This window comes from Streptococcus sp. FSL K6-1323, assembly GCF_038630745.1.
GTDB lineage: Bacteria > Bacillota > Bacilli > Lactobacillales > Streptococcaceae > Streptococcus > Streptococcus salivarius_D.
Map to the genome: position 1 here is coordinate 992,743 of NZ_CP152039.1, position 57,671 is coordinate 1,050,413.

Sequence of the window (57,671 nt, forward strand, 5' to 3'; positions counted from 1 at the left end):
CAACCAAATGATGAGAAAGAACCCATTAAGGGCCAAATGCTCTTTGCACTTAATAAAAAAGAAAAACCAGACTACTATAGCTATGTCAAAAAGTATCTGAAATAAAAACGCCAACTGGCGTTTTTACTTTAAATTAAGGAGGGTGAGGAAAATGTAGGCAACTCTAAGTAAGTCTTTTAGAAACAATCAAATTACATATTGAAAGTGAGAAAACGATGTTTAAAAGAACTTACAAAGGCAATATTCCACTTCTAGCAGGACTGGAATTCACATCTTATTTTGGAATCACCAGTTTTTGGATTTTATTTTTCATTCAGAATGGTCTTTCCTTACTTCAAATCGGTTTACTAGAAAGTATCTTTCATGGGACAAGTCTCTTGTGTGAGATTCCATCAGGTATGTTGGCCGATCGGTTTAGCTACAAGACCAATCTCTATTTGGCTCGCTTGGCCAGTATTGGATCCTCTGTCTTGATCTTACTTGGTCAGGGAAATTTTTGGATCTATGCGATTGCCATGATGGTCAATGCTTGGTCTTACAATTTTGACTCGGGGACCAGTACGGCTTTCTTATATGATTCAGCAGTTGAAGCAGGTCAAAAGGACCGCTATCTTCAGATTTCTAGCTTTTTGTCTGGTGTGGCAGAAGTCACCCGAACTCTAGGTACAGTTGTTGCTGGTTTCTTTGTTCACGGAGCCTTGGCCTTGACCTATCATATTGCGATTGGCCTTTCATTAGTTTCCATTCTCTTGATTTTTCTGATGAAGGAGCCAGAAACTAAGAGTGATGAAAGAGATCGCTTAACCTTAAAACGGATATTGGTGGTGGTGAAACAAGAATGGCAGGAGAAACCGGTCTTATTTTACTGGATGCTCACCTATCAACTGCTAGGAACCATCATGTGTATGTTTTATTTTTACTACCAACAGAAAATCAGTGACCTAGCCAGTTGGCAAGTATCGCTCATCATGCTTGTTGGTAGTCTCTTAAATCTTCTAGCTGTTTATCTAGCTAGTCAAATCGGGAAAAAATGGAATAGCAATCAAGTCTTTCCAATTCTGGTTGCGCTGACAGGGTTGGCCTTGCTGTTGGTATGGTTGAGAACTCCATTCGCCTATCTAAGTGTTTATCTCTTGACCAATGCACTTTATGCGGTTTATCAACCCATTTACTACAATGATTTACAAGGCTATTTACCATCCAGTGTACGGGCAACCATGCTGAGCATCAATTCGATGATGTTTAGTCTATCCATGATTGTCATCTTCCCACTGACGGGTTGGTTCATCGATAGTTATGGATTTGTAGTAGTCTTTATCATCCTGGGCCTTGTAACGCTATTCTCTTTCCCTCTCTTACTGATTGGATTGGGGAAAATGGGCAAGATAATAAATAAAGGGACAAAGATGGATTAATATTCTAGACTTTTATTAGTCTACATAAGTTTAAATTGGATAATAGCATCTTGCTTAACAAAATCCGAACGAACTCTCTCTGCTGTGCAGGGAGAGTTTTTTTATCTTTAAAAATTGTGGTAAAGTAGGCACATCCTTTACAATAAGAATCGAGTCGTGTGAAATCTTTAGGTCAAATGCTCTTTGCACTTAATAAAAAAGAAAAACCAGACTACTATAGCTATGTCAAAAAGTATCTGAAATAGTTGGAGAAGGATTAGCCTAGTGCTGATTCTTTTCTTTTTGGAATTATATGTTTCAATTTTCAGAATATTTTGTTATAATAGCAACATATTAGTCAAAGGAGAACTATCATGGCAAAAACTATTCATACTGATAAAGCACCAGCAGCAATCGGACCTTATGTTCAAGGTAAAATCGTTGGCAATCTTTTGTTCGCTTCTGGTCAAGTACCATTGTCACCAGAAACAGGTGAAATCATTGGCGAAACAATTCAAGAACAAACAGAACAAGTTCTTAAAAATGTTGGGGCTATTTTGGCAGAAGCTGGTACAGACTTTGACCACGTTGTCAAAACAACTTGCTTCCTAAGTGACATTAACGATTTCGTTCCATTTAACGAAGTGTATGCAACTGCCTTTACATCTGATTTTCCAGCACGTTCTGCAGTAGAAGTGGCACGCTTGCCAAAAGATGTTAAAATTGAAATCGAAGTTATTGCTGAGATTGATTAAGGAAGGGAGCTTTGGCTCTTTTCTTTTTTTCTCAACTATGATAAACTATTAAAGATAAATCATTTTCGATGTTTGGGAGACACCATCGCTAAAAAAAACCATTACTGGCGTTTTTTTTTGGCTCCCTCAAGGGGCCTTTTTATGTGTCTCAAACATCACGAATAAAGAGGAATATTATGAAACGTCAATCAGCTTTGGTCGTCTTTAGTGGCGGTCAAGATTCTACTACTTGCCTATTTTGGGCTCTAAAACATTATGAAACAGTTGAATTAGTTACTTTTGCTTATGGCCAACGTCATAGCTTGGAAATTGAAGTCGCTAAAGAGATTGCGCAAGAGCAAGGGCTTAAACACCATGTTTTGGACATGTCTTTGCTTGGTCAAATTACTGAAAATGCTTTAACATCTGATATTGAGATTGAGGCAGAAGAAGGTGAAGTTCCTAATACTTTTGTGGACGGGCGTAATCATCTTTTCCTTTCTTTTGCAGCTGTTCTGGCTAAGCAACGTGGTATCACTGACATTGTTACGGGAGTTTGTGAGACAGACTTTTCCGGTTATCCAGACTGTCGTGATGTTTTTGTCAAATCGCTTAATGTTACACTTAATCTTGCCATGGCCTATGATTTCGTTATCCAAACTCCTCTCATGTGGTTAGATAAGGCTGAGACTTGGGCTTTGGCTGATCAACTTGGAGCTTTCGACTACGTTCGTGAAAAAACGCTGACTTGTTATAACGGTATTATTGGGACTGGTTGTGGGGAATGTCCTGCCTGCCATTTGCGTCAAAAAGGACTTGAAAAATATCTAGCAGAAAGAGGAGAAGCTTAATGTTCTTTGCACCGAAAGAAATCAAAAAAGAAACAGGTGAGTCTTTGGTTTACAATTCTCACCGTACAATGGTTTCTAAAGAGTTTACTTTTGATGCTGCCCACCATCTTTTTCATTATGAAGGCAAATGCAAATCGCTTCATGGTCATACCTACCATCTTCAAATAGCAGTGAGTGGTTACTTGGATGAGCGTGGCATGACCTATGATTTTGGTGACCTTAAGAGCATTTACAAGGATCATTTGGAACCTCATCTGGATCACCGTTATCTCAATGAGACTCTGCCTTATATGAACACAACTGCGGAAAATATGGTTTTCTGGATTTTCCAGATGACGAGTCAACATCTGCCAGAGGAGAGAGGACTTCGTTTGGAATATGTACGCCTTTATGAAACACCAACAGCCTTTGCAGAGTTTAGACGGGAGTGGTTGGATGACTAGAGAACGTGTACTCAAACTACCAGTGCTTGAAATTTTTGGACCAACCTTTCAAGGGGAAGGGCGAGCAATTGGTCAAAAAACCATGTTTGTAAGGACAGCAGGATGTGATTACCACTGTGATTGGTGTGATTCTGCCTTCACTTGGGATGGTTCAGAAAAGCCAACTCGTATGACAGCTGACGAAGTCATTAAAGCTTTGGATGCGCTAGGAACTTACGACTATGTTACTCTATCTGGAGGAAACCCAGCTCTGCTAGCGGCTAATATGGCTGAACTCGTTTCAAAACTCAAGGCAAGAGGCGTAACCCTGGCCGTTGAAACACAGGGTTCTCGCTGGCAGGAGTGGCTAAAGGAAATTGACCAAGTAACCTTAAGTCCTAAACCGCCATCATCCAAGATGGAAGTCAATATGGAAACCCTTGACTTTATTGTTTCTCAGCTTGATCCTGATAAAGTTACCTTCAAGGTTCCTGTTTTCGATGATACAGATTTAGCCTTTGCTAAAATGATTCAGGAACGTTATCAGCCAGATGTCATGTTTCTTTCAGCTGGTAATCCTGAACCTAAAGCAGAGGGTAATATTGTCCAACATCAATTAAATCGCCTAAAAGAACTATGGGAGACTGTAGCTGCTGATAATTCGTGGGGCAATGTGCGTGTCCTCCCTCAGCTTCATACCCTACTCTATGATAATGAGCGTGGTGTCTAATCTTCACAGTCTATAAGATTAGAATTGATAGTATTTTGACTTTTTTGATGATTAAGATTAGAAATTAAGATTAAAAATCGACTATGTAAAGGTCTAGAAAAATTAATAACGAAGGAAGAAAAATGTCACAACAAGAAGAAATGAAAAACCTCACTCTCCTTGGTAATAAGGAGACACCTTATATTTTTGAATACTCTCCACAAGTCTTGGAGTCTTTTGATAATCGTCACACTGATAATGATTACTTTATCAAATTCAACTGTCCAGAATTTACGTCACTTTGTCCTATTACTGGCCAACCTGATTTTGCAAGTATCTATATTTCTTATATTCCAGACCAGCTCTGCGTTGAGTCTAAATCTCTAAAGCTTTACCTCTTTAGTTACCGTAATCACGGAGATTTCCATGAAAACTGTATTAATACCATTGGTAAAGATTTGGTGGAGCTTTTGAACCCCCGTTACTTAGAAGTTTGGGGTAAATTTACACCTCGTGGTGGTATTTCTATTGACCCTTATTATAATTATGGCCGTCCAGAAACTAAGTATGAAAAGATGGCAGAGCAACGTCTTTTTAATCACGATCTTTACCCAGAAAATATTGATAATCGTTAATATCATGCTAAAGTCCTTATACAAATAGAGGGCTTTTTTTGTTTAAACACTTGCCTTTAAGCCCTAAAAGAGGTCCGCCTAACCGTTTTTCACAAAGAAAGTTAGGTCTTTGTTAGTCTTCTATTGGTTTAGTCTGAGAAACTTCTATTATTAAAATAATTTGACAATAGAAGTTTTATTTCTTACAATTAAAGTGTAAATGGAAATGTAAGCGATTGCTTATAAAAGGTATATTTTTTTAAAAGGGGAAAAGACAATGAGAAAGAGTTTACGATTATTTTCATGTGCTGTCCTAGGGGCAGCTATTTTAGCACCAACGGTAGTTGGCAACAATCATGCACAGGCCGATAGTTATTATGGCCGAGGTTACTATAATAACTATTCTTATAATCCATGGTATAACAACTATTATCCAAACTATGGTTATAACTACGGATATAATGGCTATTACCCAGGCTATAATTACAATTATGGCTATAACTACGGTTACAATAATTACTATCCAAATTATAACTATGGCTATAACTATAACTATAATTATGGCTATAACAACTATAATCCTGGTTACAACAACTACAATGAATCAGGTACTTATCGCTATAGCAATGGCTATTTGTACTACATCTTGAGTGATGGTAGCTACTATGTTAACTATAACGGTCGTTGGGTTCGTGGTGGTGACTATAATAACAACAATAGTGGTTCTAACAATACACCAACGACAGGTTATGAGGTTTTGAGAAATGACCCTCACTACCGTTATGAAAATGGTACTCACTATTATTTGAAAGATAATGGCGATTATTACTATTATTCAAATGGTAAGTGGGTACTTGTTAAGGCTTCAAGCACAGATTCTGAAGCTCCAACAACTTCAACTGTAGATTCAACGTCATCAGCAACTTCAGAAGCACCATCAACCGTAGATTCAACGTCATCTGCAACTTCAGAAGCGCCATCAACCGTAGATTCAACGTCATCAGCAACTTCAGAAGCACCATCAACCGTAGATTCAACATCGTCTGCAAGTTCAGAAGTAGCTTCAACTGTAGATTCAACATCGTCTGCAAGTTCAGAAGTAGCTTCAACTGTAGATTCAACGTCATCAGCAAGCTCAGAAGTAGCTTCAACTGTAGATTCAACTTCATCAGCAAGTTCAGAAGTAGCCTCAACTGTAGATTCAACTTCGTCTGCAAGTTCAGAAGCAGTATCAACTGTTGACTCAACTTCATCAGCAAGTTCAGAAGTAGCGTCAACTGTAGATTCAACCTCTGCCACAACTTCAGATGCTGCTTCAACAGGTAATTCAACTTCAGTAATCACCTCAGACTCAGTTGCTACTTCTGAGACAGGTTCAACATCAGAAACAAGTTCTGAAGCTCCTGAACTTGAAAAACCACCGTATGCGCCTGAAACAAACATTGACTATGATAAGTTGCCAAAACCAACATTGCCACCAACAGATTATCGCATGTATTCAGATCCACGATTTGTAGATGACAACGGTACCTATTACTACCGTGTGGCATTGACAGATGAAGATAATGCGCGTGGTATCGATGGTTACTACAAATGGGTTGATGGTAAGTGGAAACTCTACAATGGTACTGCCAATGATGACCCTGAGCTTGATCCAGATTTCCATAAACCAGCAGGAAACGACGAATACATGTACGATGACAATGCATCAAGTGTTAAGTTGTATTCTGAAAATGTAGTTGGTACTGGTAAAGCTGGTGAAGCTCTTCCATTCCAAAATGTGGATGAATTCAAAGATTATGTTATTAAGAATTTTGCTCCAAAATTCTTAGATAATGCTGGCTGGGATTGTAATGTAACTTGGGAAATTGAAGATGTTGACAACTTCAACGCTTCTAAGGGCAGTGCTTGGGCACGTGACTATGTTATTACAGCTAATCTCAAGAGTGGTGTTGACGACAAAAAATATAGTGATGTTGAATTTGGTTATGTTAAATTTGTTTATCATGTAGAACCAACTGAAAACTCTGATTATGTTGAAGTTGACTCAGCTAAGGCTGCCTTTAATGAAATCAATGCTCAACGTACAGCTGCTGGTTTGCCAGCACTTACATGGTCTGATGATCTTTACAATAGCACAACCCTTCCACATGCCAAAGATATTTCACACACTTACAACAGTGATGGTATTGTTTACCGTCGTGAATCTGATGGTTCAGTTGTAGCCAATAAATGGTTGAGTAGTGGTATTCGTGAACTTCTCATGAGTCCAGATGCTACTCAAGCAGCAGTAGCTTGTGTTGTCGCTGGTGACGGTACTTACTACTGGACTTTAAATTACCAATAAGAAGAGTTTAAATTAATTGTCCCAATAATGGAGGAGTCTGAGGTTAGTCTTGGACTCTTTTCCTTTATCTATTGAACGTTTAAGCTTTCAATATGGTATAATAGAGCCTAGAAAGAAGGCGAAAATATGCAGGTTAAGAGAGTTCAGGATTATATCTCTAAAGAGTGGTTCGATGAAACCGATGGCTCCTATTTCGAACGTCTAAATAGTCGTTTGCAAATACTTTTGAAAAAAGATTACCCTGATTTAAGAGGACATGATTTTATTAGTAATATCAGTCTTTTGGATTATAGGTTAGTTTTTCTTGATGAAGTTATTGCTAATGCTAATGAGAAAAACGAACATGTTCGGGAAACCGTTCACGATGTGACCAAGAGTTTATTGTACGAGGATCAAGACATCCAAGAACAATTGGATAGTAGGATCACTTTTGGTCAAAAAGTAGCGGATGAAGTGGCCCGATTTGGTGGATCTTGGACTTTTATCTTGTCATTCGTTGCTTTTATGGCTATTTGGATGGGGCTTAATGTTGTTCAACCTTTTGGGATTGCCTTTGATAAGTATCCATTTATTCTGTTGAATCTGGCCTTGTCCACTTTAGCGGCCGTTCAGGCACCATTGATCATGATGAGTCAGAATCGAGCATCGGATTATGACCGTTTACAAGCGCGTAACGACTATCACGTCAATACCCAGTCTAAGGAAGAAATTCGACTTCTGCATGAAAAAATTGACCACTTGGTTCAACAAGACCAATCAGATCTTCTGACAATTCAAAAATTGCAGACAGAAATGATTATGGGGGTTAGCCAACAAGTTGAGAAGATGTCAGACGATATTCGTGCCTTGAAAGAAGAAAGACTAGAAAGGGAGTCTCATGGGAACGAAAAAAATTAATTTAGTTGTTGTAACAGGGATGAGTGGTGCAGGTAAGACTGTGGCCATTCAATCCTTTGAGGATATTGGATACTTCACCATTGATAATATGCCACCTTCTTTGGTACCTAAGGTTATCGAATTGGTAAAACATAGTGAAGAGACAGATAAGATTGCTCTTGTCATTGATATGCGCAGTCGCTTGTTCTTCGATGAGATCAACGATATTCTGGATAAATTGGAAAGCAATGAGGAACTTAATTTCAAGATTCTATTCTTGGATGCCACGGATGGTGAATTGGTTTCTCGTTATAAAGAGACACGTCGTAGTCACCCACTGGCGGCAGATGGCCGTGTTTTGGATGGCATCAAGCTAGAGCGTGAGCTTTTGTCACCGCTTAAGAGTTTGAGTCAGAACGTGGTTGATACGACAGAATTAACTCCACGCCAGCTGCGTAAGGCTATTTCTGAACAGTTCTCATCTGAACAAGACCAATCTTCTTTCCGTATTGAAGTTGTGAGTTTTGGTTTTAAATATGGATTGCCATTGGATGCAGATTTGGTTTTTGATGTTCGTTTCTTGCCAAATCCTTATTATGATCCTGCACTTCGTAACCTCACAGGTTTGGATAAAGAGGTTTTTGATTATGTCATGAACCATAAGGAATCAGAAGAGTTTTACAATCATTTGACACAGCTTATTAAACCAATCTTGCCTGGCTACAAAAGAGAAGGTAAGTCTGTTCTCACTATTGCTGTTGGGTGTACAGGTGGTCAGCACCGTAGTGTAGCTTTTGCACATCGTCTGGCCCAAGATTTAAAAAATGATTGGACAGTCAATGAAACACATCGTGATAAGGATCGACGTAAGGAGACAGTGAATCGTTCATGAGAAAACCAAGAATTACAGTAATAGGTGGGGGAACTGGTATCCCAGTCATTCTTCGTAGTTTGCGTTATAAGGATGTTGATATCACTGCTGTGGTAACTGTAGCTGATGATGGCGGTTCTTCGGGAGATTTGCGTGATATCATGCAACTGACACCTCCAGGGGATTTGCGTAATGTTTTGGTAGCTATGAGTGATATGCCTAAACTTTATGAAAGAGTTTTCCAATATCGTTTTGATAAAACCGATGGTGCTTTGGCTGGTCATCCACTCGGAAATCTAATCATCGCTGGAATTTCAGAAATGCAGGGCTCTACCTATAATGCCATGCAGCTTCTGACGAAATTTTTCCACGTTACAGGCAAAATTTATCCTGCTAGTGAGACAGCCTTGACGCTTCATGCCGTTTTTCAAGATGGTCATGAAGTAGCAGGGGAGAGTAGTATTGCCCAGTACGATGGCATGATTGAGCGCGTTTATGTGACCAATACCTATAATGATGAAGAGCCTAAGGCCAGTCGTAAGGTTGTAGATGCTATTATGAATAGTGATATGATTGTTTTAGGTCCTGGATCTCTTTATACATCGATTTTGCCCAACCTAGTTATACCAGAGATTCGTCAGGCTCTTATCGAGACCAAGGCTGATGTCACGTACATTTGTAATATTATGACTCAGTACGGAGAAACGGAGCAATTCTCAGATGCCGACCATGTGGCTGTTCTTAATCGTCATCTTGGCTCTGATGTGATTGACAATGTCTTAGTTAACATCAAGAAAGTGCCTAAGGAATACATGGCTAGTAATAAATTTGATGAATACCTTGTTCAGGTTGAGCATGATTTTGAGGGCTTACGTCGTGAAGCTAAAACAGTTGTGTCTTCTAATTTTTTGCGACTTGAAAATGGTGGTGCCTTCCACCATGGTGACTTGGTAGTGGATGAGCTCATGCATCTAGTGAGGAACAAGTCATGAGTTTCACAATTAAGGTTAAAGAAGAGATAATTGCTGCTTCAAGCAAAGACAAGGCTGAGTTGTCAGCATTGATTAAGATGTCTGGTTCGGTTGGATTGACTAATCAAGGCTTGACTCTTTCCATCTCAACAGAAAATGCAAAGATTGCGCGACATATCTACCAATTAATGGAAAGTCGTTATCAGAGTAATCCTGAATTGAGACATCACAACAAGACTAATCTCAAGAAAAATCGTGTTTACACGGTTTTTGTCGCTGACCATGTCAATGATATTTTGTCCGATTTACAATTGGCAGATTCTTTCTTTGGCTTTGAAACAGGTATTGAAACATCAGTAATGGAAGATGACGAAGCTGGAAGATCCTATTTACGAGGCGCTTTTTTGGCGACTGGAACAGTACGTGATCCTGAAAAGGGACGTTATCAATTAGAAATTTTTTCCGTTTACCAAGACCATGCAGAGGATTTAGCTTCTCTCATGAAAAAATTTATGCTCGATGCCAAGGTTTTGAGTCATAAAAATGGTTTTGTGACCTATCTTCAAAAAGCTGAGGACATTATGGATTTTCTCCTTGTTATTGGTGCAATGAATTCTAAGGATGTCTTCGAAGAGGTCAAAATTATGCGAGAAACCAGAAATGATCTGAATCGTGCCAATAATGCGGAAACAGCTAATATTGCTAGAACGATTAGTGCTAGCATGAAAACAATTAATAATATTATCAAGATTATGGATACGGTTGGCTTGGAGATTTTACCGGTGGAGCTGCGCCAAATTGCCCAACTTCGTATTGCCAACCCAGATTACTCTATCCAGCAGATTGCAGATAGTATAGAACCTCCTCTGACCAAGAGTGGTGTTAACCATCGTCTCAGAAAAATCAATAAGATTGCGGACGATTTGTAAGTAGAAAGGAAGCTTTTATGGCTTGTACAACGATTTTAGTAGGTAAGAAAGCCTCATATGACGGCTCTACCATGATTGCACGTACTGAGGATTCTCAATCAGGCGTTTTTACGCCTAAAGAATTTCTCGTCGTGCCCCCTGAAGACCAACCGCGTCATTACCAGTCTGTGCTTAGCAATTTTTCAATTGATTTGCCAGATAATCCTCTACGTTATACTTCTGTCCCAGATGCGCTTGGGAAAGACGGTATTTGGGGTGAAGCTGGTATTAACTCAGCTAATGTTGCCATGAGTGCAACAGAAACAATCACGACCAATGCGCGTGTTCTCGGTGCAGATCCTCTTGTTAAAGATGGTTTTGGAGAAGAGGATATGTTGACTTTGGTCTTGCCATATATCAAGACGGCGCGTGAAGGTGTCCTTCGTTTGGGACAACTCCTTGAAACTTACGGAACTTATGAGTCAAATGGTATTGCTTTTTCAGACACTGAAGAAATTTGGTGGTTGGAAACAATTGGTGGTCACCATTGGATTGCAAGACGTGTTCCAGACGATGCCTATGTAACTAACCCAAACCAACTTGGTATCGATCACTATGAGTTTGAAAATCCAGACGACTATCTTGCCTCACCAGACATTCGAAACTTCATTAATAAACATCACCTAGATTTGACTTATTCTAATGAACACTTTAATCCACGTTATGCTTTTGGTAGCCAACGAGATAAGGATCGTCATTATAATACACCACGTGCCTGGGCTATGCAGAAATTTTTGAACCCAGAAAAAGACTATGATCCAAAATCATTCTTTATTCCATGGTGCCAAAAACCATACCGTAAAATTACAGTTGAAGATGTTAAATACGTTTTGAGTCTTCATTACCAAGATACACCTTATGACCCTTATGGACCTCAAGGAGATGCGGTAAGTCAACGCCAATTCCGTCCAATCGGTATTAACCGTACTAGTCAAACAGCTCTCTTGCAAATGCGTCCTAACAAACCATCAGAAACAACTGGTATTCAGTGGTTAGCCTATGGATCAATGCCATTCGGTACAATGGTGCCATTCTGGACTCAGGTCGGAACAACACCTGCTTATTTCCGTCAAACAACTGATAAAGTAGATACAGGTAATTTCTACTGGAGTAATCGCTTGATTGCTGCTATCTGTGATCCTCATTTCCAACAGCATGAAGCTGATTTAGATGCCTATGTAGAAACAACTATGGCTCTTGGCCATGCCATGATTAATCATGTTGATACCGCTTTGGCTAATGATGAAAGTATTGATTTTGAAGCAGAAAATCAAAAAATTAGTGATAAGATTCAGTCAGAAACAGATAAACTATTGGCAAAAGTCTTAGATGATGCAAGTAACTTGATGACCAATCGTTTTTCTATGAGTGATTAAAGTCATCAAAAAAGCCTTTCCATAAAATTGGAAAGGTTTTTTAGTATTCTAAACATTACTTGTTTTCTTCATCTAGTTTCGAGAGAATCTGATAAAGTGTAATGAAAAAGAAAAGATTGACTGAAATGAGAAGGCCTGATGCCCATGGCAAATCGCTTTCTAAATTTCGAAGAGGTGAATTCCAAGCAAAGTGTGCCGCAAAAGCACCGCAAGCATAAAGAATACCAATAAGACTGTACTTGGAATTAATGAGTTTTTGACGTGAACGCCATATAAGGACTAGCCCTATAGCAAGGAAGGACGTGTAAAGCCAGTGAGACGATACAGCACCAATAGTTCGACCAAGAATCCCTGAAACCGTATAAGAAAAACCATCAGGCAAATCTGAAAGAATATAGGAGAAATCTTCACTAATCTGGAAGCCAAGACCTGCCGTAATAGCGACAAGCAAGAGCCCCTTGTAACTTTTTGTTGGCACCATATAGATAGCAAAGAGAAAAGCAGCTAGTTTGAGGGGTTCTTCAACTAGGGGGGCCATAAGGGCATCCTCAAAGCGGTAGAAGAAACTCTTTGAAGAAAGATGAGCAGTCACCCAGTCGTGAGAAATGGTATTGGCATAACCAGCTATCCATCCTGTAATAAAGACTCCACCAATTAGAGCAAATATGAGAACAAGTGGTTTCACCTGCCATCTCTTACCTAAGTATCGAACCAGAAATATTCCTGGTAGGATATAACATAAGGCAATTAGTGTTGATAGTCCAATAATACCGTATGCTGAACCAGACAAGGCACCTGAGGTGTATGATTGTGTATCATAAGTCAGGCCAATGGATGCAAGCAATAAAAAAAGATATAGGGTTAATTTACGAAACATGTATAACCTACTTTCCAAATGATATTTCCAGTATATCAAATAATTCTTTTTCATCGAAATATTTCAATTTTTTTATTTTAGTACTTGCAAAATAAATGAAGTGTGATATACTTAACCAGTAAACTATTAACTGGTTAAGTATTTTGAAAGGAATATCATGAAAAAGAAACGCATTTTTGGCCTAGCAGGAATAGCAGCAGTTGTTTTAGCTGCTGGTGCAGGTATTTATTATACGACTAGTCACCACGGTTCAAAAGGAAATAGCGACTTGAAGGTTGTGACCAGCTTTTACCCTGTTTATGAATTTACAAAGCAGGTTGTTGGCGATGAGGGAGAGGTGTCTTATCTTATTCCCGCTGGTAGTGAAGCCCACGATTTTCAACCATCTACTAAGAATGTCGCTGACATTGAAAAAGCAGATACTTTCGTCTACCTAAATGAAAATATGGAAACCTGGGTTCCAAAAGTTGAAAAGTCTATCAACACTAAAAATACAAAAATCATTAAGGCAAGTCAAGGCATGGTTCTCTTACCTGGAATAGAGGAAGAAGATCATGATCACGGTGGAGAAGAGCATCACCACGAATATGATCCTCATGTTTGGCTCTCACCTAAACGTTCTCAAAAATTAGTTGAAACTATTAGGGACGGTTTGATTGCTCAACACCCAGATAAAAAAGCAGTCTTTACAACCAATGCTGAGAAATACCTTAAAAAATTAAAGACTTTGGATAAGGAGTATACTGAAGCCTTAAGTCAAGCGAAACAGAAAAGTTTTGTTACCCAGCACTCAGCTTTTGCCTACCTTGCTTTAGATTACGGTTTGACACAAGTACCAATTTCAGGTGTTTCAGCTGAATCTGATCCATCTGCAAAACGTATCGCTAGCCTTTCTAAGTATGTCAAAGAATATGACATTAACTATATCTACTTTGAGGAAAATGCTTCAAGTAGCGTTGCCAAAACCTTAGCTAATGAAGTAGGAGTTAAGACAGCAGTTTTAAATCCAATTGAATCACTAACTAAGGAACAGTTGAAAAAAGGTGAAGATTATGTCAGTGTTATGACTGAGAACCTAAAGAATCTTCGTTTAACAACAGATGTTGAAGGGAAAGCTATCCAACCTGAAACAGGAAGTGATGATAAGAAAACAGTCCAAAATGGTTACTTTGATGATAAAGATGTTAAAGATAGAGAACTTTCTGATTGGTCTGGTGAGTGGCAATCGGTCTATCCTTACCTCCAAGATGGTACTTTAGATCAAGTATTTGAATACAAATCTCTATTGAATAAGGATAAAACCGCACAAGAGTACAAAGAATACTACACTAAGGGCTATCAAACAGATGTTTCTAAAATTGCTATTGATGGTAAAAAGATGACCATGACTTTCACAAAGAATGATGGAAGTAGCGTGACACACACTTATCGTTATGATGGTTATAAGATTTTGACTTATGCTTCTGGTAAAAAAGGTGTCCGTTATCTCTTCACAGCAACTGACAGTCAAGCTGCTGACAATCCTTACCAATATGTCCAATTTTCAGATCATCAAATAGATCCAACAACTTCAGCACATTTCCATATTTTCTTTGGTAATAGTAGCCAAGATGAGATTCTAAAAGAGATGGATAATTGGCCAACTTACTATCCTGGAAAACTTAGTGGTTTGGAAATTGCCCAAGAAATGGTTAGTCATTAATACTAGAATTGCACTCATTCGTGAGTGTTTTTCTTTTTTTAAAAAATCTTTCATTTCTTAAACTCTTAGAAAATTGCTAGTGTCATTATTTTTAAACAGAAATTTAAAGCATGGTATTTTTTCTAAAAAAATCCTGTAAAAAATTAAATAATTACTACATTTTTTCATTCTTTAGTGGTACAATAATAGTACGATTTTCAGATGACCAGGAGAGACCCATGAACCAGTATTTAGTAGCGATACATTATATTCAACTGCTTCAAGCAGAACTCGATATTCTAAATCATGATGCACGCTTGCTTTTTGATTTAAAGATTGAACCGAATCTTGCTAAACGAGAGCTTGCTGACTTGAAAGTATCCCTATCTAAATTATCTGACAAAAACCTTTATATCGAAGGTACAATCTGGTATCAACCAAGTTTGTTTGCAATCATTGATCAAAATTTAGGGGTTATTGATGACTGGCTCAAGGAATTAGATGACTTCTTTGAATTTACCTATAGTACAACAGTTTTTACTGTTTTGAAAGAAAATGAAAATCGAAGTTACGACTTATTACTTGGTCTCTATAGCCGTCTTGAATACGTTATTTCAGAAATAAAAAATTGCCGTTAGTCCTTAACGGTTTTTAGTTTGTAATGGATTTACAATTTAGATTATAAACATCAAATAATTTGACAAAATCTCCAAATATATGTAGAATAAATTTGATAACGCTCTAATAAAAAGATTCTTAAATTAAAGGAAAATAATGAAGAAGTGAGTAATCAGGGGTTGAAATCAGGGGATTTTTTGAAATATTATTTGGTGAGCCTTAGTTCACTTAGTGTTTTGTGCCTTATTTTTTATGGACTCTATTCTCTAAACGGGCTTATGCCTTTGTCTTTAGATGGTTCTTCACATATTGATGTGAAACATTATTCTGGACAGGCACCTACATCAGTAAAAAAAGACGGTGTTTATAGGGTTCAGGATATTAGCGGTGAAACTAAAAGTTATCAAGTTGATTTGAAAGTAACAAACGATGGGGACAAGGTTATTCAAACCTATGTCTTTGAGTATAAAAAATGATTCTATAATAAAAACTCACAAACTTAGCAAGATTGTGAGTTTTTTAGATGTCTTTTACCAAAGTCCTAATACCTTTTGCATGAGAAGAGAAGCAAGACTGATTAATAACCAACAGACTCCTCCCACTAGAAGTGCTGAGCCTCCTTTAGTGATTAGTTTTTTGAGATTTGTTTGGAAACCAATAGCTGTCATTGCCATAATAATCATAAATTTCGAAAGGTCTTTTAAAGGTGAAAAGACGGCAGGTGTTACACCGAGTGACATTGAAACAGTTGTAATCAGTGAGGCCAAAAGGAACCAAAGGATAAAGTTAGGCACTGCTTTGGTTAGCGAGAATGCTTCCTTTGTATTGTTCTTTCGCGACTGCCATACAGAAAGCCCAAGAGTTATAGGGATGATAGCAAGTGTTCGAGTCAACTTAACAATTGTCGCCTGCTCCAGAATGGATGTTCCATGTAAGCTATCCCAGGAACTAGCTGTAGCAGTTACAGAAGAAGTATCGTTGACAGCTGTTCCAGCAAATATGGCAAAGCCTTGATTACTAAGTCCCAACCAGGATCCCAAGTGAGGGAAGAGTAAAGCCGCTAAGATGTTAAAAAAGAAAATTACAGAGATTGCTGTTGCAATAGATTCATCTTTAGCCTTGATTACAGGAGCGGTTGCAGCGATAGCAGATCCCCCACAAATAGAGGAACCAACACCTACTAAAGTAGCAATTTCACTATCTAGCTTGAACACGCGATGGACGACATAAGCAGTAAGCAGTGCCGTAGTAATAGTCACTAGAATAATGGGAAGTGATGTTACGCCAACCTTAAAGACTTGGGAAAGATTTAGTCCAAATCCAAGAAGAACAACAGCGTATTGTAATACTTTTTTAGAAGTGAATTGCATTCCTGTTTTAAGTTTCTGAGAATCTCTTAGAATAATTCCTAGCAGAAGACCTATAAATAAACCAAGGACAGGCCCACCAATAATAGGGAATAAGTTTCCAAGGAACCATGCTAGGAGAGATATAAGTATTGCAATACTTAATCCGGGTGAGAATTCTTTTATTTTCATTCATCTATCTCCTTAAAATTTGACTATATTATAGCTTATTATAAATATGATGTAAAGGTGATGTTTGCTTTATTTATCAAGGAAAATAGTTCTGAAAGTTGCGACTTGTCAGTTTTTCTGATAGAATAGTATTAAAATATTATAATCAAAAATCTTATGAAGGAAGGGTTGTATGTATCGTCATTTAAAGAAGTATATGATTTTTACCGTGGGAGCTTTTATGTGTTCACTTTTTTTGGTTCTAGCTTTTACAACAGATAGAAAAAATGATAACAGTGTTAATGCTAAAGCTGAAGCTGCTTACAATCAAACTACGACGGCTTTTATTGATAATATCGGAGAGACTGCTAGACAGATTGGTCAAGATTACAATATCTATGCTTCTGTTCTAATTGCTCAAGCCATTCTGGAATCAAATTCAGGTCAGTCAGGTCTGAGTCAAGCTCCTTATTACAACTTCTTCGGGATTAAAGGCACTTATAATGGGAATTCTGTGACCATGCGTACATGGGAAGACGATGGTACAGGGAAGACTTATGAGATTGATGAACCTTTCCGTTCTTATGGAAGTCTAAGCGATTCTTTAGCCGATTATGCTGCTTTGATGACGTCATCAACTTATGCTGGCACATGGAAATCAAATACAAGTAGTTATGCAGATGCCACTCAAGCATTGACAGGAACTTATGCAACTGACAGTCTTTACGCTTCTAAATTAAATAGCATTATTGCATACTATGGTTTGACTGCCTATGATCAAGCTCCAGTTACCCAAGCAACTGGTTCAACAAGTGGCCTTGTTTGGAACAGCTATAGGGGCTCATATACAGATGCTGAGACCTTATCTATAGATGAGGCTTGGGCAAGCTATAAAAATTATAAATAACAATGAGAGTCGAAAGGCTCTTTTTTTGTGCACTAAATTGGACAGTTTGGGTGATAAAAAGTCCCCAACATTAACATTCTGTGCTGGGGACTAACATCTATTAGTTGTCAAAAGTGACTTCTTTAACGAGGTTATCTAGGAATTTTTCTCCCATTTTAGAGAGGGTTGCCTTTTCATGCTTCAAGTAAACAATATCAATTTCATCATCAATATCAAGCGGGATAGAGACAATGTTATCTCCATTCAAATTACTATTTAAAATACCTGTAGCAATGGTGTAACCATCCAAACCAATTAATAGGTTGAAGAGTGTCGCGCGGTCTGAAACCACGATGGATTTTTTATGGGGAATCTGAGAGAGGATTTCTTCAGAATAGTAGAAGGAATTATGAATCCCTTGGTCGTAACTAAGGTATGGGAAGTCTTCTAAATCTTCTAAAGAAACAACTTCATGCTTAGCCAAGGGATTTGACTTGCTGACAAAGATATGTGGTCTAGCTTTGAAGAGACTGGTATATGTGAGACGGTTGTCGTCAAACATCTTAGTCAAGACATCTCGGTTATAGCTGTTAAGGAAGAGAACACCAATTTCTGAACGGAAGTTCTTAACGTCCTCAATAATTTCGTAAGTACGTGTTTCACGTAAGAAGAGTTCGTAACGTGTCATATCAGCTCTTTTGAGAAGTGAGACGAAAGCATTGACAACAAAAGCGTAGTGTTGAGAGGAAACACTAAACAATTCACGTGTTTCTGTGTGACTCTTGTAACGTTCTTCCAAGAGATTCGTTTGTTCCACTACCTGACGGGCATAAGAGAGAAATTCAACGCCATCCTTGGTTAAGGTGATTCCTTTAGGGTTACGGATAAAGATATCAATTCCCATTTCTCTTTCCAAGTCACGAACAGCATTTGAAAGACTTGGTTGTGTGATGAAAAGTTGTTTTGCGGCTTCATTCATTGAGCCGGTTTCGACGATTTTGATAATATAATGTAATTGTTGAATTCGCATAGCCTTATTATAGCATATTTTAAGGATTATTCCTTAGGATAAGAGGCGAGTAAAAGGTCTTTTTAGGACTATACCAATTTTTATACTTGACAATGTCAAATATATGGAATATACTGTCCTCGTCAAGCTTTTTAAAGAGCTTATTGACTATACCAATTTTAAATAAAGGAGACATGACCTCTTTGATTTGAGGTTATTATTAAAAATATGTGTGGAATTGTTGGTGTTGTAGGTAACACAAATGCAACTGATATCTTGACTCAAGGACTTGAAAAGCTAGAATACCGTGGTTATGATTCAGCTGGTATCTTTGTAGCTGGCGATGCATCTAGTCAATTAGTTAAGGCTGTTGGCCGTATTGCGGAACTTGCTGCTAAAACTGAAGGAGTAGAAGGTACAGCCGGTATTGGACATACTCGTTGGGCAACTCATGGTAAACCAACAGAGGACAATGCTCACCCACACCGCTCAGAAACAGAACGTTTCGTTTTGGTTCACAATGGTGTTATTGAAAACTATCTTGAAATTAAAGAAGAATACCTTTCTGGTCACCATTTCAAAGGTCAAACCGATACTGAAATTGCAGTTCACTTGATTGGAAAATTTGTTGAAGAAGATGGTTTGTCAACTCTTGAAGCATTCAAGAAAGCTCTTCACATTATCCGTGGATCATATGCCTTTGCCCTCATGGATTCTGAAGATGCCTCAACAATTTACGTGGCAAAAAACAAATCACCACTTTTGATTGGTCTTGGTGATGGCTATAACATGGTCTGCTCAGATGCCATGGCTATGATTCGCGAAACTAATCAATACATGGAAATTCACGATCAAGAGTTAGTTATCGTGAAAGCTGATAGTGTTGAAGTTCAAGACTATGATGGCAATGTAAAAGAACGTGATAGCTATACAGCTGAACTTGACCTATCTGATATTGGTAAAGGCACTTACCCTTACTACATGCTCAAAGAAATCGATGAACAACCAACAGTGATGCGTAAGCTTATCCAAGCCTATACAGATGACAAGGGGCAAGTGACTGTAGATGCTGATATTATCAAGGCTGTTCAAGAGGCTGATCGTATCTATATTCTTGCGGCAGGAACATCATATCATGCTGGTTTTGCTTCTAAGAAGATGCTTGAAGAGTTAACGGATACACCAGTTGAGCTTGGTATTTCTTCTGAGTGGGGTTATGGTATGCCACTCCTTAGCAAGAAACCTCTCTTTGTCTTTATTAGCCAATCAGGTGAAACAGCAGATAGCCGTCAGGTTCTTGTTAAAGCTAACGAGTTGGGTATTCCAAGTTTGACAGTGACAAACGTTCCGGGATCTACTCTTTCTCGTGAAGCTGACCATACAATGCTTCTTCATGCTGGCCCAGAAATTGCCGTAGCTTCTACTAAAGCTTATACTGCTCAGATTGCTGCTCTTGCCTTCTTGGCTAAAGCAGTCGGTGAAGCGAATGGTAATGAAAAAGCTAAAGCTTTCGACTTGGTACATGAATTGTCACTTGTAGCACAATCTATCGAATCAACTCTCTCTGAAAAAGAAGTTATTGATGAGAAAGTGGCAGCTCTTCTTGCAGAAACACGTAATGCTTTCTATATTGGTCGTGGTCAAGATTACTACGTTGCTATGGAAGCTAGTCTTAAATTGAAAGAAATCTCATATATCCAATGTGAAGGTTTTGCAGCAGGTGAGTTGAAACACGGAACAATTGCTTTGATCGAAGATGGTACACCTGTTATTGCCCTCTTGTCTGACGCTGTTCTTGCTAGCCACACTCGTGGTAATATCCAAGAGGTAGCAGCACGTGGTGCTAAAGTGTTGACTATTGCTGAGGAAAATATTGCTAAAGAAGGCGATGACATCGTTCTTAATAACGTTCACCCTTACTTGTCACCAATTTCAATGGTTGTACCGACACAATTGATTGCTTATTTTGCAACACTCCATCGTGGACTCGACGTCGATAAACCACGTAACTTGGCTAAATCAGTTACTGTTGAATAAAAATACCAACATCTCTTACAGTGTAAGGGATGTTGTTTGTTTTTATCGTTTTCACCCTTGCTTAATTGAGAAATCTAAAGTAGAATAGTATCTATATCACAATCTTAGGAGAGAATTATGTCATTACCAAATTGTCCAAAATGTAACTCAGAGTATGTTTATGAAGATGGAATCTTGCTTGTATGTCCTGAATGTGCCTATGAGTGGGATCCAAACGAAGTTGCAGAAGAAGAAGGACTTGTGGTTCTTGATAGCAATGGCACACGTCTTGCTGACGGTGACACTGTTACAGTTATCAAAGATTTGAAAGTTAAAGGTGCGCCAAAAGATATTAAACAAGGTACACGTGTTAAAAATATTCGTTTGGTTGAAGGTGACCACAACATTGATTGTAAGATTGATGGTTTTGGTGCTATGAAACTTAAATCTGAATTTGTTAAGAAAATCTAAAATAAGCTTTAGGGACACTAGACTTAAGTATAGTTTGTTTCTTAGGACCGATTATTTAAGTCTCTCAGGAGTGTGACTATGAACTCATTTAAAAAGTGGGTCTAGTCGCACTCCTTTTTACTATTTTCAAAATCTTATATCATTTTTTTAAAAAATTTGGTATAATATTCAGTAATACTAAATAATTATAGGAGTTTATATGTCATACGTTTTGGAAGTATTACCAGCCCTTTTGAACGGTGCGGTAGTCACACTTCAAGTATTCTTCATTGTTATCGTACTGTCGATTCCATTAGGGATTGTACTTGCTTTCTTAATGCAGATTAAATTCAAACCTTTAAATTGGTTACTAACCCTTTATGTTTGGATTATGCGTGGAACGCCCCTCCTTTTACAATTGATCTTCGTTTATTATGTTCTTCCAAGTGTTGGGATTGTCTTTGACCGTCTGCCAGCTGCTATTCTTGCTTTTACGCTTAATTATGCAGCTTATTTCGCAGAGATTTTCCGTGGAGGAATCTTGGCTATTCCGAAAGGACAATACGAAGCAGCGAAAATGCTTAAACTTAGTCCTTTCCAAACTATCCGCTACATTATCCTTCCTCAGGTGGTCAAGATTGTCTTGCCAAGTATTTTTAACGAGATTATTAACTTGGTTAAGGATTCATCATTGGTTTATGTGCTTGGGGTTGGAGACCTTCTTTTGGAAAGTCGTACCGCTGCGAACCGTGATGCGACCCTAGCACCGATGTTTGTGGCTGGGGCTATCTATCTTATCCTTGTGGGTGTGGTGACTGTGGCTTCGAAACACATCGAAAAGAAATTCAACTATTATAAATAGGAGACCTTATGTTAGAATTAAAAAATATTTCCAAGCAATTTGGTCAACACAAAATTTTTGATAACTATAACCTAACTGTCGAAGAAGGGAAAATCTTAGCTATTGTCGGACCATCTGGTGGTGGTAAAACGACTCTCTTACGTATGTTAGCAGGACTTGAAACCATTGATTCAGGGCAAATTATTTATGAAAATGAAGAGATTCCTTTGGATCAGATGGAAAGTCGTAACTTGCTAGGTTTTGTCTTCCAAGATTTCCAACTGTTTCCGCACCTGACAGTCTTAGACAACCTAACACTTTCGCCAATTAAGACGATGGGAATGTCTAAGGAAGATGCCCAGAAAAAAGCTCAAGCCCTACTTGACCGTTTAGGTCTGGGAGCTCACGGAAATGCTTATCCTTACTCTCTTTCTGGGGGACAAAAACAACGTGTTGCATTTGCGCGTGCTATGATGATTGATCCGAAAATTGTCGGTTATGATGAACCAACATCAGCTCTTGACCCTGAGTTGCGTCAAGAAGTTGAGAAATTGATTTTGCAGAATCGTGAGACTGGGATTACGCAAATCGTTATCACTCACGATATGCAGTTTGCACAGCACATCGCCGACGAGATTGTCACTATCAATCCAAAATAGTGAGGATTTTCCATGAAAAAAATAGTAAAAACGATTTTTCTAGGCTGTCTTGTCATTTTGCCTTTGTTTGCGCTATCAGCTTGTAGCTCGCGCTCACATTTTGCAACTCAGAAAGACCAGTGGCAAACCTATACCAAAGAAAAGAAAATCAAAATTGGTTTTGATGCGACCTTTGTTCCTATGGGATATGAGGAAAAGGATGGTAGCTATGTTGGTTTTGATATTGATCTTGCCACTGCAGTTTTTAAATTGTATGGTATTGATGTCGAATGGCAGGCTATTGACTGGGATATGAAAGAAACAGAACTGAAGAATGGGACAATTGACCTCATTTGGAATGGTTACTCGGTCACGGATGAGCGTAAGCAGTCTGCAGACTTTACAGTGCCTTATATGGTCAATGAACAAGTACTGGTAACCAAAAAGTCTTCGGGAATTGATTCTGTTGCAGGAATGGCAGGTAAGACCTTAGGTGCCCAAGCAGGCTCTTCCGGTTATGATGCTTTCAATGCTTCACCGAAGATTTTGAAGGATATCGTCGCCAACCAAAAAGCAGTCCAATATTCGACCTTTACTCAGGCCTTGATTGACCTTGATAGTGGACGTATTGACGGCCTATTGATTGACCGTGTGTATGCTAATTACTACTTAGAAAAATCAGGAGTTCTGGATCAGTATAACGTTATGCCTGCTGGTTACGAGGGTGAAAGCTTTGCTGTAGGTGCTCGTAAGGCAGATAAGACACTGATCAAAAAAATCAATCAAGGATTTAGAACCCTTTATAAAAATGGAGAATTCCAAAAGATTTCTGACAAATGGTTTGGTGAAGATGTTGCCACCGACCAAGTTAAAGGGAAAAAATAGAAGGATAACAACATTCTAGAAGGGATGTTGTTATTTTTTTGTGGAAAATACTTGAAATAAAACAAGTTATATTTTATACTAATGTTAGTTTATAAACTAACGAAAGGGCAAGTATGGGATATTTTGATTATTCAAGAGAACCGCAAAGTGATATTGCTTTTGTAGATATGAAATCTTTCTATGCGAGTGTAGAGTGTGTTGAACGTGGGTTACACCCTCTTAAGACTTCTCTATGTGTGATGAGTAGGGCTGAAAATGCTAATGGTTTAATACTAGCCTCTTCCCCCATATTTAAGAAGGTTTTTGGCAAGTCAAATGTTAGTCGTTCTTATGACTTACCTTTTGACATTCATTCTCGTAAGTTTCATTATTATAATGCCAAAAAGCAGGGACTTCCAACGGATAGAGCTTTTGTAGATTACATCGAATCTTGGGCTAAGGTTACCTTTATCGTTCCTCCTAGAATGGACCTCTATATAAAAAAGAATATCCAGATTCAACACATTTTCCAGAATTATGCCAGTGTTGAAGATATTCTTCCCTATTCCATTGATGAGGGTTTCATTGATCTCACGTCGTCACTGAATTACTTTATTCCCGATAGGACTGTTACAAGAAAAGATAAGTTAGATATGATTTCAGGGCGTATTCAAAGAGATATTTGGAGGGAGACAGGTATTTACTCGACAGTTGGGATGTCTAACAGCAATCCCTTATTGGCCAAGTTAGCTCTTGATAATGAGGCCAAACATACGGCTACTATGAGAGCCAACTGGTCCTACGAAGATGTTGAAACTAAGGTTTGGAACATTCCTCATATGACCGATTTCTGGGGGATTGGAAAGCGGATGGAGAAGCGTTTAAACAAGTTAGGGATTTTCTCCATTCGAGAACTTGCTAATAGCAATCCTGATACTCTTAAAAAGGAGTTAGGTATTGTGGGCTTAGACCTCTTTTTTCATGCCAACGGTATCGATGAAAGTAATGTTCATAAACCTTATAAACCAAAGTCACATGGCTTAGGAAATTCCCAAATCTTGCCACGAGACTATGAGCGTCAAGCTGATATTGAATTGATTCTAAGAGAGATGGCAGAACAGGTAGCTATTAGGTTAAGACGAGCCCATAAGAAAGCTTGTCAAGTTTCCATCAGCATTGGTTTTTCAAAGTTAGAGGGCAAGCGTTCGCTACAAGCACAGATGAAGATTGAACCTGCTAATAATACAAGAGTACTAATAAGCCATGTCATTGAACTCTTTAGGAAGAAATATCAAGGAGGGGCTGTTCGAAGTGTCAGTGTTTCTTATGCAAATTTTGTAGATGAAAGGCTTCAAATTCTTTCTTTATTTGATAATCCAGATGACATTGATAAAGAAGAAAGACTTCAGGCAGCTATAGATAATATTCGACAGGAATTTGGCTTTACGACCATTCAAAAAGCAACTGCTTTACAGGAGGCATCTAGAAGTCTTGTTCGAAGTAAGCTTATTGGTGGACACTCTGCTGGAGGATTAGATGGCTTAAAATGATAGACCGTAGTTACCTTCCCTTTCAATCAGCTAGGGAACATCAAGACAGGGGAATGATGAAGTGGATGGGCTTTTTCTTGTCGGAACACACAAGTTCCCTACATGAAGATAAGACTAAAGAAAATCTTAGGAGTCATTTGGATGATTTAGAGAAGTTTACTTTATTAAACCAGCTTTATTCAGGTCAATTATTGGGAAATTTCCAGATAAAGGATCAAGGTAGGCGCTGTAGATGTAGTGGCTATGTGGTTGACTTGGATTTTAATCAAGTTACTATAAAATCTTGCAAGCGATATAAATGTATTCGAACAAAGGATATATTAGAAATTAGTTTTGGGGTTGAAAACATAGATGAGGAAGAGAAAAATTTATGATGATAAACTTCAAATTGATTATTTTTCTGATAGCTATTTAAAATTTGAAGAAGACTTTTATCGCTATTCTGCCATGGATATTCCCTTAACCTTTTTGACGGATGATATTATGAGGGAAATGGCTATCAGTCAAAAGAATTATTTTTTATTAAATAAAGAGAATGCCAGAGATGGATGCAATCATTATTTCCATTTTGAAGTCAGCCTAGTTGATTCCAGGACGCTTGTGAGACAGTATAGGTATCTTGGAAATGATTGAAACAAAGTAATATCAGCAGCAGAAATAGCAACAATTCCACTTGTATAGAGAGTTTTCAAGAAAGTTTTCGCAAGCTAAGAAAAGCTTTATGTAAGCGTTGATATCATCTCTGTAAGTGCTATAACGAAGGTGTTAAAAGTTATCATATGGAGGTAATTAAGATGAGAGCAGTTGTTGTTAATCAAGCAAGTACAGGTGTTGAAGTTGTTAATCATGAAAAACCAGCAGTAGTTGGTCATGGTCAAGCTTTGGTTAAAGTTGAGTACTGTGGCGTTTGCCATACTGACCTTCATGTAGCTCATGGAGACTTTGGCCAAGTTCCAGGTCGTATCTTAGGACACGAAGGAATTGGTATTGTTGAAGAAGTTGGCGAAGGTGTTGAGACACTAAAAAAAGGTGACCGCGTATCAATCGCTTGGTTCTTCGAAGGATGTGGTCATTGTGAATATTGTACAACTGGTCGTGAAACACTCTGTCGTTCTGTAAAAAATGCTGGTTATAGTGTTGATGGTGGTATGAGTGACTATGCTTTGGTTACTGCTGACTACGCTGTGAAAGTTCCAGAAGGACTTAATCCAGCTCAAGCTTCATCTATTACTTGTGTGGGAGTTACAACATATAAGGCTATTAAAGAAGCTAAAGTTGAACCTGGTCAATGGGTAGCTATTTATGGTGCTGGAGGACTAGGTAACTTGGCTATTCAATATGCTAAGAAGGTTTTCAATGCACGAGTAGTGGCTGTTGATATCAACCAAGATAAACTTGATTTGGCTAAAGAATCTGGTGCTGATTTAGTGGTGAACGGTAAAGAAGTTGAAGATGTAGCAGGCTATATCCAAGAAAAAACTGGTGGTACACATAGTGCTGTTGTAACAGCGGTTTCTAAGGTTGCTTTCGACCAGGCTATCGATAGTGTACGTGCTGGTGGAACAGTCGTTGCGGTTGGTCTCCCATCTGAATATATGGAGCTCTCAATTGTCAAAACAGTTCTAGATGGTATCCGTGTTGTTGGATCTCTTGTAGGTACACGTAAAGACTTAGAAGAAGCCTTCGACTTTGGTGCACAAGGCTTGGTAGTACCGGTTGTTGAAACTGTTCCTGTTGATACAGCGGTAGAAGTCTTTGATCAAATGGAAAGAGGTGAAATTCAAGGACGTAAAGTATTGGATTTCACTAAGTAAGCAAACATCTATCTATGCTATTTTGACTATGTGAAGAGTCGAGTGGTGTAAACTTGAACTGATACTAGAAAGTTAGACAAATAATTTAAGTGAAGGATTTAGTTCTCTACTATATAGGACTAGGTCCTTTTAGTTTTACCTTAATTCGTTTGTTGTTGTAATATGTACTGTCCTCAAAAAGATAGACAAAATTTTAGTCATTTGAAAAGTAGTAAAAAAGTTATATAATGATTTCGTAAATAAAGAGTTAAAGAATATTATCATTTATAACAAGGAGTATGAAATGGATTCTACCAACTTGGACTCGGAACTATTCATAGAGTTTAAATCACGTGGGAAACGATGCCAACTTTTATATATATCCGATAGCCATAGTGAAGGGTTATATGAGATTGTTTCTACTGAACGAGAACGTCTTGCTATGTGGCTTCCTTGGGTGGATGAAATGAAAAGTGTTAAAAATGAAAAAGCTTTTATAAAGTATGCACGAGAAAAAATGGAGCGCAATGAGTTATTTATGTTAACAATTTGCGTCAATCAGAAACCAGTAGGGATGATAGATATACATAATATTGATTTACAAAAATATCAAGCTGAAATTGGATATTGGATATCAGAAAAATATGAAAATCAAGGTTTTGTAAAGCAGGGATTAAAAGAATTAATAAAAATCATTCCATCCAAATTTAAAATTGATAAGCTTTTGATTTATATAGATGTTGAGAATGTTAAAAGTAAGTTTATACCAATCAGTTTAGGTTTTAAAAAGGAAAGCGAAATTTCCCAATTCGAGTTCTATAATGGATCCTACCATGATTTTGAAATTTATGGGCTAAATGTGAATGAAGGAAATATAGCAAATGATTAAAGTGAATTTTTTTACCTTGAATATACAATATAAGTGCACAATAAAAACTCATAAGATTTTCTAGTAAAATAGAATTGAACGAACTAGTTACGAAAGGAAATCTTATGAGCTACCATCATTTTACCATAGACGAGCGTGAAAGTATTCTCATTTACCGTACGCAAGGCCTAAATTTTTCTCAAATTGCTAAGTTACTTCATCGTCATCCATCTAGTATTAGTCGTGAGTGGAAGCGCCATACAAAATCAGGAGCTTATTCTCCAAATCATGCACAGGAATCGTACCATAATGCCAAATCACACTGTGGGCGGAAACGGATGCTTGAAATAGATCACAATTTAAGCAATACCATCAAACATCTATTTCTCGATTACCAATGGTCTCCTGAAGAAATAGAAGGTCGGTTGCGCTTAGAGTATGGGAAAACTGTTGTTAGTTATCAAACAATCTATAGAGCCATTTATCGAGGACATTTTGAGGATAACTCATTATCTCATGGTGCTCGTGGTGTCATTCGTAAACTTCGTCATCGTGGGAAAACACGTCATACAAAAGGTCATGTTGAAAATAGAGGGAAAATATCCATTTCTCATACAATTCACGAAAGACCAGAAGAGGCTAATAATCGAACTAGAATAGGAGATTGGGAAGCCGATACTGTTGCAGGTAAAACTGGAAAAGCTTGTTTAGTGACTCTAACAGACCGTTATTCTCGTTTTCTAAAAATCAAAAAGGTAGCTGTTAAGAAAAGCAAGTTGGTAATAGAAGCTATGGTAAAACTGTTAGAACCCTTGACGAAGTATACAGTAACTCCTGATAGAGGGAAAGAATTCACGTATCATCAGAAATTGAGTGATCAATTGAACATTGAAGTCTATTTTCCTGACCCTCATGCTCCATGGCAACGAGGAACCAATGAGAACACGAATGGATTACTTAGAGAATATTTTCCAAAGGGTAGTGATCTAACATTGGTTGATGATCAGACTATTCAGCTATGGGAGAACAAACTTAATAATAGGCCACGAAAATGTCTTAACTGGAAAACACCTTATGAAGTATTCTATGGGGAAAGTATGCACTTAATTTGACAATTCAAGACAAATAAATAACTATCAGAGAGTTTTGATTTTACCCCATTATCTAGGTATGATGTAAGAGTTAGTATTGAACATCAGAAAAGCAAAAATTTTTCTGACCCCATAACATTGCTTATTGATTTATTTTTGTAATTAAGATATAAAAAATCCCCACCAGAAAGAAATTCTGGTGGGGTATTTGGTGGGGAACCAAATATAATTAATTATATTTTAGCGTTTTAAAACAATTCAAAATGCTGTTAAATCAATCAAGTCACTTTAAATTAGGTTTATATTTTATTCCCACTCTACAGTTGCAGGTGGTTTACTTGTAATATCGTAGACGATACGGTTAACGTGGTCAACTTCGTTAACGATACGTACAGAAATCTTTTGAAGAACTTCCCATGGAAGTTTCGCAAAGTCAGCTGTCATACCGTCAATTGAAGTGATAGCACGGATAGCGATTGTGTAGTCATAAGTACGGCCATCACCCATAACACCGACAGAGCGAACGCCTGTGTTAACAGTGAAGTATTGCCATACATCACGATCAAGACCAGCTTTGGCAATTTCTTCGCGAAGGATAGCATCAGACTCACGAACAGTTTCAAGTTTCTCTTCAGTGATTTCACCCATAACACGGATGGCAAGTCCTGGCCCTGGGAAAGGTTGACGCCAAACGACTTCATCAGGCATTCCCATCTCAGTACCAAGGGCACGAACTTCATCTTTAAAGAGGGTGTTGAGTGGTTCAATCAATTCAAACTGCATGTCTTCTGGAAGACCACCAACGTTGTGGTGAGATTTGATTGTTTGGGCTGTCTCAGTACCTGATTCAATAATATCAGTGTAGAGTGTTCCTTGAGCTAGGAAGTCTACACCTTTAAGTTTGCTTGCTTCGTCATCAAAGACGTAAACAAACTCGTTACCGATGATTTTACGTTTTTTCTCAGGATCATCAACACCAGCCAAGAGGTCTAGGAAGCGTTTAGAAGCATCAACACGGATAATGTTAAGGCCAAATTTACCTCCAAGCATCTCCATAACTTGGTCACCTTCACCTTTACGGAGAAGACCGTGGTCAACGAAGATACATGTCAATTGATCTCCAATAGCTTTTTGCAAAAGGACACCAACAACAGATGAATCAACCCCACCTGAGAGTCCAAGAAGGACTTTACGGTCACCAACTGTTTCACGGATTTGTGCAATTTGCATATCTACGAAGTTAGCCATTGACCAGTCACCTTTGGCACCACAGATACCAAAAGCAAAGTTTTTCAAGATATCGTTACCATATACAGAGTGACGAACTTCTGGGTGGAATTGGATACCGTAGAAGTTTTTCTCAGTATTTTCCATTGCGGCGAATGGGCAATCTACTGAGTCACCAACAAGATGGAAACCTTCTGGAATTTCTGTAACAGCATCACCGTGGCTCATAAGAACGACTTGTTCTTCAGGAGTCCCTGCAAAGAGTTCTGATTGGGCACGAAGGCGAAGTGTTGATTGGCCATACTCACGGTTACCAGCTTCACCAGCAGGAACAACTTTACCACCAAGTTTGTGGGTCAACAGTTGCATTCCGTAACAGATACCAAGAATTGGAATACCAAGTTCAAAAATTTCTTCGTCAATACCAAAGGCATCTTCGGCATAAACAGAGTTAGGACCACCTGAAAGTACGATACCGATAGGATCGATGGCACGAACTTCATCAGCGGTAATTTTATGGCTTTTCAATTCAGAGAAAACGCCAAATTCACGAATACGACGTGCAATCAGCTGATTGTATTGGCTACCATAGTCTAGAACAATGATTTTCTGCACATCATTCAAAGTAGAAATGTCAGTCATTATTACCCTTTCTTTTTACGTCACACATGGACTCTTATGCAATCATTGTATCACAATTTTAAGGACTTAGCACCTAGATTTATACGATAAACTGTAAGTCTTGTCGTCACCTTTACAATTCTATTAGTTTTTTTGTAAAATAGGGGTAAAGAAGGGGGTATTAGATGCTACCAGCATATATTCGCATACATGATAAGATTAAGGCAGATGTTGATGACGGCACTTGGAAAATAGGGCAACGTCTCCCTAGCGAGCGGGATCTTTGCAACACTTTTGATGTGAGCCGTATGACTGTGCGTCAGGCCATAACACTTTTAGTAGACGAGGGTATTTTAGAGCGTAAACCAGGCAGTGGTACTTTTGTGGCTAGCAGTCGAGTTAAGGAAAAGATGCGTGGAACCACGAGTTTCACAGAGATTGTAAAATCCCAAGGCAAGAAACCATCTAGTGAGCTTATTTCATATAAGCGTGTACATCCCAATGAATTTGAAATCAAAAATTTAGGTGTCTTACCACAGTCCTATGTGATTCGTATGGAACGTGTTCGTTTTGCGGACGATCTTCCAGTTGCCTATGAGATTGCCAGTATCCCTGAGAAAATTATCCGAGGTTTTAAGGAGTCAGAAATTACGGAACATTTCTTCAAGACACTGACCGATAATGGCTATGAAATAGGGAAAAGTCAGCAGACCATATCAGCTAGTTTGGCCAATAGTAGTTTAGCCAAGCACCTCAAGGTTAAGACTGGTGATGCTCTCTTGAGTCTGACACAAATTTCCTTCCTTCAAGACGGTCAGGCTTTCGAATATGTACGAAGTTACTATGTTGGTGACCGTTTTGAATTTTATTTGGAGAATAACTAAAAGTCACTGTTTTTTTCTGCACAAGAATCGTGCTAACACCATGATTTTATGGTAAAATGGAGCTTATGGAAATTGAAAAAACCAATCGCATGAATGCCCTTTTTGAGTTCTATGCTGCACTTTTGACAGATAAGCAAATGAACTATATTGAGCTATATTATGCGGATGATTACAGTTTGGCAGAAATTGCCGAGGAATTTGGTGTGAGTCGTCAGGCAGTATATGATAACATCAAGCGTACTGAGAAGATTTTAGAGGCTTACGAGATGAAATTACATATGTATTCAGATTACATCGTTCGTAGCCAAATTTTTGATGATATCATGGAAAAATATCCAGACGATAGCTATCTTCAGGAACAAATTGCTGTGCTCAGCAGCATTGATAATAGAGATTAGATTCAAGCAGAAAGTAAGAGAGGAAATGATATATGGCTTTTGAAAGCTTAACGGAACGCTTGCAAGGCGTTTTCAAAAATTTAAGACGTAAAGGAAAACTTTCAGAGAAAGAAGTTCAAGAAGTCACTAAAGAGATTCGTTTGGCACTTCTTGAAGCAGACGTAGCGCTACCAGTCGTTAAGACATTTATTAAACGTGTTCGTGAACGTGCTGTAGGTCACGAAATCATTGATACTCTTGATGCTTCACAACAAATTATCAAGATTGTTAATGAAGAATTGACAGAGATTCTTGGGTCTGAAACATCTGAAATTGAAAAATCTCCAAAGATTCCAACAATCATTATGATGGTTGGTCTCCAAGGGGCTGGTAAGACAACCTTTGCTGGTAAATTGGCTAATAAGTTAATCAAGGAACAAGAAGCCCGTCCAATGATGATTGCGGCGGACATCTATCGTCCAGCAGCTATTGATCAATTGAAAACTTTGGGGCAACAAATCAATGTTCCTGTTTTTGATATGGGAACAGAGACACCAGCAGTTGAGATTGTCAAAAATGGTTTGGAACAAGCGCGTGCCAATAAGAATGACTATGTCTTGATTGATACGGCTGGTCGTTTGCAGATTGACGAGACTCTCATGCAAGAATTGCATGATATTAAGGAGTTTGCTCATCCAAACGAAATTCTCTTGGTTGTGGATAGCATGATTGGTCAGGAAGCTGCTAACGTTGCCAAGGAGTTCAACGAACAGCTAGATATCACTGGTGTTGTTCTTACAAAAATTGATGGGGACACACGTGGTGGTGCGGCACTTTCTATTCGTGAGATTACCGGCAAGCCAATCAAATTTACGGGTACTGGTGAGAAAATTACGGATATCGAGACTTTCCACCCAGACCGTATGTCAAGTCGTATTTTGGGTATGGGTGACCTTCTTACCCTTATCGAAAAAGCTTCTCAAGAGTACGATGAGAAAAAATCTCTTGAGTTGGCTGAAAAGATGCGTGAAAACACTTTTGACTTCAATGACTTCATTGACCAATTAGACCAGGTACAAAATATGGGTCCAATGGAGGATTTGCTCAAGATGTTGCCAGGTATGGCTAACAATCCAGCCTTGGCTAATGTTAAAGTAGATGAGAAACAGATTGCGCGCAAACGTGCCATCGTATCATCTATGACACCTGAAGAACGTGAAAATCCAGATCTTTTGACACCAAGTCGTCGTCGCCGTATTGCCAATGGTTCAGGGAATACCTTCATCGAAGTAAATAAGTTTATTAAAGACTTCAACCAAGCCAAACAAATGATGCAAGGTGTTATGTCTGGTGATATGGAGCAAATGATGCGTCAAATGGGTCTTAACCCAAATAATCTGCCAAAAAACATGCCAAATATGCCGGATATGGGTAATATGGACATGTCTGCTCTTGAAGGAATGATGGGTGGCGCTGGTATGCCAGATCTTGGAAATATGGATCTTAGCCAAATGCTTGGTGGTGGCCTTAAAGGTAAGGTTGGTTCATTTGCCATGAAACATGCGATGAAGCGTCAAGCTAATAAGATGAAAAAAGCTAAGAAAAAACGTAAATAAGAAACATAAAACGCTAGGGCATTTTGCTCTAGTGTTTTTTTCTGAAAAACATTGACTTATATAACTATACACTGTAATATACTAATGTATATACAATAAAAAGGAGTAGATTATGAAACCTAAAAAGAGAATTCAAGAAATGACCTTTGCAGCTTTATTAACTGCAATTGCTATCCTTATCCCAAGTATCATGCCAATTAAACTGATCATCCCACCGGCTTCGTATACTTTGGGGAGTCATGTTCCAATATTTCTAGCTATGTTTATATCTCCCTGGGTAACTGCTTTTGTTATCTTAGCTTCTAGTTTGGGATACTTTATGGCTGGCTATCCGATTGTTGTTGTTTTTAGAGCCTTTTCTCATATTATATTTGGCTTTTTAGGCGCACTCTATTTGAAAAAATTTCCACAAACGATAGAAAACCATAAATCATCATTACTTTTCAACTTTGTTTTAGGTCTTATCCATGCCATAGGTGAAGTTCTTGCTTGCGTGATTTTTTATTCCGTAACAGGAGAGGATTTCCAAAAACTGTTCTATGTTCTCTTTGTTTTGGTTGGTTTTGGCACTATTGTCCATAGTATGATAGACTATGTAATAGCATTAACGATTTTCAAAAGTATTCGAAAAATACGCTAATTGAAAGAGGGATGGTTGGTCTATGGCTTCAAATCGAAAACAAGAATTATTGGCACTCTTAAAGGGAGCTAAAGAGGCAATGAATGGACAGAGTTTGGCGGAGCATTTTGGTGTGACACGTCAAATCATTGTTCAAGATATTGCACTCTTGCGTGCAGATGGTGCCCAGATTATTTCAACTAATAGGGGATATATCTATAAAAGTAGCGATGACAATTCTTATGTACATCGACTATTTAAGGTGAATCATAAAGTGTCCGATATGGAGGATGAGCTTTTGGCTATTGTTGATAATGGAGGCCGTATTCAAAATATCATGATAGATCATCCAGTTTATGGAGAAATTCAGACTTTGTTGAAATTGACTTGTCGTCGAGATGTTAGTCACTTTTTAGACCAAGCCTCGTCAAATGACTTTCGCCCCTTATCTGATTTGACAAACGGTGTTCATTATCATCTTGTCGAAGCAGATAGTGAGCAAGATATAGATTATATTGAAGAGGCACTTAACCATCTAGGATTTTTAGTTAAAGAATGAGATAAAAGAGAAATGTAAAAGTAGTTAGTTTCACTTGAAAACAACTGCTTTTTTTGATAAACTTATGTTAGTTTATTAACTTACGGAGGTAGCCATGTTTTCAGGACAAAGACTTAAGGAAATTCGAGAAGCACAAGGAATGAGCCAAGCATCAGTAGCTAAGCATCTAGGAATTTCACGCTCCTCTTATTTTAATTGGGAAAATGGTAAGACGAAACCTAATCAAAAGAACCTTTCGGTTTTGGCCGAACTTTTTGGTGTAGCTGAGACCTATTTTCTGTCTGAACATGAGATTGTAGAAGTCTACTTGGAATTAAATGAGGAAAATCGCCAAGAAGCTTTGCGACTCACTAAGGCTCTCTTAGAAGAGCAAGAAGCAGAAAAGCAAAAAGCACCTGTTATTCCGCTTTACTCATACAAAGTTTTCGAGCGTTTATCAGCCGGAACTGGTTACACTTACTTTGGTGATGGCAATTATGATGAAGTTTTCTATGATGAAGAATTGGATCATGATTTTGCGTCATGGGTTTTTGGAGACTCTATGGAACCTACCTACCTAAATGGTGAAGTAGTGCTAATCAAACAAACAGGTTTTGATTATGATGGAGCTGTTTATGCTGTAGACTGGGATGGGCAAACCTATATTAAAAAAGTTTATCGAGAGGAAGATGGGCTACGTTTAGTTTCTCTCAATAAACGTTATGGTGATAAGTTCGCACCCTATGACGAAGATCCCCGAATCATCGGTAAAATTGTCGGTAACTTTATGCCTGTTGAGGCTTAGTCAACTTTTATCGATTGGGCATCTTAAACTAAATCTGATATAATATAAGTAAAGTAAAGCCAAGTCTTTGGCTTTTTTTAAAGAGTTTAAATCATATTTTACTAAGAAAATAAAGAGGAGAGATAAACATGGCTACTATTCAATGGTTCCCTGGTCACATGTCCAAAGCCCGTCGACAAGTTCAGGAAAATCTTAAGCATGTTGATTTTGTAACAATTTTAGTGGATGCACGTTTGCCACTGTCAAGTCAAAATCCCATGCTAACTAAAATTGTTGGCGATAAACCAAAGCTTTTAATTCTCAATAAGGCTGACCTTGCTGATAGTAATCGTACAAAAGAGTGGCGTAGCTATTTTGAGAATCAAGGAATTAAAACCTTGGCCATCAATTCCAAGGAACAATCTACAGTTAAATTGGTGACAGATGCTGCTAAGAGTCTTATGGCTGACAAGATTCAACGACTTCGTGAACGTGGTATTCAGAAAGAGACCTTGCGAACCATGATTATTGGGATTCCAAATGCTGGGAAATCTACCTTGATGAATCGTTTGGCTGGTAAAAAAATTGCCGTTGTAGGAAATAAACCTGGTGTGACAAAAGGTCAACAGTGGTTGAAGTCAAATAAGGATTTGGAAATTCTGGATACTCCGGGGATTTTGTGGCCTAAGTTTGAAGATGAATTGGTCGGTTTGAAACTTGCTTTGACCGGTGCCATCAAGGACCAGCTCTTGCCAATGGATGAAGTTACAATTTTTGGCCTTAACTATTTTAAAACTTACTATCCTGAACGTTTAGAGGAACGCTTTAAAGGGATTGACCTTGAAGAAGAGGCACCAGAAATCATTATGGAAATGACTCGAAAACTTGGCTTCCGTGAAGATTATGACCGTTTCTATAATCTATTTGTCAAAGAAGTTCGTGATGGAAAACTAGGTCGTTACACACTTGATATTGTTGGGGTCGATACTGATGGCGACAATTAAAGAAGTCAAGGAGCAATTGGCTACTTTGACAGACCTTGACGATCACCGATGGACAAGTTTTGAGGAAGATAGTCGATCTGGTGTACAGACTGCCATTAAGCAACGCCGTAAAGCTATCCTAGCTGATATTGCTGAGGAAGAACGCTTAGAGATGATGCTCAGTTATGAAAAATCGCTTTATGCTCAGGGAGTTGAACTCATTGCAGGTGTTGATGAAGTTGGACGTGGCCCTTTGGCTGGGCCAGTAGTAGCTGCAGCGGTGATTTTACCAAAGCTTTGCAAAATAAAAGGTCTTAATGATAGTAAAAAAATACCAAAATCAAAACATGAAGCTATTTATAAGCAGGTCATGAAGGAAGCGGTAGCCGTCGGGATTGGTATAAAGGACAATCATGTGATTGACGATGTCAATATTTATGAAGCAACCAAGCTTGCTATGACTGAAGCTATTGAAAAACTTAGTCCCAAACCAGAACATTTGTTAATTGATGCCATGACTTTGGACCTACCAATAGGACAAACATCAATTATAAAAGGGGATGCTAATTCTTTATCAATTGCGGCAGCTTCTATCGTAGCAAAGGTAACCCGTGATAAGATGATGGCTGACTATGATCAGGAGTTTCCTGGTTACGCATTTGCCAAAAATGCAGGCTATGGTACTAAGGATCATTTGACTGGCATAGATAACTTTGGTGTTACTCCAATTCATAGAAGAAGCTTTGAACCCATAAAGTCAATAATAAAAAGTAGGTGAAGTGGCGTGATTTTAGCTATCGATATTGGAGGAACCTTTATCAAGTTTGGGTTAGTTGATGATGATTTTAAGATTAGCAATCAATCTAAAGTGTCAACGCCAACAACGTTAGACGGCTTTTGGTTGACTTTAGAGCATATTGTCTCGTCTCACAAGGATATCATTTCTGGGATTGCCATTGCGTGCCCTGGCGAAATCAATAGTAAACGTGGCTTCATTTTCAAGGGCGGTCTTATCCCTTATTTAACGGCTATTCCTCTTGGGTCACGATTGACTAAAACATTTCAACTACCTGTAAAGGTTATCAATGATGCAGACGCAGCAGCCTTGGCTGAAGCCAGATATGGAAGTCTACAAGACTTAGATTGTGGGGCAGCCTTGGTTTTAGGTACTGGTGTTGGTTTAGGACTTGTCTCACAGGAGGACTTGTTATCATCTCTGTCAGTCACCCAATATCTGAGAGTTCCAAGTCCCCAAAGTATGAGTCAAACCTCTCTACCTTTCCAGTGGGAATTGTTTATGCATGGCTTAGTAAGCCTTGTCGATAATAAGGGGTCTGCAGTAGGCTTTGTTCATGAAGCCAGTCAATTACTTGGGTTAAATCAAGACGATGGTCCAGCCGTATTCTCAGCTATAGAGGGAAATCAGTCGGAAGATCTAAATCTTTTATTTAAAGACTATTGTCATGAAATTGCTGTTCTTGTGCTAAATTTGCAGAGCTTCTTTAGGTTGGAGAAAGTTGTTATCGGTGGTGGTATCAGTAGGCAAGGTACTTTAATAGAAGGAATAAGTGATGCCTATGAGGAGTTATTTAAGGATAAGACTGAATTAGGTTTTGAGCCCATAACTATTCGAGCCTGTCATTTCCATAACGATAGTAACCTACTAGGAGCCACGTCTTATTTTGCTTCTGAAAATGATTTGTAATCACGGAAAGTTCCATAATGGAGCTTTTTTCTTTTCTGTTACGAATAATGAAAAGGAGGTATCTATATGAATAATTTTGAACTTTTTAAACTTAAAGCCGCTGGGTTGACGAATTTAAATATCTTAAATATTTTGGACTATCAAAAGACTCAAGATAGAAAATTGAGTTTACGTGATATGGCAGTGGTATCCAAGTCTAAAAATGCCGTTCTTTTTATGGAAAAGTATAAGAGTTTAGATATTAAGCAACTCAAAGAACAATTCGACCATTTTCCTACGTTATCGATTTTTGATAAAGAATATCCCATTGAGCTGAAGTATACCTATAATCCTCCTGTCCTCCTTTATTATCAGGGGAATCTTGATTTACTGAGTAAACCAAAGCTAGCTGTTGTTGGGGCAAGAAAGTGTTCTGAAACAGGCAAACAGTCTGTCCGTAAAATTGTTAGTGAACTTGGGAATCACTTTACTATTGTGAGTGGATTGGCGTGTGGGATTGATACTTGTGCGCATATGGAGGCCTTGAAAAATAAGGGGAACACGATTGCAGTTATCGGGACAGGACTTGATGTTTATTATCCTAAAGAAAATAAAGCTTTGCAGGACTATATGGCAAAAAATCATTTAGTTCTTACAGAATATGGACCAGGTGAACAGCCTCTCAAGTACCACTTTCCTGAACGCAATCGGATTATTTCTGGATTGTGTCAAGGAGTTATGGTTGTAGAAGCTAAGCTTCGCTCAGGAAGTCTGATTACTTGTGAGCGTGCCATGGAAGAAGGTAGAGATGTTTTTGCTATTCCAGGAAATATTTTAGATGGAAAGTCAGATGGATGCCATCACCTAATTCAGGAGGGTGCAAAGTGCATTACGACAGGGTTTGACATCCTTTCAGAGTTTTCTTGAAAATCAAACTTCTCCTATAGAGATAAAGTTTTTTATTGACAGTTAATGAAAAGGACGGTATCATGTTAGTTGCTCGGTCCAAGATGTTTCATTTTTTAATGTCTTGTGACCAGATTTTAGACAGATTAGTGGCGCAGCCAGTTTATAACATTATAAGGAAATAGTCTATGGCGACAGCAACGACAACAAAAACGAAAACTAAAACAACAAAGAAAACGACAGCCAAAAAGGCGACTAAAAAGAGAGCGACACCAAAGAAAAATTTGGTCATCGTGGAGTCTCCTGCTAAAGCGAAAACGATTGAGAAGTATCTTGGCCGCAACTATAAAGTTGTAGCCTCTGTTGGGCATATTCGTGATTTGAAAAAATCAAGTATGTCTATTGATTTTGAAAACAACTACGAACCTCAGTACATTAATATTCGTGGTAAGGGACCTCTTATCAATGAATTGAAGAAAGAAGCTAAAAAAGCCAAGCAAGTCTTTCTCGCAAGTGACCCGGACCGTGAAGGGGAAGCCATTTCATGGCATTTGTCACATATTCTTGGATTAGAGCCAGATGATAAGAATCGTGTCGTTTTTAACGAAATCACTAAAGATGCAGTAAAAAATGCCTTTGTAGAGCCACGCGCCATTGACATGGACTTGGTAGATGCTCAGCAAGCTCGTCGTGTCTTGGACCGTATTGTGGGTTACTCTATTTCACCGCTTCTATGGAAGAAGGTTAAGAAAGGTCTTTCTGCAGGTCGTGTACAATCAGTAGCGCTTAAGCTTATTATTGACCGTGAAAATGAAATTAAGGCCTTTAAACCAGAAGAATACTGGACTATTGATGGTGCCTTTAAGAAGGGTGCTAAGAAGTTTCAGGCTAGCTTCTATGGCTTAGATGGTAAAAAGCTTAAGCTCAACAATAATGAGGATGTTCAAGCCGTTCTCTCTCGTATCACAAGTGATGACTTTAACGTAGATAAAGTAGAGAAAAAAGAACGCCGTCGTAATGCGCCATTGCCATATACAACTTCATCTCTCCAACAGGATGCTGCTAATAAGATTAACTTCCGAACACGTAAGACCATGATGGTTGCTCAACAGTTGTATGAAGGAATTAATTTGGGTTCAGGAGCTCAAGGTTTGATTACCTATATGCGTACGGACTCTACACGTATCAGTCCAGTGGCACAAAACCAGGCTGCTGAATTTATTACAGAACGCTTTGGTTCTAAGTATTCAAAACATGGCAGCAAGGTGAAAAATAGTTCGGGAGCACAAGACGCCCATGAGGCTATTCGTCCGTCAAATGTTTTCCAAACACCAGAAAGCATCGCTAAGTATTTGGATAAGGATCAGCTTAAGCTCTATACTCTTATCTGGAATCGTTTTGTAGCGAGTCAAATGACAGCTGCAGTATTTGATACGATGAAGGTGACCTTGTCTCAAAACGGAGTCATTTTCACTGCAAATGGTAGCCAAATCAAGTTCGATGGTTATATGGCCGTTTACAACGATTCTGATAAGAACAAAATGCTTCCTGATATGGCAGAAGGTGATACGGTTAAGAAGGTTGTGACAACGCCTGAACAACACTTCACGCAACCACCTGCCCGCTATTCTGAAGCGACTCTGATTAAGACGCTGGAAGAAAATGGTGTTGGTCGTCCGTCAACTTATGCACCGACACTTGATGTTATTCAACGTCGTTACTATGTTAAATTAGTAGCTAAACGTTTTGAACCAACAGAACTTGGTGAAATCGTTAATAGCTTAATCGTCGAATTCTTCCCTGACATCGTGGATGTTAAATTCACTGCCGAGATGGAAGGAAAACTCGATAAAGTTGAAATCGGTAAAGAGCAGTGGCAAAAGGTTATTGATGAGTTCTTCAAACCTTTCCAAAAAGAATTGGAAAAAGCTGAAGAAGGTATTGAAAAAATCCAAATCAAGGATGAGCCAGCTGGTTTTGATTGTGACCTCTGTGGTCACCCAATGGTCATCAAACTTGGTCGATATGGTAAGTTTTATGCATGTAGTAACTTCCCAGATTGTCACAATACTAAAGCCATAACCAAAGAAATTGGCGTTACTTGTCCAACCTGTGGTAAAGGTCAGGTCATCGAACGTAAGACAAAACGAAATCGTGTCTTCTATGGTTGTGATCGCTATCCTGACTGTGAATTTACATCGTGGGATATCCCTGTTGGACGTAACTGTCCTAAATCAGGCGATTATCTTGTCGAGAAGAAAGTCCGTGGTGGCGGCAAGCAAGTTATCTGTAGTAACGAAGAGTGTGACTACAAAGAATCTATTGTTAAATAAAAAGAAAGCTATCTCAAGTTAAGTCCTGAGATAGTTTTTTTGTATTTTATCAAAAAACTGATACTTTCCTTAAATTTGTTTTTTATACTAAGGATGGAAAGAAAGGAGATTAAGTGGTTTTCTGATATTAGATAAATATAAGCTTATATTGAAAACAGAACTATTCTAAAAGAGGTGTACAAATGCAAATAACTGTTAAACAACTTTCAAAATCCTACAAAGATAAGACTATTTTAGACAACATCACATTTACAATTGAATCTGGAACAGTTTCTGGTCTATTAGGAGTAAATGGTGCTGGTAAGTCAACTCTGATGAAAATTCTTTTTGGTTTAGTCCAAAAAAGTAGTGGAGAAATTCGATTTGATGGATCATCCAAAAACAAACATTTATTAGGTGCATTAATCGAAGCACCTGCAATTTATCACAATCTTTCAGCTTTTGATAATCTAAAAACAAAAGCGTTGTTATATGATATTCCTGATTCCAAAATTTTTGAAACCTTAGAAATAATTGGACTTTCAAATACTGGAAAGAAAAAAGCCGGTAAATTTTCATTAGGTATGAAGCAGCGACTTGGGATTGGTATGGCTATTTTAACTGATCCCCAATTTTTAATTCTAGATGAGCCTACTAATGGACTTGATCCTGATGGAATTAATGAACTGCTAGACCTTATTCGTTCCTTAAAAGCAGAAGGAATGACAATTCTAGTTTCCAGTCATCAACTTCTAGAAATTAGTAAGGTTGCTGATCATATTCTTATTCTCGATAAAGGTAAGATTCAATATGATGGTGAAAACAAAAATGTAGATAGTCTTGAGAGACTCTTCTTTAAAATTGTTCATGGGGGTTAGTGATATGCAAAAGATATTCTATTCGGAATTGCTCAAATTACGACATTTAGGAACTACTAAATTCTTAATCATCATACCATTTTTAACCGTTCTTATAGCCTTTTTAATGGGAGGGTTACAGATTTTTGTTCCTTTCTCGGTTTATTGGTGGGAAGCTATCTTTTTATATCTTGTAAATGGTCTTTTGTTTATAGTCGATAGACGTTTAGAAGACCAGGCTGGGCATTTTCAAAATGTTACAAATGGATATTTCACTTGGAAAATTATCTTGATGAAAATGGTGCTTATAGGAATGAGGACATTGATTTCTAGTTTATTCTTACTTGCTTTCCTCAGTCTCGTTGCATTTATTTACACAGGTTTTATTCCAATAAATATTCCTAAAACAGCTATTTCCTTAATCTTAATTTGGATGACAACTTTATGGAACATTCCTTTACTTTACCTAATGTCTAAATACATGAGTCAATTCATCCTATTAGCTCTTAATACATTGGTTTGTCTTTTAATAGCACCCTTTATTGCTCAGAGTCCACTTTGGTTCGTTTTCCCCTATACTTATCACTATAAAATAGCTCAATTTTTATTAAATCTTAAACCATCGGGGGATATTATTGTAAATACGAATCATACTAGCATTCTTCAAGTGTTACTTACGATGATACTATCAATAGTAGTGACATTGTTTTTATCTTTTTCACTTCAAAGGAGGCAATTAAATGCTAAGGAGTGAGTTACTAAAATTTAAGAATACTTTCGGTCTTTATCTTATTCTCAGTTTTGCTGTCTTAGAGATCATTACAATTCCAATGTATGTGAGCTTCGTTCCTAATGGTTTTTCTCTAACTAATTTAGCCATATTATCTTTTTTATGCTATCCGCTATTGACATCATTTTTGTCAATTTTAGGGATTGAACAAGAAAAACACGCTAATCATTATCAAGAAATATCGAGTTATCCTAAGCAAAGACGTTTATGGTTGGCTAAACTTTTAATATCAGACATAGTCCTTAGCCTACCTTCTTTATTCAGTTGGCTTATCATAAACCTCCTTCTTATGAATAGTGTTAATGGATTTGTAGTAAGTCTATCAAGTTGGATGTTAATAGTCTTTCTTAATCATTTTCACTACTTTATACAAGTGAGTCTGAACAGTGTTAGTAATATTATAATCTCTATGGTTGAAATTATTTTTATTATTTTTGCTAGTAATAAAGTTTTCTTGTCTACTCATTGGCTTCCTATTGCTTTACCTTTCAATAGCCTTATCCTTAGTGATTGGAGCCAACTCAATTCCCTTCCTTTATGGATTGTTGGGGTGACTTTGTTATTTATATGTTTAATAGATTATAGAACCAAAAAATAATATAAGAAATAACATAGATAGTGTATTAGTCTTTCGTGGTTATCCTAAAATTTGGTTAGTAGTTTGTCGGAAAAGTAAACTATGTTAGTTAATTTGTTTTTTATACTGAGAATGAAAGAAAGGAGAGTTATTATGAAACGTTTAAGTCTATCAGGTTTCCAACTCAAATATATAGCCCTCATTACTATGGTATTTGACCATATTCATTACTTTTTTGATTATACAGGGAAAATACCCATTTGGTTTACTATGATTGGAAGATTAGCAGCCCCTTTGTTCCTATTTGCTGTGATTGAAGGTTTCGTCCATACACACAATCGAAAGAAATACTTCCTAAAGATTTATGCTTTAGCAATTTTGATGGGATTGATTCAGTTTGGATTCTATAATTTTTTACATCCACTTGTGAGACCAGATGGTTTCTTTCCGCGAAATATGATGCTGTCATCATTCGCTATTTTACTCGTTGCTCTTCAAGGTATCGCTTGGATTCAAGAAAAGAAATATCTAAAAGGAATCCCAACCTTACTTTTCCCATTATTGCTTCCATTGTTAATGGTACCTTTTTATCTGCTAAGCGCAAACAAACCTATGTTAGGTTTTCTACTAAATTTACTCACTTTCACAGTATTGCCAGTTCATACATCTATCAGTGATGGAGGGACGTGGTTGCTTTTGACTGGTATCGCTATGTATCTTTGTCATAAGAATCTTAAGAAAGAGGTGCTTGCTTTTGTGAGTGTTAGTCTAGTTTGGGTACTAATGGCGCTTGTTTTAAGTAGACCTTCTTTTCACGATTTAATGTCCAAATACTTTGAATGGATGGAAATATTTGCAGCTCCTTTAATGCTTTGTTATAACGGTCAAAGAGGGAATGGGTCAAAATATTTGTTCTATGTCTTTTACCCAACCCATATTTATCTACTTTACGCCTTGTCAGTTATCTTCTATAGATGATATGATAAGAGTAACTTTGAACGAAAGGGAAGGTTATGGCTCAAATACTTGTTATTGATGATCAAGAAGATATTGTTCAATTGGTTGTAAAGGCTTTAGAGCTCCAAAACCATAATGTGACAGGACTTACGAGTGTTTTGGACTTGGATAAAAACTCGCTACCACGGTTTGACTTGATATTGCTGGATATCATGATGCCTGATGTTGACGGTCTACAATTTTGCCATGAGATTCGAAATCAGGTGGATTGCCCTATCCTCTTTATTACTGCTAAAACGCAAGAGGCAGACATCGTAAAAGGTTTGACTTATGGTGCGGATGATTACATTTGCAAACCATTTGGGGTTAAAGAACTTCAAGCGCGTGTTGAGGCTCACTTGAGACGTGAACATCGTGAGCGTCACCATAAGCTTTTACTTGGTGATTTTCAGTTTGACTTGTCGGCTCAAGAGCTTTATATTGAGAGTCAGTTGTTAGATTTGACAAAGTCTGAATATGGTATTTGCCAGTTTTTAGCTGAAAATAAGGGCCAAGTCTTTTCAAAAGAGCAAATCTACACGCATTTGTACGGCTATGAGGATAAAGGGAGTCCGACAGCAGTGGCTGAACATATCAAAAATATCCGTGCAAAGCTCAAAAATGTTGGGCAAAATCCTATTGAAACAGTCTGGGGGATTGGTTACAAGTGGCACTAATTAAAAAACGAGAACACTCTCTAAGAACAATCTTATTATCTTATGTCGTCAGTCTTACAGTTCTATCAGCAATCAGTAGCCTGCTTATTTTGTCTTTGTTCAGCTTGTCTTATCGTTTTGGCGTTGTGTTTCCAGCAAATCAGGTAGAAAGTGATTTGTCTGCTGTCAGGAATGAAATTGAAACTTCTAAGGTCTTTAATCCAGATGTCTTGCCTGATGGTACAAGCTATGTCTTCTTGACTAGGGATTTTAAGCTTAAGAAGTCTAACATGCCAGATAATTTGCAAGAAGAATCCTTGCTAGATTACCAATTCAAGAATGTTCATGGTGGCAAATATGGCTATTTTCAGTCATTTGAACGGTCTGATGGCATCGTCATTGTCAATTATCAACTATCACCTCGGTACCGTAATGACTGGATGAACCAGCATTTTCCCAATGCTGATCTATTGATGATTGGCTCAATGATGGTGTCTATACTACTCATATTTATTACTTTAACTTTTTACTATGCTAGTAAATTGAGTCGAGAGTTAAGCACAATATTGAAGGCAACAGAGAAAATAGCAGAGCAAGATTTGGATTTTCAAACTTCTCAGTCTACAATTAAGGAATTTAATCAAGTGTTAAGTGGTTTGGATCATATGCGAGTAGCACTTCGTGAGTCTTTGATGGAAAATTGGAAGGCAGAGCAAGATAAACAAAATCAGATTTCTGCTCTGACACATGATTTAAAGACGCCACTGACAGTTGCCCGTGGGAATGCGGAACTCTTAGCTATGACGCCCTTAGATGCAGAACAGACGGATTTGTTAGAGCATTTTCAAAAAGGGATTGCACAGGTTGATGCTTATGTGAGAGAGTTGTCCGAACTCAACAAAACGAGTTTAAAGAAAACCTTGACGCTTGAAGAAATTCCAGTTAAGGAATTTGTTGAAGACATTTACGATCAAACCCTGTCATTAGCACAAATGAAACAAATCAAAGTGGTATTTGACAAGAAAGAAATTGAGGAAGAAACCAAAGGCAATTGGGACAGCTCCTTGTTAAATCGAGCTTTTATGAATATCCTTTCGAATGCGGTAGAGCATACGCCAAGTGGTAGTCAGTTGCTCTTAACTGCTAGGGTAGAAGAAGATGAGTTCAAGTTTATCTGCCTTGATTTTGGTCCTGGATTTTCCCTTGAATCACTTGAAAAGGCCACTCAGCTCTTTTATCAAGAGGATAAAAGTAGACAGAGCCGCAATCATAGTGGACTTGGTCTGACTATTGCTAATGATATTATTCGCTTACACCACGGTAGTCTTTCTCTTTCAAACGACAATGGCACGGGTGGTGCTAAAGTGACTATCATTTTAACCCTTTAAATACAGATGACTCCTAGTCGCCAGATGAGGAGTTTTTTGCTATACTACTAAGAGTAAAAATGAAGAAAGATTTGTGGGAGCAGGATTTTATCTTGTTCCCGAAGAGGTATTAGTGTCATGTCTCAATCAAAAGCAGATTATATTAACGTGATTGGAGCTGGTTTGGCCGGATCCGAGGCGGCTTATCAGATTGCCAAACGTGGTATTCCAGTAAAACTTTATGAAATGCGTGGGGTCAAAGCAACACCTCAGCATAAGACAACAAATTTTGCAGAGTTGGTTTGCTCTAATTCTTTCCGTGGAGATAGCTTGACCAATGCTGTAGGGCTTCTTAAAGAAGAAATGCGTCGCTTGGACTCTATCATTATGCGCAATGGAGAAGCTCACCGTGTGCCAGCTGGTGGTGCCATGGCGGTGGACCGTGAAGGTTATGCAGAAGCAGTGACAGCAGAAATTGTAAATAACCCACTAATTGAAGTTATTCGTGAAGAAATCACAGAAATTCCTGATGATGCCATTACAGTTATTGCCTCAGGACCATTGACTTCTGATGCTTTAGCTGAAAAAATCCATGAGCTTAACGGTGGAGATGGCTTCTATTTCTATGATGCAGCTGCGCCAATTGTTGATAAAGCGACTATCGACATGAACAAGGTTTACCTTAAGTCACGCTATGACAAGGGTGAAGCAGCTTATCTAAACTGTCCAATGACCAAGGAAGAGTTCATGGCCTTCCATGAGGCCTTGACAACAGCTGAAGAGGCTCCTTTGAATTCCTTTGAAAAAGAAAAGTATTTCGAAGGGTGTATGCCTATCGAGGTCATGGCTAAACGTGGTATCAAGACAATGCTCTATGGCCCTATGAAACCGGTTGGTTTGGAGTATCCTGAGGATTACAAAGGGCCACGTGACGGTGATTTCAAGACACCTTATGCGGTTGTTCAGCTTCGTCAGGACAATGCGGCTGGTAGTCTCTATAATATCGTTGGTTTCCAAACTCACCTTAAATGGGGAGAACAGAAGCGCGTCTTCCAAATGATTCCAGGACTTGAAAATGCTGAATTTGTACGTTATGGGGTTATGCACCGTAACTCTTACATGGATTCGCCAAATTTGTTAAAACAAACCTTCCAATCAAAATCAAACCCTAATTTGTTCTTTGCAGGGCAAATGACCGGTGTTGAAGGTTATGTTGAATCAGCTGCTTCAGGTTTGGTTGCTGGAATCAATGCTGCCCGTCTCTTTAAGGGTGAAGAAGAAGTCATCTTCCCTCACACAACAGCTATCGGTAGTCTTCCATACTATGTGACTCACGCTGAAAGTAAACATTTCCAACCAATGAATGTTAACTTCGGTATTATCAAAGAGTTGGAAGGTCCACGTATTCGTGACAAGAAAGAGCGTTACGAAAAAATTGCTGAGCGTGCTCTTAAAGATTTACAACCTTTTATTCAAGCTTAGTCAACATTAAAATCCCTTACCGAATGCGGTAAGGGATTTTTCAGATCTAAAAGTATTCAATTAACCAAAGAATTTCTTAGCGATATCTTGACCTTGTTTAATTTTAGCCCATTGTTGTGGTGTTGCCAATTCATTACCTGAGTCACATGAGGCGAAACCACATTGGTGAGAAAGGAAGAGACGCTCTTTAGGAAGGATTTGACTAGCTTTTTCAAGCAAGTCAAGAACACGTTCTTCGTCATCAAGTTCAGTTGTTTTAGATGACAAAAGTCCTAGTACAACTTCAGCCTTGCTGTCTTTGAGGGCTTCGAGAGCCTTGATGTCGCCAGCAGTATCGCTGTCCCATTCAAGGAAGAAGCGATCATAGTGTTGCTCTGCCAAGAACTTCTTAGCAATGGCTTCGTAAGTTCCTTCGGCAGCAGAACGGCTTTCATAGTTACCACGACAGTTGTGTGTCCAAACCGTTAAACCAAGTTCGTGAGCATAGTCTACAACCTCGTTATTGATAGCTACAAACTCATCAGCCAATTCTGCCAAATCAGAATTAGCTTCCGCAAAGAAACTTGCAGGGTTTGATGGGTCAAAGAGTTCCCAGAGACAGTCATCAAATTGAACGATTTTTCCACCTACTGCCTTGTATTCTTCCAAGAATTCTTTATAGGCATTAATCAAACCTTTTTTGAGGTCTTCATTAGTTTCATAGACTTGCCCAGGACCAGCCAAACGGTCAAAGATAGCAAGTTCAGTATAAGCATGAGCTGGACCCCAGATAGTTTGTTTAGTATCTTCATCACCAGCTTCAGCTTTAACCAATTTATAGATATCTAGATAATGGTGGTTTTTACCTGAGAGTGGTTCAGTGATACGAATACCAATATCTTTACGAGTCTCATATTGTCCGCCATCGTGGTCTTTGAATGTATAACCGTGCTCAGCAATGTAGCGTTCAATACCTTTGAGACCCCAGACAAAGTCCAAGTGCCACATAGAACGCCCAAACTCACCATCAGTAAGAATATCAATACCGTTAGCCTGTTGGTCAGCCACAATTTGCTTAATATCTGCAGTTTCAGTTTCTTGATAACCGTGGAGGGCATCGTAGAAAGGATACTGGATATCGTCACGGTGCTCGATTTCGTCCTTGTATTTACGGAGATCTGCAGGACGAAGGAGAGAACCAACTAATTGAAATTTAGATTTTGTCATAAGATTCACCTCAAAATAAGATTTTACAACTATAATACTTTTTATTTATTTCGATTGAAAATAGTTATTTTCTTTCTGTGGGTATAGTTTAAGACTATATAAGGTTTTGGTCTGCAAAATGATACTTCCTATAGTAGAATGAAAAGAAAACAATGAAGGTTGGGAACATGCAAAAAACATTTTTTATTATTAAACCAGATGCTGTAAAACGACACTTGATGTGACAAGTTATTGATCGTATTGAACGTCGTGGCTTCATTATTGAACGAATGGAAATGCTGACACTTGATGAAGAACGACTTAAAGAACATTATGCTCAATTGGTTGATAAACCTTTTTTCCCTAGCATTGCAGAATTCATGATGAGTGGTCCATCAGTGATTGGTATTATTTCTGGTTCAGGTGTTATCAAGTCATGGCGTGATATGATGGGAGCAACTAATCCAGGCGATGCTGCACCTGGAACGATTCGTGGAGACTTTGCAACAGCACCAGATGGTGACATGATTCCAAATATTGTTCATGGCTCTGATTCAGATGAATCTGCGGCTCGAGAAATTAAGATTTGGTTTGGTGAGTAGGATGGATTTAAAGCTGGTTTATTTAATTAAAACACTTTAACTAAAAGGAGTTGTAGAATGAGCAACAGCGATAACTTTTGCTGTTGCAGTTGATGTGTCTATATAAACGTGAGCAACTGTCTTTTTGACACTAACAATTCTACTCAATATTATTACGAAAATTCGTAGGTGATATCGTTGTTAAACTTAACTTTTTGGCTGTTTATGGTGGTACTTAATTTGCTCTTCGTAGGTTTGTGGTACAATACAAACTTCGGTATATGACTTGAACGATTCAGGTACTATAGTAAATATCAAGGTACCGGTTACTGTTAAGACTTCAATATTGTTTGATATTCTACATTAAGTAGGAAAAAACGCTAATAATAACGATGATTTGTTAGTGATAAATGTTAGCATTTTTTTAAGAAGTTCCATTACTAAGTTTTTAGCCTAAGATATAAAAACTAATGACTTTCTAAAATCTTTGGTTTTAGGATTTTTTTATTTCTTGAAAATCACTAGTCATGCTAGTGATTTCAAAAAACTTCTAGTAATGTGTCAAAAAATGTCACAATGGAATTGAAAGTCTTTCATCTAAATATAGATATCAAATTATTTATGAAAAGTACTGAGCAATTATTAGTCAACTCTTTCATTTATTTTGCAACAAAAAGAGTGTAGAATACATGAGGTTGGGTCTTGTGCATGTTAATCAATATCTCCAAAACTAAGCATTTTATCAGTTAGGGGGAGCTTAAAAGTGTAAGAGTAACCTACTGGTATAGTTACCCGTAGGGATGAGTAGTTTTAAGTGATAATTATAAATAGTCTAAGCTCTGAACTACACTCCAAGAGTTAGATTTTTCTGTCTAACTTTTGGAGGTCAGTACAATTATAGTTGATTTTTTTCATAATCTTTCCAATAAAAATATTAAAGCGAATCAATCTATCTATTATAAAATTAAACCTTCTATTTGTAATGTCAACACTATTCACAATAGGATTTTGTCTATCAAATACTTTGATATTAAAAAGTATTTGAATTTAAGAATCTAATAGAGTTTAAAGGAATGGGTATTTTTATGAGATATCTCAAATTGACATGGTTCTTTCTTTTGTTAGAATATGAGCATAACTAAATATAGAAGGACGTAATTTAAATGGGGAAAAAGGAATTACAACGTTATTCACTCAGGAAGTCTAGCCTTGGTGCGGCTTCTGTTCTTTTGGGGACTGCAGTTCTTGCAGTAGGAGGTTCAAATGCAAGCGCTGATGAAGTTGCAACAACTACAGATTCAGCAACACCAGCAGTTGAAGCAACAGATGCTGTTGAAGAAAGCACTTCTGCCGTAGCAGATTCAACTGAAAAGAAAGTTGTTAACGTTACTGAGGAAGGTAACACAACTGTTACAACGAGTGAAGTAACAAATACAAGCTTAGAAGCTGCAAAAACAGCTGCAACTAACGAAGGGGTTGAGGTTAAGGAAGAACCTGCTCAAACCAAAGAAACTGTTGAAGCAGCTGCTGCAGATAATAAAGCACAAGCAGAGAAAATCAATACAGTCGTTTCTGATTATAAAGCGGCTAAAGAACAATACAAGTCAGATAAAGCTGACTATGATAAAGCAAAAGCAAACTATGATGCAAAATTAGCTGAGAAAGCACTTGCTGATAAAACAAATGCTGAAGCTCAGGCTAAATATGATACTGAAAAAACAGCTTATGATAAAGCTTCAGAGCAATACCAAATTGCTAAGCAAGCTTATGACTCAGCTCTTTCAGAGTACAAGACTAAGAAAGTTACTTATGATGCTAAGGTAGCAGAAAAAGAAGCCGCTGATAAAGAAAATGCGCTTTCTGCAGCTAAATACCAAGCAGAATTGGCAACATATAACCAAGCAAAAGCTGATTATGAAGCAGCTCTTGCTCAGTACAATAGCGATAAAGCCAAATACAATGCTGAAAAAGCTAACTATGATAATAAAGTAGCTGAAAAAGTTGTTACGGAAAAACGTAACGCTGAATCTGAAGCTAAATATCAAACTGAGCTAGCAGCATACAATGAAGCAAAAGCTAAATATGATGTAGAAAAAGCAGCATATGACAAGAATCTTGAACTTTATAACGCTAAGAAAACAGCTTATGAAGCAGATCTTGAAACAAAACAAGCTATTGAAAAATACAATGCAGATGCTAAAGCTAAGTACGAAGCAGCCTTGGTTGTCTACAATGAGCAAAAAGCTAAATATGACCTAGAGTACCTTGAGTATCAAAACAAATTAGCTGTCTACCAAACAGCACTTAAACAATACCAAGATGCTAAAACAGCTTACGATAAATACATGAATGATCCTGTATATCGTAACCTTAAAGATGCTGAAGTTGTTCAAGAATTGACTTTCCAACGTGAAAACGATGCGACACACAAAGTTGAAGGTGTAAGCAACTACTTGACAAAAGAAGCACAAGAGCGTCTTAACACAAGTAATGTTTTCCAATATGACTCTAACAAGTTACAAGCATCTGACATTGTTTCAAATAGCCCTTGGACAAACACTGAAGACGAGTGGATTCAAGTTAAAGAAGGTGACAAATTTGTTGTTACTTATGATGGTTTGAACCAATCAAGCATGCTTGTTGAGAATGAAGCATCAGCAATCAAACGTGTTGTATACCGTTACGAAATCGTTAGCCTTCCATCAAACGACGGAAAAGGTATCGCGAAAATCAGTAAGGATCCAACAGTAACTATGACAGTTGGAGCGTCAACTGATCAAGATAAACCGGTTAAAGTAGCTGTAGATGTTGAGTTTTACGATAAAGATGGTAAAATGTTCAACCTTAGTGAGCGTAATGCTATCGTAGCACTTAACTCACTTAACCACTGGAACGGTGCAGCTTATGTTGAAACATCTGAGCGCCCACGTCCACTTACAGTAGAAGCGAAAGACGTTAATGGTAATACTGTTCGCGGTACTTACAATCCTTACGCAGATGGTTCTACTTTGGCAATCCAAAACGGTGAAGTTGTTACAAAATCTGGTTACGCAGATTTTGGTGGAGCTACTGTTAACGTTTCAGATGAGAACCCACTTAAGGTAGTGGTTCCTATCTCTGACTGGAATGGTTCAGAATGGGTTGTCTCACGTGAAATTCCAACTGATGTAACAACTCTTAATGCTTCAGGTAGTGGTAATGGCCACGCTCTTGGTAACCAAGATTATACGTTTGGTGATAAAGATGATGTTATTGGTTCATACAGTGTTTCTGCTGAAACTGGTTTGATTACATTCACACCTAAGAAAAAATACCAATCAACACGCCACCAAGAATATGTAAATATTGGTGATAACCAATTCATCGCTATTCCAAAATCATCAGTTACTTATGATGCTGCTACTAAAGAAGTAACATCAGTCAATGATAACCAATACATTGACCACGGTGCAGTCTTTAATGGTGAGACAACATCAGAATTGACAGGTTGGGATAACGCTGATTCACCTTACCTCTACTATGGAGGTGCAGGTATCAAGATGACTAATGGTCACTTGGTATTTACTGCTGAAGGTGCAAATGCTGATGGTGCACCAACAGTTTATTGGTTCGCAATCAACTCTAACCTTGGTTTGCCTAAGAATCCAGGTGAAAAACCTGAAGAACCTAAGGCACCAACACCACCAACAGCACCGGTTAAACCAGTGGTTAAAACAGTTGGTATCAATCCACAAGAACCAACACCACCAACACCTCCAAAAGAGCCAGTGGCACCAACGCCACCAACACCAAAAGTGGTTGAAGTTCCTGGTAAACCACAAGAACCAACACCTCCAAAAGAGCCAGTGGCACCAACGCCACCAACACCAAAAGTGGTTGAAGTTCCTGGTAAACCACAAGAACCAACACCACCAACAGGTCCAACGGCACCAACGCCACCAACACCAAAAGTAGTTGAAGTTCCTGCTAAACCAGTAGAACCTAAAACTCCTGAAAAACCAAGTGTTGTATGGCACAAGAACTATGTCGTTGAGAGAGAGTCTCACGTGGTACCACCAACTCCACCGACTACTCCACAAACACCACCAACACCTGTTACTCCTCCAACTCCAGTGACACCACCAACTACACCAACTCCAGATACTGAAGTTCCTGTAGTGCCTCAAGCTGAGTTGCCACAAACTGGTGAGCACACTAGCAATGCTGGATTGATTGGACTTCTTTCAATGATTTTTGCAGCCTTTGTAGGATTCTTCAAACGTCGTAAAGAAGATTAAGTGGTGCTATTAAATTAGTTCCCCATCAAAACTAGATTCTATTTAGGATCTAGTTTTTATTTTTGCTCGGTTTTCCTCCCTCATTTCATTTCTATTTACTGGTGAAACATGTTATAATTGTCTTGAACGACTATTATAGAAAGATGCAAGGAGACGAGCATGGAAGAACTTAAGAAAATCGCTGGTGTAACCGCTGCCAAATATGTTGAAGATGGAATGGTTGTTGGACTCGGTACAGGGTCAACAGCTTACTTCTTCGTAGAGGAAATTGGCCGTCGTATTAAGGAAGAAGGTCTTAGTGTTGTTGGTGTAACGACATCAAGTCAAACCACTAAACAAGCTGAGGGCTTAGGCATTCCTTTGAAGGCAGTGGATGACATTGACAGTATTGATGTTACTGTTGATGGAGCCGACGAAGTAGACCCTCAACTCAACGGGATTAAAGGTGGCGGTGGTGCCCTTTTGATGGAAAAAATTGTCGCTACACCTACAAAAGAATATATCTGGGTGGTTGATGAGTCTAAAATGGTTGATCAATTAGGTGCTTTCAAATTACCAGTTGAAGTGGTTCAATATGGTGCTGATCGTCTGTATCGTGTCTTTGAGTCGAAGGGTTATAAGCCATCATTCCGACTTACGGAGCAAGGTGACCGCTTTGTTACAGACATGAAGAACTATATCATCGATCTTGATTTAGGTAAGATTGAAAATCCAGTAGCTCTTGGTGAAGAACTAAAAGCTATGACAGGGGTTGTTGATCATGGATTGTTCAATGGCATGGTTAACAAAGTCATCGTTGCAGGAAAAGACGGTGTTAAGGTCGTTGAAGTTAAGGCCTAGTCCGATTTTTATTCCCCTCACTTTTAATGAGGAAAACTAATTAATTATTTTCAAACTATTAAATAATATAGAAAGGCAAGAGGTAATTTCGAAAAGATTTTAGCTCTTTGTGGTGTTATTATGTCCAAATTTAACCGAATGCATTTAGTCGTTCTTGATTCAGTAGGAATTGGTGCTGCTCCAGATGCCAATGACTTTGTCAATGCAGGTGTGCCAGACGGTGCTTCAGATACCCTTGGTCACATCTCTAAATCTGTAGGATTGAATGTGCCAAATATGGCTAAGCTTGGTCTAGGAAATATTCCTCGTGAAACACCTTTGAAAACAGTACCAGCAGAAAGCAACCCAACTGGTTATGCAACAAAATTGCAGGAAGTGTCTCTTGGTAAAGATACGATGACTGGCCACTGGGAAATCATGGGTCTCAATATTACTGAACCTTTTGATACTTTCTGGAACGGATTCCCAGAAGAAATTCTCACTAAAATTGAAGAATTCTCAGGCCGTAAAGTCATTCGTGAAGCTAATAAACCATACTCAGGTACAGCTGTTATTGAAGACTTTGGACCTCGTCAAATGGAAACTGGTGAATTGATTATTTACACTTCAGCTGACCCAGTTCTTCAAATTGCTGCACACGAAGACGTTATTCCTTTGGATGAATTGTATCGTATTTGTGAATATGCACGTTCAATTACTCTTGAGCGTCCAGCTCTTCTAGGGCGTATCATCGCTCGTCCTTACGTTGGTGAGCCTGGAAACTTCACTCGTACATCTAACCGTCGTGATTTGGCTGTTTCACCATTTGCACCAACTGTTTTGGATAAATTGAATGAAGCTGGTATCGATACTTATGCCGTTGGTAAAATCAATGATATTTTCAACGGAGCTGGTATCAACCACGATATGGGACACAACAAATCAAATAATCACGGTATTGATAATTTGATTAAAGCTATGACTTCTGAAGACTTCAAACATGGCTTCTCATTCACAAACTTGGTAGACTTCGATGCCCTTTATGGACACCGTCGTGATCCACATGGATACCGTGATTGCTTGCACGAATTTGACCAACGTTTGCCTGAAATCATTGCTGCTATGCGTGAAGATGATCTCTTGATGATTACAGCAGACCACGGAAATGATCCAACTTATGCAGGTACAGACCATACTCGTGAGTATATTCCTTTCTTGGCTTATAGCCCATCATTCAAAGGAAATGGACTTATTCCAGTAGGTCATTTCTCTGACATCTCAGCAACTGTCGCTGAAAACTTTGGTGTAGATAAAGCCATGATTGGTGAAAGCTTCTTGGATAAACTTATCTAAAATGAAGCGCTATGCATTTTTGGTTCGTGGGATAAACGTTGGTGGTCGTCACAAGGTAGTCATGGAGGAATTTTGTCGTGAATTAGAAGAACTCGGTATGTCACATGTTTCTTCCTATATAAATAGTGGAAATCTTTTCTTTGATTCTACCTTGATGAAAGAGGAACTCCTCTTAGTTTTAGAGGAATTTCTAAATAAGGCTTATCCATTTATTAAGGTATTTTCTCTTTTTACTCTTGAAGATTATCAAAATGAAGTGGCCTCATTACCTAAGTGGTGGGAGGATGATTTCTATAGAAAAGACGTCCTCTTATTCACTGAAAGACTTGATAAGAACGAAATGAAGAAGGTTATTAACTCTTTAGAGTTGAAAGATGAAATACTTCATTTTGGTCAACTTGGTGTCTACTGGGTAAAGTATGATAAATCAACTTATAGCCAAACAGCTTATCATAAGAAGTTATTGAAAACACATTTTTATCCTGATATAACCATTCGAAATGCAAGAACTTTTTCAAAAATTGGTCATTTTTTAAGAATGAAATAAAATTTAGGGAGAAATAACATGTCGTTACTTGAAAAAATTAGAGTTACTCAAGCGTTTTTGGAAAGCAAAGGAATTGAAAAACCTGAGTTCGGTTTAATCTTGGGTTCTGGACTTGGTGAGTTGGCTGAAGAAGTTGAAGACGCAGTTGTTATTGATTATGCGGATATTCCAAACTGGGGACAATCAACGGTTGTCGGTCATGCTGGAAAACTTGTTTACGGAACTTTGTCTGGACGTAAGGTTTTGGCTCTTCAAGGGCGTTTCCATTTTTATGAAGGAAATCCGCTCGAAGTCGTTACTTTCCCTGTACGTGTTATGAAAGCTCTTGGATGTGAAGGAGTTGTTGTAACCAATGCAGCAGGTGGTATCGGCTTTGGCCCTGGTACTTTGATGGCCATCACTGACCACATTAACATGACTGGTCAAAACCCATTGATCGGTGAAAACTTGGATGATTTTGGTCCACGTTTCCCTGATATGTCTAAAGCTTACACACCTGAATACCGTGAAACCGCTCATAAAGTGGCTGATAAACTTGGTATCAAATTGGATGATGGTGTTTATATCGGTGTGACTGGTCCAACTTATGAAACTCCAGCTGAAATCCGTGCTTATAAGACACTAGGGGCAGATGCTGTTGGGATGTCTACAGTTCCTGAGGTTATTGTTGCAGCTCACTCTGGTTTGAAAGTTCTTGGTATCTCATGTATTACTAACTTTGCGGCTGGTTTCCAAGAAGAATTGAACCACGAAGAAGTGGTGGAAGTGACTGAGCGTGTCAAAGGAGATTTCAAAGGATTG

55 protein-coding genes and 1 pseudogene (2 of these 56 only partly in view) are annotated in these 57,671 nt (G+C 38.2%); 51 read left to right on the forward strand and 5 right to left on the reverse strand.

The window, feature by feature from the left end; genetic code table 11:
• From NST80_RS04385 to NST80_RS04445, 13 genes are all read left to right on the forward strand, one after another.
• Positions 1 to 105, forward strand: the end of a protein-coding gene (locus tag NST80_RS04385; protein WP_342504649.1) for a hypothetical protein. Its footprint begins 303 nt before the window's first position; the window shows 105 of its 408 coding nt (coding positions 304–408); its start codon lies off the left edge, out of view; its stop codon occupies positions 103 to 105.
• Between the two features lie 110 nt (positions 106 to 215).
• Positions 216 to 1,415: an MFS transporter gene (locus NST80_RS04390; protein WP_002891113.1), complete on the forward strand. Its 1,200-nt coding sequence runs from the start codon at positions 216 to 218 to the stop codon at positions 1,413 to 1,415.
• A gap of 353 nt (positions 1,416 to 1,768) precedes the next feature.
• Entirely contained in the window at positions 1,769 to 2,149 is a 381-nt protein-coding gene (locus tag NST80_RS04395) for a RidA family protein (RefSeq protein ID WP_002891112.1), read from the forward strand.
• A 176-nt stretch (positions 2,150 to 2,325) separates the two neighbouring features.
• Complete coding sequence (queC, locus tag NST80_RS04400; protein WP_004182407.1) at positions 2,326 to 2,979, forward strand: 7-cyano-7-deazaguanine synthase QueC; 654 nt, start codon at positions 2,326 to 2,328, stop codon at positions 2,977 to 2,979.
• Complete coding sequence (queD, locus tag NST80_RS04405; protein WP_022496684.1) at positions 2,979 to 3,422, forward strand: 6-carboxytetrahydropterin synthase QueD; 444 nt, start codon at positions 2,979 to 2,981, stop codon at positions 3,420 to 3,422. The genes queC and queD overlap by 1 nt, the downstream gene beginning before the upstream one ends.
• Positions 3,415 to 4,131 (forward strand): 7-carboxy-7-deazaguanine synthase QueE, encoded by a 717-nt coding sequence (queE, locus tag NST80_RS04410; protein WP_022496683.1) that lies wholly within the window; start codon positions 3,415 to 3,417, stop codon positions 4,129 to 4,131. Before queD ends, queE begins: the two co-directional genes overlap by 8 nt.
• 122 nt (positions 4,132 to 4,253) lie before the next feature.
• Positions 4,254 to 4,745: a preQ(1) synthase gene (gene queF, locus NST80_RS04415; protein ID WP_003097375.1), complete on the forward strand. Its 492-nt coding sequence runs from the start codon at positions 4,254 to 4,256 to the stop codon at positions 4,743 to 4,745.
• A 256-nt stretch (positions 4,746 to 5,001) separates the two neighbouring features.
• Entirely contained in the window at positions 5,002 to 7,071 is a 2,070-nt protein-coding gene (locus tag NST80_RS04420) for a serine protease (protein ID WP_049527899.1), read from the forward strand.
• A 126-nt stretch (positions 7,072 to 7,197) separates the two neighbouring features.
• Positions 7,198 to 7,968 carry a DUF1003 domain-containing protein gene (locus tag NST80_RS04425; RefSeq protein ID WP_013990485.1) on the forward strand — a complete coding sequence of 257 codons (771 nt, stop codon included), beginning with the start codon at positions 7,198 to 7,200 and terminating at the stop codon, positions 7,966 to 7,968.
• Positions 7,949 to 8,839, forward strand: coding sequence for an RNase adapter RapZ (rapZ, locus tag NST80_RS04430; RefSeq protein WP_004182413.1), 891 nt, complete (start codon positions 7,949 to 7,951; stop codon positions 8,837 to 8,839). Before NST80_RS04425 ends, rapZ begins: the two co-directional genes overlap by 20 nt.
• Entirely contained in the window at positions 8,836 to 9,810 is a 975-nt protein-coding gene (locus NST80_RS04435) for a YvcK family protein (RefSeq protein WP_004182414.1), read from the forward strand. Before rapZ ends, NST80_RS04435 begins: the two co-directional genes overlap by 4 nt.
• Positions 9,807 to 10,718 (forward strand): DNA-binding protein WhiA, encoded by a 912-nt coding sequence (gene whiA, locus NST80_RS04440; RefSeq protein ID WP_002891101.1) that lies wholly within the window; start codon positions 9,807 to 9,809, stop codon positions 10,716 to 10,718. Before NST80_RS04435 ends, whiA begins: the two co-directional genes overlap by 4 nt.
• 17 nt (positions 10,719 to 10,735) lie before the next feature.
• Entirely contained in the window at positions 10,736 to 12,133 is a 1,398-nt protein-coding gene (locus tag NST80_RS04445; protein ID WP_070849698.1) for a C69 family dipeptidase, read from the forward strand.
• A 55-nt stretch (positions 12,134 to 12,188) separates the two neighbouring features.
• Here NST80_RS04445 and NST80_RS04450 read toward each other — a convergent pair whose 3' ends face one another.
• Entirely contained in the window at positions 12,189 to 13,010 is an 822-nt protein-coding gene (locus tag NST80_RS04450) for a PrsW family glutamic-type intramembrane protease (RefSeq protein WP_049553749.1), read from the reverse strand.
• A 157-nt stretch (positions 13,011 to 13,167) separates the two neighbouring features.
• Here NST80_RS04450 and NST80_RS04455 point away from each other — a divergent pair, with 157 nt between their 5' ends.
• The 3 genes from NST80_RS04455 to NST80_RS04465 all read left to right on the forward strand — a co-directional run bounded on the left by NST80_RS04455 (position 13,168) and on the right by NST80_RS04465 (position 15,785).
• On the forward strand, positions 13,168 to 14,712 hold the full coding sequence (locus NST80_RS04455; RefSeq protein ID WP_004182417.1) for a zinc ABC transporter substrate-binding protein AdcA: 1,545 nt from the start codon (positions 13,168 to 13,170) through the stop codon (positions 14,710 to 14,712).
• A 218-nt stretch (positions 14,713 to 14,930) separates the two neighbouring features.
• Entirely contained in the window at positions 14,931 to 15,329 is a 399-nt protein-coding gene (locus tag NST80_RS04460) for a hypothetical protein (RefSeq protein WP_004182418.1), read from the forward strand.
• Positions 15,330 to 15,473: 144 nt separating this feature from the next.
• Complete coding sequence (locus tag NST80_RS04465; RefSeq protein ID WP_013990490.1) at positions 15,474 to 15,785, forward strand: hypothetical protein; 312 nt, start codon at positions 15,474 to 15,476, stop codon at positions 15,783 to 15,785.
• Between the two features lie 54 nt (positions 15,786 to 15,839).
• Here the strand turns inward: NST80_RS04465 and NST80_RS04470 are convergent, their stop codons facing one another.
• The gene (locus NST80_RS04470; protein ID WP_118171857.1) at positions 15,840 to 16,847 is read right to left on the reverse strand and encodes a YeiH family protein; all 1,008 of its coding nucleotides are present in this window, start codon (positions 16,845 to 16,847) and stop codon (positions 15,840 to 15,842) included.
• Positions 16,848 to 17,019: 172 nt separating this feature from the next.
• Between NST80_RS04470 and NST80_RS04475 the strand changes: the two genes are divergently transcribed.
• The gene (locus NST80_RS04475; protein ID WP_013990492.1) at positions 17,020 to 17,733 is read left to right on the forward strand and encodes a glycoside hydrolase family 73 protein; all 714 of its coding nucleotides are present in this window, start codon (positions 17,020 to 17,022) and stop codon (positions 17,731 to 17,733) included.
• Positions 17,734 to 17,833: 100 nt separating this feature from the next.
• Here NST80_RS04475 and NST80_RS04480 read toward each other — a convergent pair whose 3' ends face one another.
• A complete protein-coding gene (locus tag NST80_RS04480) occupies positions 17,834 to 18,742 on the reverse strand; it encodes a LysR family transcriptional regulator (protein WP_002891090.1) in 909 nt (302 codons plus the stop codon).
• A gap of 207 nt (positions 18,743 to 18,949) precedes the next feature.
• On the opposite strand from NST80_RS04480, the gene glmS reads away from it, so the two are divergent.
• The 11 genes from glmS (at position 18,950) to NST80_RS04535 (ending at position 28,853) form a co-directional block, all read left to right on the forward strand.
• Positions 18,950 to 20,758 carry a glutamine--fructose-6-phosphate transaminase (isomerizing) gene (glmS, locus tag NST80_RS04485; protein ID WP_045768647.1) on the forward strand — a complete coding sequence of 603 codons (1,809 nt, stop codon included), beginning with the start codon at positions 18,950 to 18,952 and terminating at the stop codon, positions 20,756 to 20,758.
• A 117-nt stretch (positions 20,759 to 20,875) separates the two neighbouring features.
• Entirely contained in the window at positions 20,876 to 21,208 is a 333-nt protein-coding gene (locus NST80_RS04490) for a zinc ribbon domain-containing protein YjdM (protein WP_002891088.1), read from the forward strand.
• 199 nt (positions 21,209 to 21,407) lie between these two features.
• A complete protein-coding gene (locus NST80_RS04495; protein ID WP_002891087.1) occupies positions 21,408 to 22,049 on the forward strand; it encodes an amino acid ABC transporter permease in 642 nt (213 codons plus the stop codon).
• 8 nt (positions 22,050 to 22,057) lie between these two features.
• Complete coding sequence (locus NST80_RS04500; protein ID WP_002891086.1) at positions 22,058 to 22,687, forward strand: amino acid ABC transporter ATP-binding protein; 630 nt, start codon at positions 22,058 to 22,060, stop codon at positions 22,685 to 22,687.
• Between the two features lie 12 nt (positions 22,688 to 22,699).
• Positions 22,700 to 23,551 carry an amino acid ABC transporter substrate-binding protein gene (locus tag NST80_RS04505; RefSeq protein WP_004182424.1) on the forward strand — a complete coding sequence of 284 codons (852 nt, stop codon included), beginning with the start codon at positions 22,700 to 22,702 and terminating at the stop codon, positions 23,549 to 23,551.
• 113 nt (positions 23,552 to 23,664) lie between these two features.
• Positions 23,665 to 25,080, forward strand: coding sequence for a Y-family DNA polymerase (locus NST80_RS04510; protein WP_004182425.1), 1,416 nt, complete (start codon positions 23,665 to 23,667; stop codon positions 25,078 to 25,080).
• Positions 25,077 to 25,454 carry a hypothetical protein gene (locus NST80_RS04515; RefSeq protein WP_004182426.1) on the forward strand — a complete coding sequence of 126 codons (378 nt, stop codon included), beginning with the start codon at positions 25,077 to 25,079 and terminating at the stop codon, positions 25,452 to 25,454. Before NST80_RS04510 ends, NST80_RS04515 begins: the two co-directional genes overlap by 4 nt.
• Positions 25,432 to 25,713: a DUF5960 family protein gene (locus NST80_RS04520; protein WP_118171856.1), complete on the forward strand. Its 282-nt coding sequence runs from the start codon at positions 25,432 to 25,434 to the stop codon at positions 25,711 to 25,713. Before NST80_RS04515 ends, NST80_RS04520 begins: the two co-directional genes overlap by 23 nt.
• A 161-nt stretch (positions 25,714 to 25,874) precedes the next feature.
• The gene (gene adhP, locus NST80_RS04525; protein WP_004182428.1) at positions 25,875 to 26,894 is read left to right on the forward strand and encodes an alcohol dehydrogenase AdhP; all 1,020 of its coding nucleotides are present in this window, start codon (positions 25,875 to 25,877) and stop codon (positions 26,892 to 26,894) included.
• A gap of 283 nt (positions 26,895 to 27,177) precedes the next feature.
• Positions 27,178 to 27,762 (forward strand): GNAT family protein, encoded by a 585-nt coding sequence (locus NST80_RS04530; protein ID WP_049553745.1) that lies wholly within the window; start codon positions 27,178 to 27,180, stop codon positions 27,760 to 27,762.
• Between the two features lie 104 nt (positions 27,763 to 27,866).
• Positions 27,867 to 28,853 carry an IS30 family transposase gene (locus tag NST80_RS04535; RefSeq protein ID WP_013990693.1) on the forward strand — a complete coding sequence of 329 codons (987 nt, stop codon included), beginning with the start codon at positions 27,867 to 27,869 and terminating at the stop codon, positions 28,851 to 28,853.
• Between the two features lie 285 nt (positions 28,854 to 29,138).
• Here NST80_RS04535 and guaA read toward each other — a convergent pair whose 3' ends face one another.
• Positions 29,139 to 30,701 carry a glutamine-hydrolyzing GMP synthase gene (gene guaA / locus NST80_RS04540; protein WP_002883901.1) on the reverse strand — a complete coding sequence of 521 codons (1,563 nt, stop codon included), beginning with the start codon at positions 30,699 to 30,701 and terminating at the stop codon, positions 29,139 to 29,141.
• 164 nt (positions 30,702 to 30,865) lie between these two features.
• Between guaA and NST80_RS04545 the strand changes: the two genes are divergently transcribed.
• The 17 genes from NST80_RS04545 to trmFO all read left to right on the forward strand — a co-directional run bounded on the left by NST80_RS04545 (position 30,866) and on the right by trmFO (position 48,108).
• Positions 30,866 to 31,564: a UTRA domain-containing protein gene (locus NST80_RS04545; protein ID WP_004182430.1), complete on the forward strand. Its 699-nt coding sequence runs from the start codon at positions 30,866 to 30,868 to the stop codon at positions 31,562 to 31,564.
• 65 nt (positions 31,565 to 31,629) lie between these two features.
• A complete protein-coding gene (locus NST80_RS04550) occupies positions 31,630 to 31,962 on the forward strand; it encodes a putative DNA-binding protein (RefSeq protein ID WP_002883908.1) in 333 nt (110 codons plus the stop codon).
• Positions 31,963 to 31,994: 32 nt separating this feature from the next.
• Positions 31,995 to 33,557, forward strand: a complete 1,563-nt coding sequence (ffh, locus tag NST80_RS04555) for a signal recognition particle protein (RefSeq protein WP_022496665.1) — start codon at positions 31,995 to 31,997, stop codon at positions 33,555 to 33,557.
• Between the two features lie 112 nt (positions 33,558 to 33,669).
• Positions 33,670 to 34,197: an ECF transporter S component gene (locus NST80_RS04560; RefSeq protein ID WP_002883896.1), complete on the forward strand. Its 528-nt coding sequence runs from the start codon at positions 33,670 to 33,672 to the stop codon at positions 34,195 to 34,197.
• A gap of 22 nt (positions 34,198 to 34,219) precedes the next feature.
• Positions 34,220 to 34,735, forward strand: a complete 516-nt coding sequence (locus NST80_RS04565; RefSeq protein ID WP_004182431.1) for a transcription repressor NadR — start codon at positions 34,220 to 34,222, stop codon at positions 34,733 to 34,735.
• Between the two features lie 94 nt (positions 34,736 to 34,829).
• Positions 34,830 to 35,519 (forward strand): XRE family transcriptional regulator, encoded by a 690-nt coding sequence (locus NST80_RS04570; RefSeq protein WP_002883906.1) that lies wholly within the window; start codon positions 34,830 to 34,832, stop codon positions 35,517 to 35,519.
• Between the two features lie 128 nt (positions 35,520 to 35,647).
• Positions 35,648 to 36,502, forward strand: coding sequence for a ribosome biogenesis GTPase YlqF (gene ylqF / locus NST80_RS04575; protein WP_073686981.1), 855 nt, complete (start codon positions 35,648 to 35,650; stop codon positions 36,500 to 36,502).
• Positions 36,489 to 37,259 carry a ribonuclease HII gene (locus NST80_RS04580; RefSeq protein WP_004182433.1) on the forward strand — a complete coding sequence of 257 codons (771 nt, stop codon included), beginning with the start codon at positions 36,489 to 36,491 and terminating at the stop codon, positions 37,257 to 37,259. The genes ylqF and NST80_RS04580 overlap by 14 nt, the downstream gene beginning before the upstream one ends.
• Positions 37,260 to 37,265: 6 nt before the next feature.
• Positions 37,266 to 38,186 (forward strand): ROK family protein, encoded by a 921-nt coding sequence (locus NST80_RS04585; protein WP_004182434.1) that lies wholly within the window; start codon positions 37,266 to 37,268, stop codon positions 38,184 to 38,186.
• Between the two features lie 66 nt (positions 38,187 to 38,252).
• Positions 38,253 to 39,092 (forward strand): DNA-processing protein DprA, encoded by an 840-nt coding sequence (gene dprA / locus NST80_RS04590; RefSeq protein ID WP_004182435.1) that lies wholly within the window; start codon positions 38,253 to 38,255, stop codon positions 39,090 to 39,092.
• A 167-nt stretch (positions 39,093 to 39,259) separates the two neighbouring features.
• Positions 39,260 to 41,404, forward strand: coding sequence for a type I DNA topoisomerase (gene topA / locus NST80_RS04595; RefSeq protein WP_004182436.1), 2,145 nt, complete (start codon positions 39,260 to 39,262; stop codon positions 41,402 to 41,404).
• Positions 41,405 to 41,586: 182 nt separating this feature from the next.
• On the forward strand, positions 41,587 to 42,261 hold the full coding sequence (locus NST80_RS04600) for an ABC transporter ATP-binding protein (protein WP_004182437.1): 675 nt from the start codon (positions 41,587 to 41,589) through the stop codon (positions 42,259 to 42,261).
• Between the two features lie 4 nt (positions 42,262 to 42,265).
• A complete protein-coding gene (locus NST80_RS04605; RefSeq protein ID WP_004182438.1) occupies positions 42,266 to 42,994 on the forward strand; it encodes a hypothetical protein in 729 nt (242 codons plus the stop codon).
• Between the two features lie 766 nt (positions 42,995 to 43,760).
• Positions 43,761 to 44,585 carry a TraX family protein gene (locus NST80_RS04610; RefSeq protein WP_118171855.1) on the forward strand — a complete coding sequence of 275 codons (825 nt, stop codon included), beginning with the start codon at positions 43,761 to 43,763 and terminating at the stop codon, positions 44,583 to 44,585.
• A gap of 35 nt (positions 44,586 to 44,620) precedes the next feature.
• Positions 44,621 to 45,280, forward strand: a complete 660-nt coding sequence (locus NST80_RS04615) for a response regulator transcription factor (RefSeq protein WP_118171854.1) — start codon at positions 44,621 to 44,623, stop codon at positions 45,278 to 45,280.
• Positions 45,271 to 46,647 (forward strand): HAMP domain-containing sensor histidine kinase, encoded by a 1,377-nt coding sequence (locus NST80_RS04620; protein WP_004182442.1) that lies wholly within the window; start codon positions 45,271 to 45,273, stop codon positions 46,645 to 46,647. Before NST80_RS04615 ends, NST80_RS04620 begins: the two co-directional genes overlap by 10 nt.
• Before the next feature lie 117 nt (positions 46,648 to 46,764).
• Positions 46,765 to 48,108, forward strand: a complete 1,344-nt coding sequence (trmFO, locus tag NST80_RS04625; protein WP_004182443.1) for a methylenetetrahydrofolate--tRNA-(uracil(54)-C(5))-methyltransferase (FADH(2)-oxidizing) TrmFO — start codon at positions 46,765 to 46,767, stop codon at positions 48,106 to 48,108.
• A 60-nt stretch (positions 48,109 to 48,168) separates the two neighbouring features.
• On the opposite strand, the gene NST80_RS04630 is transcribed toward trmFO, so the two are convergent.
• Positions 48,169 to 49,314: a cobalamin-independent methionine synthase II family protein gene (locus NST80_RS04630; protein WP_004182444.1), complete on the reverse strand. Its 1,146-nt coding sequence runs from the start codon at positions 49,312 to 49,314 to the stop codon at positions 48,169 to 48,171.
• A 167-nt stretch (positions 49,315 to 49,481) separates the two neighbouring features.
• On the opposite strand from NST80_RS04630, the pseudogene ndk reads away from it, so the two are divergent.
• The 6 genes and pseudogenes from ndk to NST80_RS04660 form a co-directional block, all read left to right on the forward strand.
• Positions 49,482 to 49,895, forward strand: a pseudogene (ndk, locus tag NST80_RS04635) (nucleoside-diphosphate kinase).
• 1,142 nt (positions 49,896 to 51,037) lie between these two features.
• Positions 51,038 to 54,151 carry a GbpC/Spa domain-containing protein gene (locus NST80_RS04640; RefSeq protein ID WP_183138187.1) on the forward strand — a complete coding sequence of 1,038 codons (3,114 nt, stop codon included), beginning with the start codon at positions 51,038 to 51,040 and terminating at the stop codon, positions 54,149 to 54,151.
• A gap of 159 nt (positions 54,152 to 54,310) precedes the next feature.
• Positions 54,311 to 54,991 carry a ribose-5-phosphate isomerase RpiA gene (gene rpiA / locus NST80_RS04645; RefSeq protein WP_002884973.1) on the forward strand — a complete coding sequence of 227 codons (681 nt, stop codon included), beginning with the start codon at positions 54,311 to 54,313 and terminating at the stop codon, positions 54,989 to 54,991.
• A 120-nt stretch (positions 54,992 to 55,111) separates the two neighbouring features.
• A complete protein-coding gene (locus NST80_RS04650) occupies positions 55,112 to 56,323 on the forward strand; it encodes a phosphopentomutase (RefSeq protein WP_013990523.1) in 1,212 nt (403 codons plus the stop codon).
• Between the two features lies 1 nt (position 56,324).
• Positions 56,325 to 56,870: a DUF1697 domain-containing protein gene (locus NST80_RS04655; protein WP_004182448.1), complete on the forward strand. Its 546-nt coding sequence runs from the start codon at positions 56,325 to 56,327 to the stop codon at positions 56,868 to 56,870.
• 18 nt (positions 56,871 to 56,888) lie between these two features.
• Positions 56,889 to 57,671 carry the 5' portion of a purine-nucleoside phosphorylase gene (locus tag NST80_RS04660; RefSeq protein WP_004182449.1) on the forward strand. Its footprint extends 27 nt past the window's final position, so 783 of the gene's 810 nt are visible here — the first part of the coding sequence; it begins with the start codon at positions 56,889 to 56,891; the stop codon falls past the right edge of the window.

Bases quoted from the DNA above. Each gene is read 5' to 3' on its own strand.
- NST80_RS04495 (WP_002891087.1), top strand. From the start codon at position 21,408: ATGTCATACGTTTTGGAAGTATTACCAGCCCTTTTGAACGGTGCGGTA.
- NST80_RS04520 (WP_118171856.1), top strand. From the start codon at position 25,432: ATGAGGAAGAGAAAAATTTATGATGATAAACTTCAAATTGATTATTTT.
- NST80_RS04580 (WP_004182433.1), top strand. From the start codon at position 36,489: ATGGCGACAATTAAAGAAGTCAAGGAGCAATTGGCTACTTTGACAGAC.
- NST80_RS04655 (WP_004182448.1), top strand. From the start codon at position 56,325: ATGAAGCGCTATGCATTTTTGGTTCGTGGGATAAACGTTGGTGGTCGT.
- queE (WP_022496683.1), top strand. From the start codon at position 3,415: ATGACTAGAGAACGTGTACTCAAACTACCAGTGCTTGAAATTTTTGGA.
- NST80_RS04445 (WP_070849698.1), top strand. From the start codon at position 10,736: ATGGCTTGTACAACGATTTTAGTAGGTAAGAAAGCCTCATATGACGGC.
- NST80_RS04600 (WP_004182437.1), top strand. From the start codon at position 41,587: ATGCAAATAACTGTTAAACAACTTTCAAAATCCTACAAAGATAAGACT.
- NST80_RS04475 (WP_013990492.1), top strand. From the start codon at position 17,020: ATGTATCGTCATTTAAAGAAGTATATGATTTTTACCGTGGGAGCTTTT.
- NST80_RS04480 (WP_002891090.1), bottom strand. From the start codon at position 18,742: ATGCGAATTCAACAATTACATTATATTATCAAAATCGTCGAAACCGGC.
- NST80_RS04490 (WP_002891088.1), top strand. From the start codon at position 20,876: ATGTCATTACCAAATTGTCCAAAATGTAACTCAGAGTATGTTTATGAA.
- NST80_RS04550 (WP_002883908.1), top strand. From the start codon at position 31,630: ATGGAAATTGAAAAAACCAATCGCATGAATGCCCTTTTTGAGTTCTAT.
- topA (WP_004182436.1), top strand. From the start codon at position 39,260: ATGGCGACAGCAACGACAACAAAAACGAAAACTAAAACAACAAAGAAA.
- NST80_RS04450 (WP_049553749.1), bottom strand. From the start codon at position 13,010: ATGTTTCGTAAATTAACCCTATATCTTTTTTTATTGCTTGCATCCATT.
- NST80_RS04425 (WP_013990485.1), top strand. From the start codon at position 7,198: ATGCAGGTTAAGAGAGTTCAGGATTATATCTCTAAAGAGTGGTTCGAT.
- NST80_RS04630 (WP_004182444.1), bottom strand. From the start codon at position 49,314: ATGACAAAATCTAAATTTCAATTAGTTGGTTCTCTCCTTCGTCCTGCA.
- NST80_RS04560 (WP_002883896.1), top strand. From the start codon at position 33,670: ATGAAACCTAAAAAGAGAATTCAAGAAATGACCTTTGCAGCTTTATTA.
- dprA (WP_004182435.1), top strand. From the start codon at position 38,253: ATGAATAATTTTGAACTTTTTAAACTTAAAGCCGCTGGGTTGACGAAT.
- queF (WP_003097375.1), top strand. From the start codon at position 4,254: ATGTCACAACAAGAAGAAATGAAAAACCTCACTCTCCTTGGTAATAAG.
- NST80_RS04510 (WP_004182425.1), top strand. From the start codon at position 23,665: ATGGGATATTTTGATTATTCAAGAGAACCGCAAAGTGATATTGCTTTT.
- glmS (WP_045768647.1), top strand. From the start codon at position 18,950: ATGTGTGGAATTGTTGGTGTTGTAGGTAACACAAATGCAACTGATATC.
- NST80_RS04530 (WP_049553745.1), top strand. From the start codon at position 27,178: ATGGATTCTACCAACTTGGACTCGGAACTATTCATAGAGTTTAAATCA.
- ffh (WP_022496665.1), top strand. From the start codon at position 31,995: ATGGCTTTTGAAAGCTTAACGGAACGCTTGCAAGGCGTTTTCAAAAAT.
- trmFO (WP_004182443.1), top strand. From the start codon at position 46,765: ATGTCTCAATCAAAAGCAGATTATATTAACGTGATTGGAGCTGGTTTG.
- rapZ (WP_004182413.1), top strand. From the start codon at position 7,949: ATGGGAACGAAAAAAATTAATTTAGTTGTTGTAACAGGGATGAGTGGT.
- NST80_RS04390 (WP_002891113.1), top strand. From the start codon at position 216: ATGTTTAAAAGAACTTACAAAGGCAATATTCCACTTCTAGCAGGACTG.
- NST80_RS04435 (WP_004182414.1), top strand. From the start codon at position 8,836: ATGAGAAAACCAAGAATTACAGTAATAGGTGGGGGAACTGGTATCCCA.
- queD (WP_022496684.1), top strand. From the start codon at position 2,979: ATGTTCTTTGCACCGAAAGAAATCAAAAAAGAAACAGGTGAGTCTTTG.
- ylqF (WP_073686981.1), top strand. From the start codon at position 35,648: ATGGCTACTATTCAATGGTTCCCTGGTCACATGTCCAAAGCCCGTCGA.
- NST80_RS04565 (WP_004182431.1), top strand. From the start codon at position 34,220: ATGGCTTCAAATCGAAAACAAGAATTATTGGCACTCTTAAAGGGAGCT.
- NST80_RS04505 (WP_004182424.1), top strand. From the start codon at position 22,700: ATGAAAAAAATAGTAAAAACGATTTTTCTAGGCTGTCTTGTCATTTTG.
- NST80_RS04650 (WP_013990523.1), top strand. From the start codon at position 55,112: ATGTCCAAATTTAACCGAATGCATTTAGTCGTTCTTGATTCAGTAGGA.
- adhP (WP_004182428.1), top strand. From the start codon at position 25,875: ATGAGAGCAGTTGTTGTTAATCAAGCAAGTACAGGTGTTGAAGTTGTT.
- NST80_RS04395 (WP_002891112.1), top strand. From the start codon at position 1,769: ATGGCAAAAACTATTCATACTGATAAAGCACCAGCAGCAATCGGACCT.
- NST80_RS04605 (WP_004182438.1), top strand. From the start codon at position 42,266: ATGCAAAAGATATTCTATTCGGAATTGCTCAAATTACGACATTTAGGA.
- queC (WP_004182407.1), top strand. From the start codon at position 2,326: ATGAAACGTCAATCAGCTTTGGTCGTCTTTAGTGGCGGTCAAGATTCT.
- NST80_RS04640 (WP_183138187.1), top strand. From the start codon at position 51,038: ATGGGGAAAAAGGAATTACAACGTTATTCACTCAGGAAGTCTAGCCTT.
- NST80_RS04455 (WP_004182417.1), top strand. From the start codon at position 13,168: ATGAAAAAGAAACGCATTTTTGGCCTAGCAGGAATAGCAGCAGTTGTT.
- guaA (WP_002883901.1), bottom strand. From the start codon at position 30,701: ATGACTGACATTTCTACTTTGAATGATGTGCAGAAAATCATTGTTCTA.
- NST80_RS04460 (WP_004182418.1), top strand. From the start codon at position 14,931: ATGAACCAGTATTTAGTAGCGATACATTATATTCAACTGCTTCAAGCA.
- NST80_RS04545 (WP_004182430.1), top strand. From the start codon at position 30,866: ATGCTACCAGCATATATTCGCATACATGATAAGATTAAGGCAGATGTT.
- NST80_RS04615 (WP_118171854.1), top strand. From the start codon at position 44,621: ATGGCTCAAATACTTGTTATTGATGATCAAGAAGATATTGTTCAATTG.
- NST80_RS04420 (WP_049527899.1), top strand. From the start codon at position 5,002: ATGAGAAAGAGTTTACGATTATTTTCATGTGCTGTCCTAGGGGCAGCT.
- rpiA (WP_002884973.1), top strand. From the start codon at position 54,311: ATGGAAGAACTTAAGAAAATCGCTGGTGTAACCGCTGCCAAATATGTT.
- NST80_RS04470 (WP_118171857.1), bottom strand. From the start codon at position 16,847: ATGAAAATAAAAGAATTCTCACCCGGATTAAGTATTGCAATACTTATA.
- NST80_RS04570 (WP_002883906.1), top strand. From the start codon at position 34,830: ATGTTTTCAGGACAAAGACTTAAGGAAATTCGAGAAGCACAAGGAATG.
- whiA (WP_002891101.1), top strand. From the start codon at position 9,807: ATGAGTTTCACAATTAAGGTTAAAGAAGAGATAATTGCTGCTTCAAGC.
- NST80_RS04515 (WP_004182426.1), top strand. From the start codon at position 25,077: ATGATAGACCGTAGTTACCTTCCCTTTCAATCAGCTAGGGAACATCAA.
- NST80_RS04535 (WP_013990693.1), top strand. From the start codon at position 27,867: ATGAGCTACCATCATTTTACCATAGACGAGCGTGAAAGTATTCTCATT.
- NST80_RS04610 (WP_118171855.1), top strand. From the start codon at position 43,761: ATGAAACGTTTAAGTCTATCAGGTTTCCAACTCAAATATATAGCCCTC.
- NST80_RS04500 (WP_002891086.1), top strand. From the start codon at position 22,058: ATGTTAGAATTAAAAAATATTTCCAAGCAATTTGGTCAACACAAAATT.